Raw genomic sequence first — 57,671 nt, 5'->3', positions numbered from 1 at the left:
GGTAACACCTTTAACAGGCGTATAGGTTAAAAATAACTGTTTAATAGCAGCCATGGTGCCTACATCATTGTAAGAGTAATTTTCGGCTCTTTTTCCAAAGCCTAAATCGGCAGTTGCACCTACTTTTCCAAAGGAGTGGTCAACCCTAACAGAGGCCATCCCTAATTCAAACGAATTTTTTGAATCGGTAAAACTGGTAAAATTGTTCGATTTAGCGTCGGAGGAGGGGTCAGTGAAATCAGTTCTGTAATAAGCATCAATTGCGTAAGTAAATGTGGTGTTACTTTCTATTTTTTTTGTAGAGTCCGTTTGGGCCTCAATAGAAGTGACTGCTGCAAAACTTATTGCAGTTAGTTGGCAGATTTTCTTTAACATTGTGGTTGGTTTTTTGTTAATAAAAGGGTACAGCAAATAGGCTTGGTCAGAAGTTTGTTACCTGCTGTACCTTTTTTGTGTTATGATGCATGCATAATAATTTCCTTTTGAATGATGGAGCCTTCTTCGTTTTCGCCAATCTCTTCTAATAAAATTGTTCCCTGAACGTACTTTTCGTCGTGTTGTGATTTGTCTAATCCTACTTCTTCTTCAGCTGAACTTACCCTTAATGGTAAAATGAAATTGATAAATTTGAATATGGCAAACGACATCGTGAAACTATATGCTACCACTATAAGCATGGCTTTGAATTGAATGAAAAACAAACCAGCATTACCATACAACCATCCATTATTCCCTGCTACATTCACAGTTTTAGTTGCCAATAAGCCGGTTAATAGCATGCCAACAATACCACCTAAACCATGGCAGGGGAAAACATCTAATGTATCATCGAGTGTAGACTTTGATTTATAATGAACCGCGATGTTAGAAATGACGGCTGCAATTACTCCTACAAAAATACTTTGAGGTATACCAATGAAGCCGGATGCAGGAGTAATGGCAACAAGTCCAACCACTGCGCCAATGCAAAAGCCGAGTACAGAGGGTTTTTTACCTTTTACAGCATCAAAAAACATCCATGAACATCCTGCGGCAGCGGCTGCAATACTGGTAGTAGCAAAGGCCGATACAGCCAAAGCATTAGCCGCCATTGCAGAGCCAGCATTAAAACCAAACCAACCAAACCAAAGCAAACCTGTACCAATTAAAACATAAGGTATATTGGCCGGAGGAATTTCTCTTTGCTCTATATGAGCTTTTCTACGTTTTAATACCAGTGCACCGGCTAAGGCAGCGCAACCTGCTGAAATATGTACTACAGTTCCACCTGCAAAATCCAGAACACCCATTTTTGCCAGAAAGCCATCTGGGTGCCATGTCCAGTGAGCAATAGGAGCATAAACTAATAAACTAAATAATGCAATGAACAATATATATGCAGTAAATCGAATGCGTTCCGCTACAGCGCCTACCACCAAACCGGGTGTTATAATGGCAAACATTAATTGAAATAAGGCAAATAAAGTAAGCGGAATGGTGGGGGCACCTATCCAGGGAGCCCCTGAAGCTACACCTTTAAAAAAAAAGTGCGTAGCTGGGTTACCAATGAATCCTCCAATGGAATCACCAAATGCCAAGCTATACCCTACAACCACCCAAAGAATGCTAACAATACCTGCGGCTACTACACTTTTTATCATAGTAGAAAGTACATTTTTTCTATGCACCATACCGCCGTAAAAGAAGGCTAATCCGGGAGTCATTAAAAATACCAATGCCGTTGCCACCAATATCCAGGCAATATCTGCGGTATTGTATTGACCTTTGGTATCCGTAAAATCTGGTAATGAAGGGATAAATAAAGCTGCGATTGCAACAATGCCAAGTAAAGTAAAAGGGGCAATTGCTCTAAAGGATACTTTTTTTACCATGATACAGATTTAAATTTAAATTTTATAAAAATATGAAATTTATTTTGCTAAAATAGCAAAAAAATTATAAAAACAAATAAAAATATCAAATGTAAATTATTGTAATTTGTATATATAATTTTGACAAAATAGTATTGGTTACTATAAATAACTGATTTTCAATTTTTTATGATGGTATAAATAAAAAAGTCACCCAAATGGGTGACTAATTAAAAAGTATTAAAATTTAATTAATTTAAATTACAGCCAATAAAGATTCATCTTTTGTTTCTAAAATTGAACTGCCCATCAAAAATTCATCTACCTTTCTGGCACATTCTCTGCCTTCACTAATGGCCCATACTACCAGCGATTGGCCTCTTCGCATATCGCCGGCTGTAAATATTTTGGCAATATTGGTTTGATAGTTTTTTTCAGTGGCTTTTACATTGCCCCTTTCATCTAATTCAACGCCAAGTTCTTCTATTAACCCACTGTGTTCAGGATGAACAAAACCCATGGCCAATAATGCCAATTCGCAAGGCATATCTCTTTCACTACCTTCTTTTTCAATAAACCTTGCCGGCTTTCCATCATTTGTAATAGTCCATTCCAAATCCACCACTTTAATGGCTTTCAGGTTGCCGTTTTCATCACCTAAAAAAGCTTTAGTTGCAATTGCCCATTTTCTGTCAGCTCCTTCTTCATGTGAAGTAGTGGTTTTTAATACCATTGGATATGTAGGCCAAGGCATATAAGGGGTTCTGCTTTCCGGTGGTTTGGGTAATAATTCAAATTGTGTAACTGATTTAGCTTTGTGCCGGTTAGAGGTACCTACACAATCACTTCCAGTATCACCACCGCCTATGATGACAACATTTTTGCTTGTGGCCATTAATTCATGCGATAGCATATTACTTTCTATACAGAAGTTTTCATCAACAGTTGGTTTTTTACCGGCCACTCTTTTATTGTTTTGTTTTAAAAATTGCATGGCAAAATATACGCCATTTAATTCCCTGCCGGGTATGTTCAAATCTCTTGGAAAAGTTGATCCCCCCGCCAATACAATAGCATTGAATTCTCGCAGTAAATCATTAATGCTAACATTTACGCCAACATTGGCATTGCATTTAAATACAACACCTTCTTGTTCCATTAATTGAATTCTTCTATCCACCACAGATTTCTCTAATTTAAAATCGGGTATTCCATAACGCAGCAATCCACCTGGCGCATCATCTCTTTCAAATATGGTTACTGCATGGCCTGCATAGTTTAATTGTGCAGCAGCAGCTAAACCTGCTGGTCCCGAGCCAATTACAGCCACTTTTTTACCGGTGTATACATTGGGTTTTTGGGGTTGAACAAAGCCTTTATCAAAGGCAATTTCAATGATATGTTTTTCAATTTCTTCAATGGTAACTGCAGGCTGATTAATACCTAAAACGCAGGCACTTTCACAAGGAGCGGGGCAAATGCGACCTGTAAATTCCGGAAAATTATTGGTAGAGATGAGGATGTCATAGGCCTCCTTCCAATTACCATCATACACTGCATCATTGAATTCGGGAATAACATTACCCAAGGGGCAGCCATTGTGGCAAAAAGGTACGCCACAATTCATGCAACGGGCTGACTGATGATTGAGTTGTTCCTCAGTAAAGGGAAGTACAAATTCTTTATAATCTTTTAACCGCTCTTCAACCGGTCTTTTTTTGGGAGTTTCTCTTTGAAATTCTATAAATCCTGTTGGTTTACCCATAATCATTTCTTTTAAAAATAATTGTTATTGCTCTTGTACAATGTTCAAATGCTTACTTAGATTGCTTAACAGTTTTTGCGCTTTTTTCTTTCAGCACTTTTTTATAATCTTTCGGAAATACCTTGATGAAATTTTTCAACTGGTTATCAAAATCATCCATTACAAAACGGGCCACCGTGCTGCCGGTATAATTGTAATGCGCCTGTATTAATTGCTGTAAATCCTTACTGTCTGCTTCATCAAGCGGATCTAAATCAACCATTTCGGTATTACAATTCTGTTTAAAATTGTTGTTTACATCATATATGTATGCAATGCCACCACTCATACCCGCTGCAAAGTTTCTTCCGGTATTTCCTAAAATAACCACTTTACCGCCGGTCATATATTCGCAGCCATGATCGCCCACGCCTTCTGTAACAGCTACAACACCTGAATTACGTACGGCAAAACGTTCGCCGGCTTTCCCCCTAATGTAGGCTTCGCCTGAAGTAGCACCATAGAAGGCAACATTGCCAATAATGATATTGTTTTCAGGAATATAAGAAGCGTTTTTGGATGGATATACAATGAGTTTGGCACCACTTAAACCTTTACCAAAATAATCATTGGCATCGCCTTCTAACTCAAGCGTAATGCCATTGGTATTGAAGGCTCCAAAACTTTGGCCTGCTGTGCCGGTAAAATTGAAATGAATGGTATCTGTTGGCAGTCCTTTTGAACGATAAATTTTTGTAATCTCATTGGAAAGTATTGCCCCAACTGTTCTATCGGTATTTTTAATGGGGAAATCGGCTTTTACTTTTTTGCCACTTTCAATGGCAGGTTTTGCTGCTTCCAATAATTTCCAGTCTAATACACCTTCTAATCCATGATCCTGCTCTTCCTGATGGTATAATCCTACATAAGGAGATGCTTCTTCTTTATACAAAATAGGCGAAAGGTCTAGTTTACTGTATTTCCAATGTTTTAGATTTTCACGTACGGTTAAGTTATCTACTTTTCCTACCATTTCATTGATGGTTCTAAAACCAAGTTCTGCCATAATTTCTCTGAGCTCCTGCACTACAAATTGAAAAAAATGTATTACATGTTCAGGATCGCCGGTAAAGCGTTTTCTTAATTCAGGATCTTGTGTGGCAACACCTACCGGGCAGGTGTTTAAATGGCATTTACGCATCATTATACAACCTTCTACAACCAATGCTGCAGTAGCGGCGCCCCATTCTTCAGCACCCATTAAAGTAGCAATAGCAATATCTCTTCCGGTTTTCATTTGTCCATCTGCCTGTAATACAACCCTACTGCGTAATTTATTTTTTACCAAGGTTTGGTGCGCTTCTGCTAAACCAAGTTCCCAAGGTAATCCGGCATGTTTAATTGAACTTAACGGAGAAGCGCCGGTTCCGCCATCATATCCTGAAATTAAAATAACATCAGCTTTTGCTTTTGCTACACCGGCGGCAATGGTTCCAACACCTGCTTTGGCAACTAATTTTACACTAATTCTGGCTTTTCTATTGGCATTTTTTAAATCGTAAATTAATTGCGCCAAATCTTCAATGGAATAAATATCATGATGGGGTGGGGGAGAAATTAACCCTACACCCGGTGTAGCGTGCCGAACCTTGCCTATCCATTCATCAACCTTATGTCCGGGTAGTTGACCACCTTCACCGGGTTTAGCACCTTGTGCCATTTTAATTTGCAATTCATCGGCTTCTGAAAGGTACAAACTGGTAACTCCAAAACGGGCAGAAGCCACTTGTTTAATGGCACTGCGCATACTATCGCCATTGGGCAATTTTTCATACCTCAATTCATCTTCACCACCTTCGCCCGTATTACTTTTTCCGCCCAGTCTGTTCATGGCAATGGCCAATGTGCTATGTGCTTCATGTGAAATAGAACCAAAACTCATGGCACCAGTAGCAAAGCGTTTATAGATATTTTCTGCGGGTTCTACTTCATCAATTGAAATTGGTTCACGGGTTCTTTTAAAATCTAACAAACTGCGGATGGTGCAAGCTTTTAAGCCTTGTTCGTTAATTAGTTTTGCATATTTTTTATAGGTATTGTAGTCATTCATTCTGGTAGCATATTGCAACAAATGAATGGTTTGTGGGTTGAATAAATGTTCTTCTCCCTTTCTTTTCCATTGGTATTGTCCACCAACGGCTAACCGTTGTACCGGAATATCTTTTTTACTGAAAGCGAGGTTGTGTTTGGCCAAAGCTTCACGGGCAATTTCATCGAGCCCCATACCTTGAATACGCGAAGTGGCTCCGGTAAAATATTTATCAACAACCGATTTGTTCAAGCCTACTATTTCAAATATTTGCGCCCCCTGATAAGATTGCAGGGTAGAAATACCCATTTTGGAGAAAACTTTTAACAACCCATCGCACACAGCTTTTATATAATTTTTTTTGAGTTGATCAACATCTAATTCGGTTTGCAAATAACCATCAATTTTCATATCCCGAATGGTAGAAAGCGCCAGATAAGGATTAATGGCTGTGGCACCAAATCCAATTAAGCAGGCAAAATGATGCACTTCCCATACATCACCGGCTTCAACAATAATACCTACCTGTCCGCGATAACCTTTTCTGATGAGATGATGGTGCACTGCAGCAGTGGCTAACAGAGATGGTATAGGAGCATGTTCACTATCAATGGCACGGTCTGAAAGAATCAATACCTCAAAGCCATCTTCCACTGCATCTACCGCATAGCGACAAAGCCGGTCAATACCCTTTTGCAATGAACCCGGTTTAGCATCGGCACGAAAATAGGTTTGTAGGGTTTTAGCCTGGAAAATACCTGTATCAATACTTCTTATTTTTTCTAATTCGTGATTGTTGAGTATGGGATGTTTTAAAGCTACACTATGGCAATCTAATGGATCTTCTACCAAAATATTTCCATTATTTCCTGCAAAAGTTGCCAGGCTCATCACCATTTTTTCGCGTATGGGATCGATGGGTGGATTGGTAACCTGTGCAAATAGTTGTTTAAAATAATGGCTTAGGTGTTGTGGTTGGTTGCTTAATACAGCCAAAGGCGTATCTGTTCCCATTGAGCCAATGGGTTCTTTTCCATCTAAAGCCATAGGCGCAATAATGGTTTCCAAATCTTCGGTTGAATAACCAAATGCTTTTTGGTATTTAAAAACCTGATCGTGATGCAAATGGCTAAACGTTACCCTTGGTTCCGGTAATTCTTCTAATCTTATTTTATATTTGTTTAACCACTCTGCATAAGGTTTTTTAGAACATATTTCGTTCTTTAATTCTTCATCACTAATAATTCTTCCCTGTTCCATATCTACCACAAACATTTTACCCGGTTGCAGGCGGCCTTTTTCAATAATCAAATTGGGTGCTACCGGCAATACTCCTGTTTCAGATGCCATGATAACACGGTCATCTTTGGTAACGCAATACCTGGACGGACGTAGTCCGTTTCTATCTAAAGTGGCCCCAATAATTTTACCATCTGTAAAAGAAATAGAGGCCGGACCATCCCATGGTTCCTGAAAAGCAGCATGAAATTCGTAGAATGCTTTTTTTACCGGATCCATTTGTTCGTTGCCATCCCATGCTTCCGGAATCAACATCATCATTACATGGGGTAGTGAACGACCGGAAAGGGTGAGTAATTCAATCATATTATCTAAACATGCTGAGTCTGACTGATTTTCTGTTACTATGGGCAACAGCATATCCATTTCTTCTTTGGTAAAATAAGGCGTAGTAAAGCCTTTTTCACTGGTTTTTAGCCAGTTTAAATTACCCTGGAGGGTATTAATTTCTCCATTGTGTGCAATGTATCGAAAGGGTTGTGCCAATTTCCAGGAAGGAAAAGTATTGGTAGCAAAACGAGAATGCACCAAACCAAATGCGCTGACTACTTTTTTGTTTACTAAATCGGGGAAATAATTCCGAACCTGCATACTGGTTAACTGGCCTTTATATACAATGGTTTTGTAAGATAAGGAAGCGATATAAAAACCAATGGTATCTTTTTTTACTGTATCTTGAATAGTATGCGAAGCATAATTTCTTAAAACAAATAATTTTCTTTCAAAAGCATCGGGATGATTGATATGATCAGGGCAGGCAATAAATACCTGTTCCATTTCGGGTTCAACTGAAAGTGCAGTAGATCCAATATTAGCGGGATTAACCGGTACTTTACGATAAGCCAATACTTCTAACCCCAATGTTTCGGCTGCACGATTAAAAATATCTCTGCATTCTTCTTTTAAGCGAATATCTTTTGGAAACAAGATCATGCCTACACCATATTTTCCAAAAGATGGAAGATGTACGCCAAGTTTTACACATTCTTCAAAGAAAAATTCATGGGGTAATTGTATCATAATACCGGCACCGTCACCCGTATTGTTTTCACAACCACAGGCACCCCGGTGCTCCATATTTTCTAAAATGGTTAAGGCATCCAATACATTTTGGTGCGATTTGTTTCCCTTAATATTGGCAACGAAGCCAATGCCACATGCATCATGCTCAAAAGCTGGGTTGTATAAACCGATAGTTTCAGCCATTTTTTTGTTAGAATTTACCATTGTTATTTAAATTGTTTTTATATAATGGCAACAATCGTTCAAATATATTCAATTTTTAGAAAAATTTGTATAAAAAATCTAAGTTTTTAAGCAAAAATTTAGATGAGATAGCTGTAAAGCGTATCCTGTTTATTAATTTCAGTAAAATCGATGTTATTGGTTTGCATTCTGGTTAAAAGGGGGCCATAATCATTACGGTCAGTTAATTCAATTCCTACCAATGCAGGGCCTGTTTCTTTATTGGTTTTTTGCATGTACTCGAAGCGGGTAATATCATCACTTGGCCCTAATACTTTGTTTAAAAATTCTCTAAGGGCACCAGGCCTTTGTGCAAATTGAATAAGAAAATAATGTTTAATGCCTTCATATTGTAATGAGCGTTCTTTAATTTCAGGCATTCTGTCAATATCATTATTACCGCCACTTACAATACAAACTACTTTTTTACCTGCAATTTGTTCTGCATACTGATCTAATGCGGCAATGCTTAATGCACCGGCAGGTTCTGCTACAATGGCATTTTGGTTGTAGAGGTTTAATATGGTAGTACACACTTTTCCTTCGGGTACCAAACAAATATTTGTAAGTGTTTCTTTACAAATAGGGTAGGTAAGGTTGCCTACTTTTTTAACGGCTGCGCCATCAACAAAACGGTCAATTTGTTCCAGCATTACAGGTCGGCCGGCCTCAAAAGCTTTTAGCATAGAAGGCGCTCCTTCGGGCTCTACGCCAATTAATTGCGTATTGGGGGCATATTGTTTAAAATAACTACCCACTCCGGCTGCTAATCCGCCACCGCCTACCGGGATGAATAAATAATCAATATTTGATAAGGATTCCAAGATTTCAATACCAACAGTGGCCTGTCCTTCAATTACTTTCCGGTCATCAAATGGAGGTATAAATGTCATTTCATTTTTGAGGGTGAATTGTTGTGCTGTATGGGAACAATCGTCAAAAGTATCGCCTGTTAATTTTATTTCAATAGCATCTTCACCAAACATTTTTGTTTGATGAATTTTTTGTTTTGGTGTTATAATGGGCATAAACACAATGCCCTTGATGCCTAAGTATTTACAACTATACGCAAAGCCCTGTGCGTGGTTGCCTGCACTGGCGCAAACCACTCCTTTCTTTAATTGTTCAGATGATAGGCTGCTTAACAAATTAAATGCACCGCGTAATTTATACGAGCGAACTATTTGTAAATCTTCCCGCTTCAAATATACCTGGCAGTTGTATTGGTTAGATAAAATTTGATTGTATTGCAAGGGCGTATGCGCTACCACCTGCTTTAGTTTTTGGTAAGCCTCACTATAATTGAATTGATATGTATTTTCTGCTACATGCATGTACTGATCATTAAAAGAAGATGATGGTGTGTATGTTACACCACCATCATCTTCATTCACTTTATTTTTGATTTTCGGGTCTTAAACTGCGCACTGTTTTTCCTGCTTGCCACATTTCACTTTCTCTTAATTCTTTCAATTCAACTTCTAATTTTTCGCGGTAATCGGGTTGGCTATTCAGGTCAATAGAACGCTGAGATTCTTTTCCGCTTGCAACACTTTCATATAATTCTTTAAATACAGGAGCTGTGGCATCTCTGAATTTCTTCCACCAGTCTAATGCACCTCTTTGAGCTGTAGTAGAGCAATTGGCATACATCCAATCCATACCATTTTCAGCAACCAACGGCATAAGGCTTTGTGTAAGCTCTTCTACTGTTTCATTAAAAGCTTCGCTGGGTGAATGACCTTTATCGCGTAGTACCTGGTATTGGGCAGCAAATATTCCCTGTATAGCACCCATTAATGTACCCCGTTCGCCGGTTAAATCGCTGAATACTTCTTTTCTGAAATCTGTTTCGAACAGATAGCCACTTCCTACGGCAATGCCTAATGCAATTACTCTGTCTTTCGCTTTACCGGTAGCATCCTGATAAATAGCATAGCTGCTGTTTAAGCCACGGCCTTGTAAAAACATTCTTCTTAATGAAGTACCGGAACCTTTTGGTGCAACTAAAAATACATCTACATCTTTTGGAGGTATGATGCCGGTTTGTTCATTGAATGTAATGCCAAAGCCATGCGAAAAATAAAGTGCTTTACCGGGTGTAAGGTGTTTTTTTACGGTTGGCCACAATGCTATTTGCGCAGCATCGCTTAACAGGTAACAAATAATGGTACCTCTTTGCAGTGCTTCTTCAATTTCAAATAAAGTTTCGCCGGGTACAAAGCCATCGGCAATGGCTTTATCCCATGTTTTAGAGCTTTTACGTTGCCCTACAATAACATTAATACCATTATCTCTTTGGTTTAAAGCCTGTCCGGGTCCTTGAACGCCATAACCAATTACAGCAACAGTTTCATTTTTTAATACTTCCTGTGCTTTTGATAATGGAAATTCTTCACGGGTTACTACGTTTTCTTCAACGCCGCCGAAATTCAATTTTGCCATTTTGCTAATTTTTGATTTTTAAAGTTGGTTGTTTACAATTATAAATTACATAGTAAATACTTCTGCCTGTTTACTGAGGTATTCATTTTCTATTACTTCCTCACCAGGTTCTGTTTGTTCAAATTCTTTTAATTTTTCATGAAAGCCATGGCTTGATTTAATGATGGCTACTCTTGCACTTCTTACAAATTCTATTAAACCGTAGGGTTCTAAAAATTTTACTAACCGATCGGTTTCTTCGCGATGACCGGAAGTTTCAAAAACGGTATAATCTTTTCTAATTACAACGGCTCTGGCGCCATATTCTCTTAATAACCTTTCTACTTTTACTTTTTCTGCAATGGCTTCCGTAGATACTTTGTACATGGCCAATTCCTGCCATACTATTTCATCTTCTGTATTGTAATAAGCTTTTAAAACTTCTACCTGTTTCTCTATTTGGCGGCATAGTTTTCTTACAATTTCTTCTGTTTCATTAATGACAATGGTAAACCGATGTATACCTTCTGATTCGGAAGGAGAAGTATTCAGGCTTTCAATATTTATTTTTCTACGCGAAAAAATGATGGCAATTCTGTTTAAAAGCCCGATTTGATTTTCGGTATATACGGTAATGGTAAATTCCTGTTTCATGTTGTTAATGTTATAATTTGAATCAATTGCATTTATTGTAACCTGATTTCTGCAACGCTGCAACCTTGCGGTACCATTGGGAAAACATTATTTTCTTTTCCAACCATCACTTCTAATAAATAACTACCGTTATGGTTCAACATGGTTTGTAATGCATTTTTTAAATCTGTTCTTTTATCAATACTATTTGCCTCTATTCGATAAGCTTTGGCTAATTGTACAAAATCGGGACTGGTAATATCAACAAATGAGTAGCGTTTGTCATTGAATAATTGTTGCCATTGGCGAACCATTCCTAAAAACCGGTTATTCAGTATGAGTATTTTTACATCTACGTTAAATTGCATAATGGTACCCAGTTCCTGTAAGGTCATTTGAAAGCCCCCATCGCCAATAATTGCCACAACTGTTCGGTTGGGTGCGCCAAATTTTGCACCAATGGCAGCGGGCAATCCAAATCCCATAGTGCCGGCTCCTCCGGAAGTGATATTGCTTTTTGACTGATTGAATTTTGCATAACGGCATGCAACCATTTGGTGTTGGCCTACATCGGTAACAATAATGGCATCCCCGTTGGTTAACTCATTCAATGTTTTAATTACTTCACCCATTGTCATAATTTCGGTACTTGGGTTCAGTTCTTCATGTATTACTATGTCGTATTCTTTTTGGGCAAAAGCACTAAACTTTTCAATCCACTCTTTATTTTGATTGGGTTGCAATAATTTAGTGAGCATGGGGAGCGTTTCTTTGCAATCGCCCCAAACCGGTACTGTTGTTTGCACGTTTTTGTCTATTTCTGCGGGGTCAATATCTAAGTGTATTATTTTGGCTTGTTTGGCATATTTGTCTAAACGGCCGGTTACCCTGTCATCGAATCGCATACCCACGGCAATGAGTACATCGCATTCATTGGTTAATACATTGGGGCCATAATTACCGTGCATGCCAAGCATTCCAACGTTTAACGGATGGTCTGTTGGCAGCGCGCTCAACCCTAAAAGCGTCCATGCAGCGGGCAGATTGGCTTTTTCTATAAATGCTTTGAATTCATTTTCAGCTCTACCTAAAATAACGCCCTGCCCAAATAGTACAAAAGGTTTTTTGGCTTCGTTAATGAGTTGTGCAGCTTGTTCAATGTATTCTTTTCTAACAAAGGGTTTAGGCCTATAGCTTCTAATATGTTCGCATTTTTTGTAGCCTTCATAATCAAATTTTTGCAACTGTGCATTTTTGGTTATGTCTATCAATACCGGGCCGGGTCTTCCTGTTCTGGCAATGTAAAATGCTTTTGCTAAAATATGCGGTATTTCAGTAGCATCGGTAATTTGGTAATTCCATTTTGTAATGGGTGTAGTAATGTTAATTACATCTACTTCCTGAAATGCATCGGTACCTAATAAGTGTGCAAAAACTTGGCCGGTTACACAAACCAACGGTGTACTATCTATCATTGCATCAGCCAATCCTGTTACCAGATTTGTAGCACCCGGTCCGCTGGTTGCAAACACTACACCTGTTTTACCAGAACTGCGTGCATAGCCTTGTGCAGCGTGAATGGCTCCTTGTTCGTGCCTTACGAGTATGTGTGTTAGTTCATTATTATAATCATACAATGCATCATAAATTGGCATAATTGCGCCACCGGGGTAACCAAATATGGTATCAACGCCTTCTGCCATAAAGGCTTCTAATACTGCTTGTGATCCGGAAATATTAGTGGTATTACCAGGAGTGGATGCTGCAATATTTTTAGGTGCTGTAAGTGTTGTTTCCATAAAATAATTTTAATTATGATTGATATGGTTTTTCGTCGGTAACGCAGCCTTCAGATGCAGAGGTTACCAACTGAGCGTATTTATATAAAACGCCATTGGTTGCTTTTAAAGCAGGACGTTTCCATTTTAATTTTCTGGCTTCAATAATGCTGTTATCTACCAACAGATTGATGGTGTTTTTTATTGCATCAATTTCAATAATATCATCATTTTCAACCAGTGATAATAGGCCTCCTGCAAATGCTTCGGGGGTAATATGGCCTACTACAAAGCCATGTGTACCACCACTGAAACGCCCGTCAGTAATTAATGCCACACTTTTACCTAAGCCTGCACCAATGATGGCACTGGTTGGTTTTAGCATTTCGGGCATGCCGGGTGCACCTTTCGGGCCTATATAGCGTATAACGACAACATCACCCGGTTTAATTAAATTATTTTCAATGCCTTTTATAAAGTCATGTTCACCATCAAATACTCTTGCTGTACCTTTAAAATGTGTTCCTTCTTTACCACTTATTTTTGCAACGGCACCTTCAGTGGCCAAATTGCCAAATAAAATTTGTAAATGTCCGGTTGCTTTAATGGGTTGTTCAACAGGTTTAATAACCTGTTGTTGGTTAAAATCAAGATCAGGAGCTGTTGCAACATTTTCAGCAACAGTTTTTCCTGTAGCGGTAAGGCATTGACCGTTCAGTAACCCTTTTTTCAATAAATATTTCATTACTGCAGGAAGACCGCCATACTGATGTAAATCTTCCATTAAATATTTACCGCTGGGCTTAAAGTCGGCAAGTACCGGAACTTTATTGCTAATTTTTTGAAAGTCATTAATGTTCAATGCTATGCCTACACTTTTGGCCATGGCAATTAAATGTAATACTGCATTGGTACTGCCTCCCATAATCATAACAACGGTGATGGCATTTTCGAAAGCCTCACGTGTCATAATATCTCTTGGTTTAATATCTTTTTCCAGTAATAATTTGATGGCTTTACCTGCTTCCTCACATTCTTTTTGTTTTTCTTTACTTAATGCAGGATTGGAAGAGGAAAAAGGAAGGCTCATACCCAATGCTTCAATGGCAGTTGCCATGGTATTAGCGGTATACATACCACCACAAGCACCTGCACCCGGGCAGGCATGTTGAATAATACCTTTAAAATCACCTTCATTTAATTTACCGGCAATTTTTTGTCCCAATGCTTCAAAAGCAGAAACAATATTTAAATCTTCTCCTTTGTAATGTCCGGGGGCAATGGTGCCACCATAAATCATAATACCGGGTCTGTTTAAACGGCCCATTGCCATGATAGAGCCTGGCATATTTTTATCGCATCCCGGAATGGTAATCAAACCATCATAATATTGGGCACCTGCATTGGTTTCAATACTGTCTGCAATTAAATCTCTGCTAACCAGCGAGTAACGCATACCCTCAGTTCCCATACTAATACCATCACTTACACCGATGGTATAAAATCGTAGCCCTAATAAACCATCTGTATGATCAACACTTTTTTTAACTGCTGTAGCCAGATCATTTAAATGCATGTTGCAGGGGTTTCCGTCCCATCCCATACTTGCTATGCCAATTTGTGCTTTATTAAAATCTTCTTCTTTAAAACCAATAGCATAATACATGGCCTGCGCTGCAGGTTGTGTTTCGTCTTTTGTAAGTGTTTTACTGTACTTATTTAATTCGTTCGGCATAAAATTAAAGTTGTAGAATGATGGTGGTGAATTAATTATTCGGTTCCTAACACTTCGTTTAAAAGTGTTCTTTTGTTTTCAGTAATTAAGTTTTTATAAGAAGTTTGAATGAGTTTGCTGATTGTTTCGGCCCAGGGTTTTACAAAGGGCTTATCATCTAATGATGCAATACCAATTACTTCGGCAGCAGTTCCGCAGAAGAAAGCTGCATCTGCATGGTACATATCTTCAATTTTAAATTGTATTTCTTTCACCGGAATGTTTAATTCGTTGCACAATTCCAATATGGTTGCACGGGTTATACCGGGTAAAATATTTCCCAATTTTGGTGTAAAGAGGGTGCCGTTCTTTTCAAAAAAAACATTTGCGCCAGGTGCTTCTGCAACATAACCATGCATATCTAATAACAAGGCTTCATCGTATCCTTTTTGCTTTGCCTCCTGACTGGCTAAGATAGAATTTACATAATGGCCGGTTGCTTTGGCATGAATGTGAAATGCTTTAGGATTAGGTCTTTCAAAAGAAGATGTTACCACACGTAACATTCTATCACCTAAAAATGGTTCCATTTTCCAAGCTTCAATAACAATATATGAAGTAGTATTTTGTACAAAGCTCATATTGGCAGGTGCATAAACTAACGGACGTATATATGCGTCTTGCAATTCATTTAGTGCTAACACTTTATATGTGGCTTCAATTAATTCTTCAACAGTATAATGATAAGGCAGATTTAGTGCTTTTGCAGATTGTTGTAACCGATGAAAATGGGCTTCAGGCTTAAATATTTTTGTTGTGCCTGCAATTGTTTTATAAGAGCGTATTCCCTCAAAAACACCATAACCATAATGCAATGTCTGGCCATATAAATCTGTAGTTGCATCGGCTGCTTTTACATAGCTGCCATTTAAATAAATAAAAGTATTTTCGTTGTAATACATGTGTTTGTTTTTGTTGTATGAAATAAAAAACCCGCCATTTTTAGAGGCGGGTCAAATTTGTTTATAGGTTAGAACAAATCAACTTACCCCCCTCTAAAGACAGGCAGAATAATGACAATAACTATCGCTGCTGTTAATACAAACAGACGAAAAGAAATTGTATTATAAAATTTGTTCTTCAACCTTTTTGTGTTTAGAACAAATATACCTGTTGTATGCTTAAGAACAAAGAACTTTTTTTGAGTTGAACAAGTTGGCATTAAATAATGGTAGACTTGCGCAACTCAATATTTTTATGATTGATGTCTTCAAAATTGTTATTGCTTGCAATAAAATCGCATATTAATTCTCCTATCGTTGATGTGAAATAAAAATTAATTGGATCTATATCTTTTGTAACAAATTTGTTATTGAGTGTCCAGCTTACACCGGCACGAACAATGGCGGCTTCATTCCCTAAACCAAAATAATCTAACATCATGGCAGCAGAAAGAATAGCTCCAAGCGGATTAGCAATGTCTTTACCTGCGGCTTGTGGGTAGGAACCATGAATGGGCTCAAATAAAGCAGTACTTAACCCGAAAGAAGCGGAGGGCAATAATCCTAAAGAACCACTTAACACACTTGCTTCATCACTTAAAATATCGCCAAACATATTTTCGGTAAGTATTACATCAAATTGTGCAGGATTTAAGATGATTTGCATGGCAGCATTATCTACAAATAAATAGTTCACCTCTACTTCCGGATAATTTTTAGCAACATCTTGCACTACTTTTCTCCAAAGCCTTGATGTTTCCAGCACATTTGCTTTGTCAACCAATGTTAATTTTTTTCTTCTTTGTTCTGCAGCTTTAAATGCACTGTGGGCAATGCGTTCTATTTCATTTGTTGTATAAATACATTCGTCAATAGCCTGAGTTTTTTCCTCGTTTAATTCTTTTTTTCCAAAATAAATACCACCTGTTAATTCGCGGTAAATTACAAAGTCAACGTTTTGTAATTGTTTTTCTTTTAAGGGTGACAGATAATGTAAAGACGGGTACGTTGTAACAGGGCGCACATTTGCAAACAACTGTAATGCTTTTCTTAATTTCAATAAACCCTGTTCAGGACGAACGGTTGCTGAGGGATTATTATCATACTTAGGATCACCAATTGCACCAAATAAAATTCCATCACTGTTTAAACAGGCTTCAATCGTTACATCGGGTAAAGGATCCCCTGTTTTATCGATGGCTATTGCACCCATTAAACATTCGGTAAAATGCCATTCATGGTTAAATTTTTCTGCAATAGCTTGTAATACACGAACAGCCTGTGCAGTTACTTCTGGGCCAATTCCGTCTCCATTTATAATAACTATATTTTTTTTCATACATTCCGTTTTAATTGTTTTCACAGATAATGGATTCAATCGTTTCTGGTTGCTTTGTTGAAGTTGATACTTTGCCAGCTATATGTTGATGAATGAATTGTTTGCCTTGCTGTAGCTGTAACACAAAATCAATTCCTTCAGGAATTTCATTTTCAACATGTGTAACATAGATTAAAGTGGTGTGATTGGTTGCTACAATTTGTTGTATGGTTGACAGGAAATATTGAATGTGTGCTTCATCCAATCCCTGACAGGGTTCATCTAAAATCAATAAAGGCGGACTTTTTACCAATGCTCTTGCCAATAATACCCAGCGTTGTAAACCCAATGATAATGCACCCAGTTTTTGTTGGCTGTATTCGTTCAGATGAAACTGTTGCATAATTGCGCTTATTGCAATTTGCTGATCATCCGTTAGCTTTTTATATACACCCATTGTATCAAAAAAGCCAGATGCTATGGTTTTTTCAACGGATATATCTGTGTCAAAATATTTATGTAATTCCGGAGAGATGTAGCCAATTCTTTTTTTTATATCCCAAATGCTTTCACCCTTGCCTCTTTGTTTTCCAAATATTTTAATTTGATTGGCATAGGCCTGTGGATTATCTCCTGTTATTAGGCTTAATAAAGTTGATTTGCCGGCACCATTATGTCCTTGAATCAGCCATTTTTCGCCACTATGAACCTGCCAGTTAATATTATCCAATATTTTTTTCGAACCATATTGAATGGTAGTATTTTTTATTTCAATCATTGAATGCGCCAAAGCTGTCTGTTTTTCAATTGGCTTTGTTACATTCATAAATCTGGGTAACGGTGTAGTATATGTATTTTTAATTTGGTATTCAGATTTTTTTAAAAACGCATAAATTCCGTTCAATTCAAGTGTTAATACATGCGTAATAACATCGGGCCAAAGTGTTCCGGAAGTAATAAAAATCAGTGTGGTTCCATTCCTGCCCAGGTGTTGCAATATTTGTAACAGGGTTTCTTTGGCTGCAACATCTAATCCGGTCATAATATTATCTGCAATCAATAACTGCGGTTGCTGCAGCAGTGCTTTAATAATTTGCAGTTTTTTTTGTTCACCATTCGATAATTGAATAAGTGGTGTTTGTAAGCGGTGCAGTAAATTAAATTGTTGGCAATAATTTAAATACAGTGCTTCTGTATCTGAAATACCAAATTGTTGCAAATGTTGCAGTAAATCGGCTTCAACAGTAATGCTGTCTGTTGCATCGCAACTATTGAAGCGTTGCTGGTAATAAAATTGTGATTGGTTGGTTAAATTTTTCCACCGATACGTATCTTCAATCATTACAATTTGTGCCTGGTCAGGTGTATGATTGCTATTGTTAATGTCAATGTTTCCTTTGTAAAAAATTTTTCCTGCAATGGCTTTTCCCAATGTCGTTTTTCCTGCACTTGCAGCACCGGTAATCAACAAATGCTCACCACTATTTAAAGTAAAAGACACATCCTGCAAAATGGTTTTACCATATTGTTTTATTTGTAAATGTTTAACCTGTATTGCGGGTGCTACATTCATACTATGCTTCTATGTTTTGATGTTGTTTGGCCATTGCATGCAAATCATCATCGCCAACTTCTTTTTTCTGATCAGCTATTTGTAAAAATTTTTCATATAAAACATCAATATCATTACGGGTGCATTCATAACCTAAATTTTTTAACCGATAAGCCAAAGCACTTCGTCCGCTTCGGGCTGTTAACACAATTTTAGAAATATCTGCACCCACATCTTTTGGGTTGATGATTTCATAAGTAATAGCGCTCTTTAAAAATCCATCCTGATGAATACCGGACGAATGTGAAAATGCATTGGCACCTACTATTGCTTTATTGGGCTGTACCGGCATACGCATGGTATCGCTCACCAATCGGCTAATGGGATTTAATTGCTGGCTTTGTATGTTGGTATAAAAACCTAAATCTTTGTGTTGTTGTATAATCATCACTACTTCTTCTAATGAGGTATTTCCTGCTCTTTCGCCTAAACCATTAATAGTACATTCTATTTGTTGGGCACCATTTATCACACCTTCAATTGAATTGGCAGTAGCCAATCCCAAATCGTTATGGCAGTGGCAGGAGAGAATGGCCTTATCAATATTGGGAACATTATTTTTCAGGAAAGCAATTTTGGCACCGTACTGGCTGGGTAGGCAATAGCCGGTGGTATCAGGGATATTAATAACGGTGGCGCCTGCTTTAATTACTGCTTCCACTACACGGGCTAAATATTCATTATCTGTTCTGCCGGCATCTTCAGCATAAAATTCAACATCATCTACAAATTTTTTTGCCCATTTTACGCATTGTACCGCTCTTTCTAAAATATCTTCTCTGTTTGAGTTAAATTTCCCTATTATATGGTAATCAGATGTACCAATACCGGTGTGGATGCGGGGCATTTTTGCATGTTTTAATGCCTCTGCTGCTACTTCAATGTCTTTTTTAACTGCCCTGCTTAAACCACAAACGGTAGCTCGGGTAATGATTTTGGCAATTTCCTGAACTGAAAAAAAATCGCCGGGCGAAGAAATGGGAAATCCGGCTTCAATTACATCAACACCCAATTGTTCAATGGCCAGAGCCAGTTCAATTTTTTCGGTAGTATTCAGTTTACAACCGGGTACCTGCTCGCCATCTCTTAGGGTAGTATCAAATATATTTACTTTTTGGCTCATGTAAAATTTGTTATTCGGTTATTGCTTTTAATACGAAAAACCAGCCGTATTTTTACGTAACATCGAATGTATCCAATATAAAAAGGTGTTGGGCAACAAAATGAAGTGTATTTTACGCTGCTTAAATTGTGCTAATTTTGCCCAAACCCTTTACCGGTAAACATTTTCAATTCATATAATTACGATGCCTAACCGAAGTACCGACATGCTGTTCCAGCTTATTAAGTCGCTTGAAAAAGGCGAAAAACGTAATTTTAAATTATATGTAAAACGGAATGCATCGGGTGAAGATTTGAAAATAGTGCAGTTATTTGATGCTTTGGATAAGATGAAAGATTATGATGAAGGGCAGTTACTGCAAAGAAATCCCGGTATCAAAAAACAACAACTTTCCAATATTAAGGCACATTTATACCGCGAACTATTATCAAGCCTGCGGTTGATTCAACAGGCGGATAATATTGATATGTACGCTCATGAACAGTTAGATTTTGCCCGGATATTATACAACAAAGGGCTTTACCTGCAAAGTTTAAAACTGCTTGAAAAATTAAAAGAAACGGCAGCCACTCAACAGCAACATGCCTATCAGTTGCTGGCCATTCAATTCGAGAAGAAAATTGAATCAATGCACATTACCCGAAGTATGGAAAACCGGGCAGAGGCATTGAGTGCAGAATCTGATGCGGTTCATCAACAACTTTATTTAACCGGCAAATTATCTAACCTGGCATTGGAGTTATATAGTTGGTATATTCAAAATGGCCATGCCAGAGATAAAAGAGATGTGCATGCGGTTAAAGTTTTTTTTGAATCCAATTTACCTGCCTGTAATGCAGCGCAACTTGGGTTTTATGAAAAATTATACCTCTATCAATCATATTGCTGGTATGGGTTTATTCTGCAAGATTTGCTGATGTACTATCGCTATACCCAAAAATGGGTATCATTATTCGAAGAAAATGAATACATGAAACGCATTGAAACCGGCCAGTATATTCGCGGTATGCATAATTTACTGGGCGCCCAGTTTAATTTAAATAATTTTGAAAAATTTAATGAGTATCTGGCCCGGTTTGAAGCTTTTGCGACATCACCTTTAGGAAATATTAATGATAATGTTCGCATACAGACTTTTGTGTATTTAAATACGGCTCGCATCAACAAACATTTTTTAGAAGGTACTTTTACAGAAGGGTTACTACTGGTACCGGAAATCATTCAGCATTTAGAAGAATATCGCCTGCATTTAGACCGCCACCGCACATTGGTGTTTTATTATAAAATTGCCTGTTTATATTTTGGCAGCGGCGATAATGAGCAGGCTATTGATTATTTAAATAAGATTATTAATTGGAAAGTTGATTTACGAACCGACTTGCAATGCTATGCCCGCCTGCTGCACCTGATTGCACACTACGAATTAGGCAATGATAGTTTGTTGGAATATCTGATAAAATCGGTATACCGGTTCATGGCAAAAATGAAAAATTTAAGTACGGTTGAAGAAGAGATATTTAAATTTATCCGAAAATCTTTTTCACTTTCGCCACAAAAATTATTACCGGCATTTAAAAGTTTAAAAGAAAAATTAGAACAATTAGAAGGCCATCCGTTAGAAAGTCGCTCATTTATGTATTTGGATATTATAGGGTGGCTCGAAAGCAAAATTGAAGGGGTTCCGGTGCAGGAGGTTAGGCGCAAAAAATTTTTGCAGGGCAGAAAAACTCCTGCCTCATTAAAACACAAAAATAATTCTGTTTACAAAACCAATAACGATGCCCAATAAGGAAGAATTTAGTGCGCTTTTTACTTATGCTACCGAAGGAATTATTGTAGTAAATGAGCAAGGTAAATTAACCATGGCCAATCCTGCTGCTGAGCGTTTGTTTGGTTATGAACCCGGCACTTTATTGCACACGCAGTTGGAGCAACTGATTCCCAAAAGGTATGAACACACGCATCACCATTACCGAACCAAGTATTCTCAAAATCCGCATGCCCGTAATATGGGTATTGGTATGGATTTATATGCATTACGAAAAGATGGTTCTGAGTTTCCGGTAGAAGTGAATTTAAGCCCCTTTAAAACAGCAGAAGGCAATTTTGTAATTGCATTTATTATTGACAATACTTTACGCAAACAAACGGAGGCCACTTTGCGTAAACAAAAAGAGGAGTTAGAAAAATTAACTGCTGAATTAGAAAAAAGGGTACGCCACCGAACGTTAATTTTAGAAGAAGCGTTACATGAATTAGAGCATTCCAGAGCGGAACTGAGCCAGTTACTAGAAAAAGAAAAAGAAGTGAATGAATTAAAATCACGCTTTGTTTCTATGGCATCGCATGAATTCAGAACTCCATTGGCGACCATTTTATCCTCACTCAATTTAGTTGAAAAATATGGCACTTTAAACGACAGGGAAAATCAGCAAAGACATATCATGCGCATTAAAACGGCCATCAATCACATGACAGATATTTTAAATGATATGCTCTCCATCAGTAAAATTGAAGAAGGAAAAATTATCATTCAAAAAGACTGGATTAACTTGACCCAGTGTTCTCAACACATTATTCAGGAAATTCGGCCCATTCTGAAAACCGGACAACAAATACATTTTCAGCATCAAGGGCAGGAGCTGGGATATATTGATCAAAACATTTTTACTACCATCATCATGAATTTGCTTTCCAATGCCATTAAATTTTCACCTGCAAAAACGAATATTTATTTGTCATTATCCATTACCGATTCAGCCATGACAATTGTTGTAAAAGATGAAGGCATGGGCATACCCGAAGAAGATCAACCCAATTTATTTGGCCGTTTTTTCAGGGCTCAAAATGCCACCAATATTCAGGGTACGGGTTTAGGTTTGAATATCATTGCAAGATATGTAGAATTAATGCAAGGTAATATTACCTTTAAGAGCCAAATAGAACATGGAACCACATTTACCATTATTATACCAAATACTATAGAAAATGAGTAAAAAAATTTTATTGATTGAAGATAACCCCGATATGCGGGAAAATACAGCTGAAATTTTGCAATTGGCTAATTATACAGTTAAAACTGCAAAAAATGGAAAAGAAGGTGTTGCTTTGGCAGAGGAAGAACATTTTGATTTAATAATATGTGATATTATGATGCCGGTTTTAGATGGGTATGGCGTTTTACACCTGCTTTCTAAAAATAAAAAAACCAGTGCCATACCCTTCATTTTTTTAACAGCCAAGGCCGAGCGAACTGATTTTAGAAAAGGCATGGAAATGGGAGCCGATGATTATTTAACCAAACCCTTCGATGATATTGAATTGTTAAATGCCATTGAAAGTCGGTTAAGAAAATCTGATTTAATTAAACAGGAATATGCCAATAATGTAGAGGGGTTAAACAGTTTTATTCAAACAGCAAGGGGGTTTGATAGTTTAAAAAGGTTATCAGAAGAGAATGAATTACGCTCTTATAAAAGGAAAGAAGAAATTTATAAAGAAGGAAGTTTTCCAAAAGGGCTTTATTTATTAGTAAGTGGTAAAATAAAAACCTGTAAAACCAACGATGATGGAAAAGAATTAATTACCGGCCTGTATAAAGATGGTGATTATTTTGGGTATATAGCTTTGTTGGAGGATGCAAAGCACGCAGATAGTGCAGTTGTGCTGGAAGATGCACAGGTTTGTATGGTACCTAAGGCAGATTTTTATGAACTGGTGTATAAAAATGCAGAGGTTTCCAGAAAATTCATTCAAATGCTTTCTAATCAGGTACAACAACGGGAAGCGCAGTTGTTGAAATTGGCTTACAATTCAGCCCGTAAAAAAGTAGCCGATGCATTATTAACATTACAGGAAAAATATCAACAAAAACCTGGCGAGAACTTTAGTATGCAAATTTCAAGAGAAGATTTGGCAAACATAGCCGGCATTGCTACGGAAAGCACCATCAGAACCCTCAGCGATTTAAAAGATGAAAAATTGATCGAAATTCAATCCAGTAAAATTACCATTTTAAATTATCCCAAATTATTGGCTTTGCGAAATTAAGCGGTTTATGAGGGTTTGTTTCGCTCATTCATTTGTCTGGTAATTAATTCACCCTGGGTGTTTTGTTCTTCCAAAGTCCAATCATCTGTAATAGAGGTTTCAATCCAAACTTTACCAGATTTTCGCAGAATAATGGGTTCAAGTCCATATTGCTGTACAAATTGGTGTTCCAGTTCGGCAACAGTCATTTCAGGATAAATGGTGATTGGGGCAGCATCCGGAGCAATTTTATACGCAAGCAGGGTTGTATGTTCATCAAAAGGTTGTTTCACTGATATATTTCTGGATGTTGCTCCTTCAGTTTGTGCTTTTGTAAGCATTAAACGTAAAAAGGGGAACATTGCATTAAACTCCGACTGCAGGGTTTGAATATTTTTGTTATCGTTAATGGTTAGGTTCATGCTAAATGGACTCAAAAACAAAAATATCCTGATGAATTGGCTTAAATACTGATTTTCATCATGTTTACGGCTTTATACTTCATAATCCCGATAAAAAGTGTAGAAAAAATTGTGGATACTAAATTTTCTAATAAAAAATGTGGCACCTATGCAAGCAGTAATTTAAAAAAGGAGATTTTTGCCACATTTAATTGTCAAAATCTTTCAAAACCAAATTTTTAAGGGTTTCTTTTTTCTATTTAAAAAGCAGTCCTTACCTTTGCCCCCTTAATGATTTTGAAGTATTCCAATTTTTTTTACATAAAAAATTAACGCCGTAGTGGGTAAATGCAGTCTGCATGGCTGTTTTGTCCGCTTTTTTTATTGTAGAATGGGGTATTTCGACGTCTGGAATTAAATAAATTGCAAATAGTACTATGGCCATCAAAAGAGACAATCGTCCGAAATCAACCTTTTCAACCATTACCATTAGTCTTGCTTCTCCGGATTCAATTCTGGAAAAAAGTTTTGGTGAAGTATTAAAGCCCGAAACCATTAACTATCGTACCTATAAACCTGAAAGAGATGGTTTATTTTGCGAAAGAATTTTTGGGCCGGTAAAAGATTATGAGTGCGCCTGCGGAAAATACAAGCGTATTCGATATAAAGGTATTGTATGCGACAGATGTGGAGTAGAAGTAACCGAGAAAAAAGTACGCCGCGAACGTATGGGCCACATTAAATTAGTGGTACCTGTAGTGCATATCTGGTATTTTAAAAGTTTACCCAATAAAATTGGTTATTTGTTGGGAATGAGTTCTAAAAAGTTAGAAAGTATTGTTTATTATGAAAGATATGTGGTAATTCAGGGAGGTATTAAAGAAAGTCTTTCTGCAGGCGATTTGTTATCTGAGGAAGAATATTTAGATATTATTGATGCATTGCCCAAAGAAAATCAAATGCTGCCTGATGAAGATCCCAATAAATTCATTGCTAAAATGGGCGCTGAGGCAGTAAGTGATTTATTGGCGCGCTTAGATTTAGATGAATTAAGTTTTTCGCTCCGCAATGCTGCCGCCAATGAAACATCGCAACAAAGAAAAGCCGATGCTTTAAAAAGATTGAGTGTTGTAGAAGCATTCAGAGATGCCAATTCAAGAATTAACAACCGCCCCGAGTGGATGGTGATGCAATATATACCTGTCATACCTCCCGAATTAAGGCCATTGGTGCCTTTGGATGGTGGTCGTTTTGCATCTTCCGATTTAAATGATTTATATCGTCGTGTTATTATCCGTAACAACCGGTTAAAAAGATTATTGGAAATTAAAGCACCTGAAGTAATTCTTCGTAATGAAAAAAGAATGCTGCAGGAAGCCATTGACTCACTTTTTGATAATAGCCGAAAATCTAATGCCGTTAAAGCAGAAGGAGGCCGTGCTTTAAAATCATTGAGTGATGTTTTAAAAGGTAAACAAGGTCGTTTTCGCCAAAACTTATTGGGTAAGCGTGTTGACTATTCCGGACGTTCTGTAATTGTGGTAGGTCCCGAATTAAAAATGCATGAATGTGGTTTGCCGAAAGATATGGCAGCCGAATTATTCAAACCATTTATTATTCGTAAGCTAATAGAAAGAGGCATTGTTAAAACGGTAAAATCCGCTAAAAAATTAGTAGATAAGAAAGAAGCTATTATTTGGGATATTCTTGAAAATATACTAAAAGGCCACCCGGTTTTGTTGAACAGGGCCCCTACATTACACCGTTTATCCATTCAGGCCTTCCAGCCTCGTTTGGTTGAAGGAAAAGCCATTCAGTTGCATCCATTGGTAACATCTGCTTTCAACGCCGACTTTGATGGTGACCAAATGGCTGTGCACGTTCCATTAAGTAGCGCTGCTATTCTGGAAGCACAATTATTAATGCTCTCATCTCACAATATTTTAAACCCTCAAAATGGTACTGCCATTACCCTTCCATCTCAGGACATGGTGCTTGGTTTGTACTACATCACAAAAGGTAAAAAGAGCACAGAAACTGAAATTGTAAAAGGTGAAGGAAAAACTTTTTACAACATGGATGAAGTAATTATTGCATACAACGAAAAACGTGTTGACTTACATGCCAATATTAAACTACGAACCCATGTTCGCAATGCAGATGGTAAATTAGAAAAGAAAATTATCGATACTACCGTTGGTCGTGTTTTATTCAATCAGTTTGTACCGGAAGAGGTAGGTTACATTAATGCGTTATTAACCAAAAAAAGCCTGCGGGAAATTATTGGTAATATCATTGAAATAACAAATATTCCAAAAACAGCTAAGTTTCTGGATGATATTAAAACACTTGGTTTCCGCATGGCCTTTAAAGGAGGTTTAAGCTTTAGTGTAAACGACCTGATTGTACCTGAAATAAGAGACCAGTTGTTGGAAAGTGCCAAAGCCGAAGTAGATGAGGTGCGTGAAAGTTATAATATGGGTTTAATTACCAATAACGAACGCTATAACCAGGTAATTGATATTTGGGGCCGTGTAGATATGCGGATTACTGAAACCCTTATTCGTGAAATGGCTACTGATAAGCAAGGATTTAATTCTGTTTTCATGATGCTTGATTCCGGTGCCCGTGGTTCAAAAACACAGGTAAAACAGTTGGTGGGTATTCGTGGATTGATGGCAAAACCCCGTAAAAGTGGCAGCTCAGGTAGTGAAGTTATTGAAAACCCCATTCTGTCTAACTTTAAAGGAGGTTTGAACGTATTAGACTACTTCATTTCTACCCATGGTGCCCGTAAAGGTTTAGCCGATACTGCTCTTAAAACTGCTGATGCCGGTTACTTGACCCGCAGATTAGTTGACGTGGCGCAGGATGTGGTAATAGCTGAAGATGATTGCGGAACTTTAAGAGGTATATCAATCAGTGCATTAAAAGATAATGAAGATATTATTGAACCATTATCAGATAGAATTGAAGGTAGAACCTCGTTACACGATGTGTTGCATCCTGTTACTGAAGAATTGATTATAAAAGCAGGCGAAGAAATTAGCCATGATGTGGCCAAACAAATTGAAGATTCCGGAATAGACAGCGTAGAAATTCGCTCCGTATTAACCTGCGAGGCTAAGAAAGGCGTATGTGTACGATGCTACGGTAAAAACCTGGCAACAGGTTACATTGCACAACGTGGCGATTCTGTAGGTATCATTGCTGCCCAGTCAATTGGTGAACCCGGTACACAGTTAACCCTTCGTACGTTCCACGTAGGTGGTGTTGCGGGTAGCTCATCCATTGAATCTTCTTTATTGGCAAAATTTGATGGTACCGTTCGTTTTGATGGTTTAAGAACAGTAAGCACTTTAAACAATGAAGGAAATAAAGTGAATATTGTAATTGGACGTACCGGCGAAATGCGTTTAATGGATGAAAAAAATGATCGTTTACTCATTACCAACAATATACCTTATGGTTCTACTTTAATGGTAAAAGATGGTCAGCAGGTGAAAAAAGGTGAAGTTATTTGTACTTGGGATCCATTTAACAACGTAATTGTTGCCGAACAAAATGGAGTAATTAAATTCGAAAATATTATTGATGGTTACACTTATCGGGATGAAGCCGACGAACAAACCGGCCACCGCGAAAAAGTGGTTATTGAATCGAAAGATAAAACCAAAATTCCTACCATTATTGTAGAAGGTAAAGATACGCGTCAATACAATTTACCTGTTGGTAGCCATATTTCAATAGAAGAAGGCGAAGAGGTAAAAGCAGGTCAGGTGCTGGTAAAAATACCACGTGTATTAGGGAAATTAAGAGATATTACCGGTGGTTTGCCAAGGGTAACCGAATTATTCGAAGCAAGAAATCCGGGAAACCCTGCAATTGTTTGTGAAATAGACGGAGTGGTAGCATTTGGTAACGTAAAACGCGGTAACCGTGAAATCATTGTAGAAGCAAAAGATGGTATTGTAAAGAAATATCTGGTACCATTAACCCGCCAGATTTTAGTACAGGATGGCGACTTTGTAAAAGCAGGCGCACCTCTTTCTGACGGACAAATTGCACCCTATGATATTTTAACCATCAAAGGACCATTTGCAGTTCAGGAATACATTGTAAATGAAATTCAGGAAGTATATCGTTTACAAGGTGTGGATATTAATGATAAACACATTGAAGTAATCGTTCGCCAAATGATGAAGAAAGTAGAAATTGTAGATGCAGGTGATACGAAGTTCTTAGAAGAAGACTTAGAAGACAGGTTTGAATTTATTGAAGAAAATGACCGCATCTTCGATAAGAAAGTAGTTACAGATCCGGGTGAAAGTACCAAATTAAGAGCTGGACAAATTGTTACACTGCGTGAATTGAGAGAAGAAAACTCTATCCTTCGCCGTGCAGATAAAAAGTTGGTGGAGGTACGCGATGCAAAACCAGCCACTGCTACACCGGTATTATTAGGTATTACCAAAGCCTCTCTGGGCGTGAAGAGTTGGATTTCAGCTGCTTCATTCCAGGAAACCACCAAAGTTTTAAGTCAGGCTGCCATTCAGGGTAAAACCGATTTAATGATTGGTTTGAAAGAAAACGTAATTACCGGTCATTTAATACCTGCCGGTACCGGACAGCGCGAATTTGAAAATTTAATAGTGGGTAGTAAAGAAGACTTTGATGTATTAGCTACCGCAAGAGAAGCTATGAATTTTGATGAGGATGAATAAACTTTATCTAATTCATTATCGGTTTCTGTAATTTATATATAATAAGCCTGTAATTTTTGAGATGATTCAATATTGCAGGCTTTTTTGTTCGTTAAATCCTAATTAATTTTTAAAAGTAACTGCTAATTTTCTTGAATATTTTAATTGCCTGTATATTCGTTGCAATTTCTGTAGAAATGCATTTATGGAATGCCCCTACAATTATTTTCCGGCATTATTATGCACATTTGATGAAAAAATTAACTTAATTAAAATTTTAATATGAAAAATGTTCTACTTATCATTAATGCTATTTTAGTACTTGCAGTTGCTTATTTATTGTATGCACATTTTACTGAAAAAAATCATCTTGTAACAACTGTTTCAAATTCAAATACAGCCGTACCCGCCAATGGTTTTAAAATAGCTTATTTTGAAATGGATTCATTGCAAAATCAATATGTTCTATTGAAAGAAGTAAGAAGTGCATTAATGGCCAAAGATCAGGAAATGGGCAAAGAATTATCGGGTTTAGAGAATTCATTACGCAATAAATACCAGGATTTACAAAAAAATGGGAACGCATTAAGCCAGGCCGAGATAGCAAGCAGGCAACAGGAAATTATGGATTTAGATAAAAATCTTAAAAACAAGCGGCAGGTAATGGAACAGGAAATGCAGGATGAAAGTTTCAAGAAATTACAGGATGTAAAAAAACGAATTGAAGATTACCTGAAAGAGTATAATCAAAGTAAAGGTTATGCATATATTTTTTCGAATGTACCTGATATGATGTATTATAAAGATACAGCTTATAATATAACTGCTGATATTGTAAAAGGATTGAATGAACAATATCGTCAGAAAAAATAATTTTTACCATCAAATCATTATCTTCAAGTCCCAAATGCAATAAGGGACTTTTTTTATGAGTACAACCTCCTTTAAACCCTCTTTAGGCTTATTAGATGCTACCATGATTGTAGCCGGTAGTATGATTGGTTCCGGTATTTTTATTGTGAGTGCAGATATTACCCGAAATGTAGGTTCTGCCGGATGGTTAATTGTTGTTTGGTTACTGACCGGGTTAATGACTTTAATTGCTGCAGTAAGTTATGGTGAGTTAAGTGGTATGTTCCCAAAGGCGGGCGGGCAATATGTTTATCTAAAAGAAGCCTACAACCCTTTAATAGGATTCCTGTACGGATGGAGTTTTTTTGCCATTATTCAAACAGGTACCATTGCAGCCGTTGGGGTGGCATTTGCCAAATTCACGGCTTATCTTATTCCGCAGGTAGGTGATGATATAGTGTTATTTAGCATCGGTTCATTACATATTTCTCCCGCACAAATTTTATCAATTGCCATCATTGTACTTTTAACTTATATCAATACCCGTGGCATTAAAAGCGGCAAATTCATTCAAACAACTTTTACCTTAACCAAATTATTGAGTTTGTTTGGTTTAATTGTTTTTGGATGGATGGCCTTACAACCTGAAGTTTGGCACAAGAACTGGACTGAAAATGCATGGCATTTGCAACGCCTCAACAAAGATGGTTCATACCAATCTTACGGAATGGCCGCTGCAATGGGTGCCATAGCCGCAGCCATGGTAGGCTCTATTTTTAGTAGTGATGCCTGGAACAATGTAACCTTTATTGCGGGGGAAATTAAAAACCCTAAACGGAACATAGGTTTAAGCCTGTTTCTTGGAACTTTGTTGGTAACCATCGTTTATGTGTCTACCAATATTGTTTACACCGGATTATTGCCCATGCAAAGCATTGCCTCAGCAGCAAACGATCGGGTTGCTGTAGCTGCCTCACATGTTATTTTCGGTAATATAGGAACTATCATTATTGCAGTGATGATTATGATTTCAACTTTTGGTTGTAATAACGGATTAATTTTGGCAGGTGCAAGAGTTTATTATACAATGGCCAATGATGGTTTGTTTTTTAAACAAACAGCACGGCTAAACAAAAAAGCCGTTCCCGAATTTGCATTATGGATACAATGTGCTATGGCTTCTATACTATGCTTAAGCGGAAAGTATGGCGATTTATTAGATATGGTTTCTTTTGTTGTTGTAATTTTTTATGTGTTAACCATTATCGGCATTTTCATTCTCAGAAAAAAAATGCCTGCGGCAGAAAGGCCTTACCGTGCATTTGGTTACCCGGTTTTACCTGTATTATATATCATAATGGGATTAACTTTTTGTACACTATTAATTATTTATAAATCAGAATATACCTGGCCGGGATTAATTTTTGCACTCTTAGGTATTCCTTTGTATTATCTTGCACTCGCAACAAAGTCAAAGCATCAATAAATGAATTTCGAAGCACTATTTCATCGTTTTACAGAAATTAAAGTAGCCGTAATTGGCGATATAATGTTAGATAGTTATTGGTGGGGTCATGTAGATCGTATTTCTCCTGAAGCACCGGTACCTGTTGTAGCATTAGATAAAAGAGAATTGCGTATTGGTGGTGCTGGTAATGTAGCTTTAAATACCATTTCTCTGGGTGCACCCACCACAATTTTATCTGTAATTGGCAATGATGATGATGGCAAACTGTTAACCGGTTTGCTCAGTCAAAATGGGATTGATACCGGTTTTATTATAACAGCACCTAATCGGGTTACCACCAATAAAACCAGAATTATGAGCCGTAACCAGCAAATGCTGCGGTTAGATTGCGAGGTAGCTACTGATATTGATGAAACAACTGAAAATGCTTTATTGCATAATGTAGAGCAATACTTTATGCAGCATCAACCCAATGTGCTCATTTTTGAAGATTACAACAAAGGAGTACTTACTCCAAAAATTATTCAAAAAACAATTGCACTTTGTAAGCAGTATAATGTGCTTACAGCAGTAGATCCTAAAAAGAAAAACTTCTTATCCTTCAAAGGGGTAGATATTTTTAAACCTAATTTAAAAGAGGTAAAAGAAGGGCTTAACCTATTGTTGGAAGAAGTGAACCAATCTGTTTTGGAGAAAATACATGCCGAATTAGCCAATATTTTAGCACACAAAATTTCACTGGTTACACTTTCCGAAAAAGGGGTTTTTTATCAATATGGGAATGAATCTAAAATTATTCCTACACATGTGCGCAACATTGCAGATGTTAGCGGTGCCGGCGATACCGTAATTGCTGTAGCCTCGCTGGTATATGCAGCAACCCGTCAAATTGCACTGGCAGCTGACATGGCAAATATTGCCGGTGGGTTGGTTTGTGAAGAAGTGGGTACCGCTGCTATTCAAAAAGAAAAATTATTGAAAGAATGCAACATCCTGCTTTCATAGCTTTGTTCAACAAACTGGCAAATACATTGCATGTTCTTCATCATTCTGTAAATATATTTCAAAATTTTACTTCGTTGATTTGTATAATTTCGGGTTGAAATTCTACAAGCATGTCAATTTACGCATTGGTAATACATGGGGGTGCCGGCACTATTCTAAAAGAAGATATGACCCCCGAATTAGAACAGGCTTATGAAGATGGACTGGCTGCAGCATTGGAGGCTGGTTATGCAGTACTTGAAAATGGCGGCAGTGCTATTAATGCGGTTAAAGCCGCCATCGTTTTATTAGAAGACAATGTTTTGTTTAATGCAGGAAGAGGTGCGGTTTTTACAAAGAAAGGCGTTCAGGAAATGGATGCAGCCATCATGGATGGCACTACTTTAAATGCCGGTGCTGTTGCGGGTGTACGTAATGTAAGAAATCCGATAGTACTTGCCACTGAAGTAATGCAGCATAGCAATCATGTTTTTTTAAGTGGAAAGGGCGCTAACGATTTTGCGATTAAACAAGGTGTTAAATTAGAACCCGATGAATATTTTTTCTCCCCCTTTCGGTATGAACAATGGAAGGCCATTCGAGATAGTGATAACTACTCTTTAGATCATACCAACCATCATTTAGAAGAATTGTTAAGAGATAAGAAATTTGGTACCGTTGGTGCAGTAGCTTGTGATGCCAATGGCAATATTGCTGCTGCTACCAGTACAGGTGGAATGACTAATAAAAAATATGGTCGCATTGGCGATAGTCCTGTTGTTGGTGCAGGAACTTACGCCAATAATGCAACCTGTGGTATTAGTTGCACTGGGCATGGAGAATTGTTTATTCGTGCAGTTGCTGCACATGATGTAAGTTGTTTAATGGAATACAAAGGCTTTTCGCTTCAGGAAGCCATGCATGAAGTGGTGCATAAAAAATTAGTAGCCATGAAAGGAGAGGGAGGGATGATTGGTGTGGATGCTCACGGCAATATAGCCATGGAATTTAACAGTGCAGGTATGTACAGGGCAGCTAAAAACAGTAAAGGATTTTATGAGTTAGCTATTTATGCTTAAAATAGCAATACTTTTTCTAATCACTGCTACATTTGTATTTTAATGATTAATATTTCATGGAAAAAATTGCAGTGATTGTAGCCGGTGGTTCAGGTGTTCGAATGGGATCGCATTTACCCAAACAGTTTTTATTGCTCAATAACCAGCCAATTCTGTTGTATACCCTGCAAACTTTTTTTGCCGCTTTTGAAGATATGCATGTGATTTTGGTTTTACCGGCTGCTTATTTTGAAGCAGGAGAAACAATGATCCGTTCCTTGCCTCAATACCAACGGATACAAATTGTTGCAGGTGGCGATACCAGGTTTCATTCTGTACAATCAGGCTTAGCAGCAATTTCATCGAAAACAGATGCGGTTATTTTTGTACATGATGGAGTGCGCTGCTTATTGAGTACAAAACTTATTCAGCAATGTTATCATCAGGCCATAGAAAAAGGAAGCGCCATTCCTGCCATTAAAGCTACTGATAGTATAAGGCAACTCAAAGGCCAAACTTCTATCCCCATTAATAGAGATGAAATATATTTAATGCAAACACCTCAAACTTTTAAAAGCAGTATTTTATTGCCGGCATTTCAAATGCCTTACCAAGCTTCGTTTACTGATGAGGCAATTGTTGTAGAGCACTCCGGCGTTTCCGTACATTTAATTGAAGGGGAATACCAAAACATAAAAATTACAAGGCCCATTGATTTATTAATTGCGCAGAAATTTTTAGAAGATCCATCATTGTTTTAAATACCTGAAAAGCAGGGGTAGTTGGTTAATGTGTAGTTGTAAATAGGGGTGATGGTCGGGATGAAAATTTTTATAGAAAGCCTGAATACCCTTTTGAGAAGAGCCTTCAAAATCAAATAACAATGCTTTTCCGGCAAACTCATGAATACATTGATCTAATAAATAATGATTGGCACTCAGTTTACGGCCAGCTTCGGTTGTAAAATTCATGATATTATAAATTCTGTTGCAGTCTTTCAGAAAAATGGCTCCCGCAACTAATACTCCATTAGCAGCATTCACACCTCGTACAAAAAAATATGACTGCATTTCGTTTTGCATTAAAAGTGTTGCAAAAGCAGTGATATCTTGCTGCTTCAAATGCATGGCAGGGTGATAAAGCTGGTAGAAATGATTTAATATCAATTGCGCATGGGTTTTGTCGTGGTACACCAACTGATTGCTGTAAGCTTTCATCAGATTCCTTTTCAAATCTCCTGAGTAATTGGCTGCAATTTGGCTGTAATCAGCCTTTAAGTTCAGCACAAAATTATCCCGAACCTGAATAGTGCAATTTTGAATGTTGGGCAGCGGGTGATAAAAAGGAATAAATAAATTGCCATATTTAAATTCTTTCAGAACCCATTTTAAAAGTTCATGAATAGGATAGGTGTTGTAATTTTTTTCAAATAAACCCAATTGTTGAATAAAGTTTGGTTGATAACAGTAAGCAATACCGCATTTTCTTTTGAAGGGCACCGGCATTACGGCTTCATAATTATTGAGTACAAAACCCACCCATTGCGGGCAAAGTGCATTTAAGTACCGGGTATAAGCATAAATAAGCGGGGTGTGCGATTGGGCTATGCATACATCCCATTTTTTAGTATTAATTGCATGAGCGGGTATTATTTGAAATTCATTGTTCATGCATAAAATTTCGTTGCTTATTTTCCTTTGCCCAAAATAATAATGAGAAATGTTTTTAGAATAATTCCTGCATCCAACAAAAAGGATCTTTTTTGTACATATATTAAATCATATTGGGCACGTTCTACCATTTCATGGATGTTAGATGCATATCCAAATTCAATCATACCCAAAGAAGTAAGACCGGGTTCTACCAAAAATAAAGCGGCATAATCCGGTATAATTTCTATCAGTTGGCTGGTATAAAATTGCCTTTCGGGTCTTGGTCCTACCAACGACATATCTCCCTTAAGGATATTCCATAACTGCGGAATTTCATCTAAGCGCCATTTGCGCATAATTTTTCCCCATGGGGTAATGCGTTTGTCATCATCTGAAGAAAGCTGTGGGCCGTTTTTTTCAGCATCTGCATACATACTTCTAAACTTATAAATGGTAAATGGAATGCCTTTGTAACCAATTCTTTCCTGCAAATAAAAAATGTTTCCGGGTGAAGAAAGTTTGGTTCTGATAATAATAAAAATAATGAGAGGGGCCAATACAACTAATGCGGACAAAGAAAGTATGATATCAGTAAATCTTTTAACAGCATTGTACAACAAACTTTTGGTTTGTCGTCTTTGTACATTTTCTTTAGTTCGTGCAAGCTTTTTTATTTCCAAAGTCTTATAAAACATTGGCGCACATTTAAGATATGGCAATATTATTACTATTAATTTTTGTAAGTATTTGGTGTGCAACTTCCAGCGCCAGTAAACCATCAATTTCACTCACTAAAGTAGGTGTATTGTTTTTAATTGCATCAACAAAACTTTGCAATTCAAGTTGAATGGCGTTGGCAGGCTCAATTTCCGGATTCGATACAGCGATTGTTTTGGTACCATTGGGGGTTTCTATATCAAATGAAAAGCTATTGTTGTCTTCCGGTTGTTTCAAGGTTATAATTTCGGTTTTCTTTTCCAGAAAGTCGATACCATAATAGGCATCTTTTTGAAACAAGCGTATTTTTCGCATTTTTTTCATGCTAATACGGCTGCTGGTTAAATTGGCAACACATCCATTGTTAAATTCAATGCGCACATTGGCAATATCGGGTGTATCAGTCATAACGGCCACACCACTGGCATAAATATTTTTCACACCACTTTTCACTAAGCTTAAAATAATATCTATATCATGTATCATTAAATCCAGAATAACACTCACCTCTGTTCCTCTGGGGTTAAATTGTGCCAGCCGATGCACTTCAATGAACATTGGGTTCAGCTTTAAATCTTTAATTGCCAGAAATGCGGGGTTAAATCGTTCAACATGGCCTACCTGTAATTTAATGTTGGCTTCTTTCACTGTATTTACCAAACTTTTTGCTTCCTGAATAGTATGGGTAAAAGGTTTTTCTACAAATACATGTTTTCCCTTTCTAATGGCCGACATACAAATTTCAAAATGTTTATCGGTGGGTACTACTACATCAATAATATCGCAGGCATCCATTAATTTATCTTCATCTAAAAAACGTTTTAAGCCATAATGATTGGCAACTTCTTTGGCTGCATCGTTATTGGGATCAAAAAAGCCAACCAATTTAACATCTTTTATTTCTTTCCAGTTATTTAAATGGTATTTACCTAAATGGCCAACGCCAAATACACCTACTTTCAACATGCTTTTCAGGTTTTAGCGGATAAAGATAATTGATATGAGTATTTTTTAGTGTTATTGTGCAAATAAAAATAAATGAATGATAAGATAGGTTGTGATTTAAGGTATTATATTTTATTATAATGTAAAACAATAAAATGAGAGTGGATATATTAATAGCAAAATGAGGGGCTTAGATTTGCATAAACGAGCGTTTTCTCCATCCCTTCTTCCTTTACCGAGTAAAAAGAGGCTGCGAAACACTTTTAAGACAACCTCTTTTTCCGGCATAGTGCCCAGAACAGGAATCGAACCTGCACTACCTTGCGATAACCAGATTTTGAGTCTGGCGCGTCTACCAGTTCCGCCATCTGGGCTTGGGGCTGCAATATTAAGGCATCCTGTTTAATACACCAAAATGCTGCAGGGTATTTTCTGGTTTTAAATAAAAATTTTGAAGCGTTCGTAACAACTTTTAGTTAATGCCTCTCTATCGTCGGGGTGTGCAATATCCACTAGTAATTTTGCCCGCTGCCTTAAATTTTTGCCATATAAGTAAGCCACACCGTACTCTGTTACTACATAATGAATATGGCCCCTAGTAGTAACAACACCTGCACTTTCTCTTAAATGAGGGGTAATTCTGGAAATACCTTTTTTAGTACGGCTGGTTAGAGCAATAATGGGTTTACCTCCTTCACTTAAAGCGGCTCCACGCATAAAATCCATTTGCCCGCCAATACCACTGTATTGAAATGGCCCAATACTATCGGCGCAAACCTGTCCGGTAATATCTACTTCAATGGCGCTGTTAATGGCTATTACTTTATTGTTTCTTCTAATTACGTGTGGGTCGTTTACATAATCAATATCTAAAAAAGCAAAAGCAGGGTTATCATTTACATAATCATACAATCTTTTGGTACCAATGGCAAAACTGGTTACGTTTTTATTGGGATGAATTTTTTTGAATTTATTATTGATAATATCCTTTTCCATTAAATCAATTACCCCATCACTGCACATTTCTGTGTGCAGGCCTAAATTTTTATGATTGTGTAAAGCTTTTAAAACAGCATCAGGTATGGTACCAATACCTAATTGTAATGTACTGCCATCGTCTATCATTTCGGCAATATATTTTCCTATCTGCAATTCTTCTTTACCCGATTTGCTGCCATAATCTACTTCAGGTAATTGCTCTTCATGATATACCATTTTGGTAATATGGCTTACATGCAGCAATCCATCACCGTGGGTACGTGGCATATAGGGATTTACCTGTGCAATAATGTATTTGGCCGTATTTACAGCAGTGCGTGCTATATCAACCGATAAGCCTAAAGTACAGTAACCGTGTTCGTCGGGTAGCGATACCTGCACAATGGCAACATCAATTGGTAATACATTTTTTTTAAATAAGTCCGGAATGTCACTTAAAAATGCAGGAACAAAATCAGCACGTCCGCTATTCACGGCTTCGCGAACAGAGGCAGATACAAACAAACAGTTGATATGAAATGCTTTTTGATATTCGGGCTTGTCAATTTCAATACTACCCTGAACAGTAATAAATACCGTTTCTACATTTTCTAATCGTGGTGCTTCTTTTGCCAGCTCTCTCAATAAAAATAAGGGTGTACATGCACTGCCCTGAATAAAAACACGCTGGTTGCTCTGTATAACCGATAAAGCTTCTGTTGCACTTACATATTGAATAGGATACATGTTTTTCAGCAAAGTAACATTTGTTTTGCTGCCTGAAAAATGATTTTTGTTAGGTTAGCTGTACATTGAACATACTTAATTGAACAGGATGGTATGGTTTACTTATTGATAGAATTGCTATAATAATTGTGTTTTGCCCTATTAGATTTTTCCTCTAAAACCAATCATGTATTCTTTTTTATTTATAAGTATAGAAAATTTGTGGTTTGGAAATTGGAATAATATAGTATGCATTATTTGTAGTGAATAAAATACCTTTATGTTTCAAATAGTAGCCGTATGATCAAGATTGGCCTGATTAAAGAAGGGAAAATTCCTGCTGATAGTCGCGTGGCTTTAATACCTGCTCAATGTAAATGGATGATGCAACACTTTCCTGATATTGCTATTGTTGTTCAGTCTTCTTCCAATCGTTGTTTTTCCGATGATGAATACCGAAGAGCCGGAATAAAGGTTACAGAAGATGTTACAGATTGTGATATTTTGCTGGGCATTAAAGAAGTGCCTAAAGCGGATCTTATTCCCAATAAAGTGTATCTTTTTTTTTCACATACCCGAAAGAAGCAACCCTATAACCGTGCTTTGTTTCATGAAATGATAAACAAAAAAATTACATTAATTGATTATGAATGTTTAGAACATGAAGATGGGCAACGAATTATAGGATTTGGATTTTTTGCCGGTATTGTTGGTGCCCACAACGGCATGATGTGTTACGGAAAAAGAACCGGCCTTTTTCATTTAGGCCGGGTATATGAAGTAAAAGATTACCGCTCTCTCATTCATCATTATTTTGGATTGAAATTACCCAACATCAAAATTGCTGTTACCGGCAGTGGAAGAGTGGCGCATGGTATTATTGAAGTAATGAATTTATTGGGTGTTACCGAGGTTGAGCCCGATGAGTATTTAGAAAAAAAATTTACATATCCGGTTTATGTGCAATTAAAAGGGGCCGACTTATTTACCCATAAATATTTAAAAACATATCAGCGTGAACATTTTCATACCAATGCAAAAGATTACAGAAGCAGGTTTTTACCTTATGCACACTGTACTGATATTTTGATGAATGGTATATTTTGGACAGAAGAAATGCCAAGGTTGTTTGAATTAACAGATATTGATGAACATTTTGCCATACAAACCATTTCTGACATAACCGACGATGCACATGGCTCTGTACCCATTAATTTAGGTGATCAAACCATTGAAGATCCTGTTTATGGAGTTGACAGAGTGAGCTTTACCAAAACCAAACCTTACTTACCCGATAGCATTGACGTAATTGCTGTTGGAAATTTACCCAATGAGTTACCCCGCGATGCCAGCCGTTATTTTGGTGAACAACTCATGAAACATGTATTACCCGATTTACTCAGCTCAGGTAGTAATATGATTGAAAGGGCTACTATTTTAAAGAATGGGCAACTAACACAAGCCTTTTCCTATTTATCTGATTATGCAGCCGGGTAAATTTTATTTAAAGAAACTGATAATAATCTTTTAATAATGCCGTAAAAGGTTCACTGTATGCATTATTGAGTTCTTTGATTGTTAACATTTCTTCTAACAAAGTAGGGGTTGGTGCTTTCGAAAAAATACAGATGGTTCTAAAAATATGGTGTTTAGGACTGGGTTTTACATCTAATTTATATTCTAAATAAAAATTATTTTGATGTGCCATTGCAATAAATGATGTGGTGCGCTGATAGGGCAAAAGCAATGCAAACCTTCCTTGTTGATTTAAAAATTGATTGCAAATGGGAAGTAAATCCTGCAGCCGAAGTTGTTCACTATGCATGGCTATGTTTTTGTTAACCTGTGGGCTTTTCAGGCTTTTTTCATAAAAAGGTGGATTACAAACCAGCCATTCATAAGTGGTTGCCGGTTGTAACTGTATTACATTACCTTTTATAACTGTTAAGCGTTGGTACCATGGCGATGTTGAAAAATTTTCTTTTGCCTGCATGGCTGCACCTTCATCTATTTCATAGGCATGAATAATTGCCTCATTTTTTTGCGCAATCATTAAACTCAACAGTCCTGTTCCAGTTCCAATATCGGCAATAGTTTTAGCCGGATTATTCGATATATATTGTGCCATAAAAGCCCCAAACAGGCAGGCATCGGTACATGTCTTCATGGCACATTTATCTTGTGCAATTCGAAATTGTTTAAATGAAAAATAGGAATTAGACATAATTTGAATAGGAGATAGCTATCAATAAAAGATAGGATATATTGGTATCATTTCTTGGAAAGCTTTTTGCACAAATTGCCTGGTAGGGTTGCAGGTACAGATGGGTTGGGTGAAATAAAACATCATGAATAGCATTTTAATTCAATATACGATAAATTTTAAGATTTGGCCGCATTGCATAAAAAAATCTCATTGTAGGTGAAGCAATGAGATTTTTTTTTGATGAAAATTGGTGTAAGATTTATTTTTCTGCAACTAAACCTGCTTTTAAATATTCATTGTTTAGGCGAGCAATATTAGTGAGCGAAATTTCTTTCGGGCAGGCAGCTTCGCAGGCACCTGTATTGGTGCAGGAACCAAAACCCTCTTTATCCATTTGTGTAATCATATTGATTACACGATGATGGCGTTCAGGATCTCCTTGCGGTAAAAGCGCCAAATGCGATACTTTGGCTGAAACAAACAGCATAGCACTGCTGTTTTTGCACGCAGCCACACAAGCACCGCAGCCAATACACATGGCGGCGGCAAAGGCATTATCAGCATTATCTTTATCTACTAATATTGCATTCCCGTCTACTGCATTCCCGGTATTCACTGAAATGTATCCACCGGCCTGTATAATTCTGTCGAATGCAGAACGGTCAACCATTAAGTCTTTAATTACAGGAAAAGCATTGGCTCTCCAAGGCTCTACTACAATTGTGTCTTCATTTTGAAAGGCACGCATGTGCAATTGGCAGGTAGTATTGGCCTGCCACGGACCATGTGGTTTACCATTAATATACATTGAACACATACCACAAATACCTTCGCGACAATCATGGTCAAATGCAATCGGGTCTTCACCTGCCCGAATCAGTTGTTCGTTCAGTACATCAAACATTTCCAAAAAACTCATTTCCGAAGAAATGTTTTCTACCCGATACATTTTAAAACTACCCTTTGCATTTTTGTCTTTTTGTTTCCAAACTTTTAAGTTCAGATTCATGGTATAGTGTTCCATATAAAAAAATTAAAATCTTAAAAAAATAGGATTCAGTTATTTATTTGTAATTTCTTTGGGTGGGTTTAATTACATCGTACTGTAAAGGTTCTTTGTGTAATTCCCAGTTGTGTTCACCTTTGTATTCCCAGGCAGCTACATACATATAATTCGCATCATCTCTTAATGCTTCACCATCGGGTGTTTGGTATTCTTCCCTGAAATGTCCGCCACAACTTTCATTTCTGTTTAATGCATCTATGCACATTAATTCACCTAATTCAATAAAATCGGCAACGCGGCCCGCCTTATCTAATTCTGTATTCAGTTCATTAATGCCGCCGGGTATTTTAACGTCACTCCAAAATTCTTTTTTGAGCTGTTGTATTTCGGTAATGGCTTGTTGTAAACCATTGGCATTTCTGGCCATACCACATTTGTCCCACATAATTTTACCGAGGCGTTTATGAAAACTTTCTACAGTTTGTGTACCCTGAATACTCATCAGGCTTTCTAATCTTTCCTGTACCTTTTTTTCTGCGGTTTGAAAAGCTTCATGATTGGTTGAAATAGGTTTGTTGTAAATTTCGTCTGCCAGATAGTTTCCAATGGTGTAGGGTATTACAAAATAACCATCGGCAAGGCCCTGCATTAAGGCACTGGCACCTAAGCGGTTGGCACCGTGATCAGAGAAGTTAGCTTCACCCAATGCATATAATCCTTTTACAGTAGTCATTAATTCATAATCAACCCACAAGCCACCCATGGTATAGTGTACTGCAGGGTAGATGCGCATGGGAACTTCATAAGGATTTTCGCCGGTAATTTTTTCATACATATCGAAAAGATTACCATATTTTTCTTTTACTACCTGTTTGCCGAGTGATATAATTTGCTCTTTTGAAGGATTATCGATACCGTGAATACCTGCTTCTGTTGTACCATATCTTTCAAAAGCGGCACTAAAGTCAAGATAAACTGCTTGTTTAGAAGAGCCTACACCGTATCCTTCATCACATCTTTCTTTTGCAGCTCTGGAAGCCACATCACGAGGTACCAGATTACCAAATGCAGGATATCTTCTTTCTAAATAATAATCTCTTTCTTCTTCAGGTATCTGGCTGGCTTTACGCGTATCTCCTTTTTGTTTGGGAACCCATATACGGCCATCATTTCTTAATGATTCGCTCATTAAGGTTAATTTACTTTGATGATCGCCGGTTACGGGAATACAGGTAGGATGTATTTGTGTAAAACAGGGATTGCCAAATAATGCGCCATTTTTATGCGCTTTCCAGGCGGCAGTTACATTGCTACCCATTGCGTTGGTCGACAAATAAAACACGTTACCATAACCTCCACTACACAATAGTACCGCATGGCCGAAATGTCTTTCTAATTTTCCGGAAATCAAATCTCTTGCAATAATACCTCTTGCTTTCCCATCAATTACCACAATTTCCTGCATTTCATGGCGGGCATACATTTTTACATTGCCCAATGCCACCTGGCGTTCTAAAGCCTGATAGGCACCAATGAGTAATTGCTGACCGGTTTGCCCTGCAGCGTAAAAAGTTCTTTGTACTTGCACACCGCCAAATGAACGGTTGCTTAACACACCACCATATTCCCTGGCAAAGGGTACGCCTTGTGCCACACACTGATCAATAATATTGGCACTTACTTCGGCAAGGCGGTATACGTTGGCTTCTCGGCTGCGGTAATCGCCACCTTTTACAGTATCATAAAATAAACGAAAAACACTGTCACCATCATTTTGGTAATTCTTGGCCGCATTAATTCCACCCTGTGCAGCAATAGAATGTGCTCTACGCGGACTATCTTGAAAGCAGAAAGCTTTTACTTTATAACCCAATTCGCCCAAACTGGCAGCAGCACTGGCTCCGGCTAAACCGGTACCTACTACAATAATTTCTAACTTCCGTTTGTTGGCGGGGTTTACCAATTTGCAATGTCCTTTATAATCGGTCCATTTATGTTCTAAAGCGCCGGCAGGAATTTTTGATTCTAACATGGTACTACTTTTTTGTAGATTAAAATTGGTATTTTTTATAAAGGAAAACTTCTTTTGTTGAATGAAGCGGTTCCTTTTTGCTATTATATTTTTTCAATCAGCTAATTAAATGAAAATAAAAACTAATTGGCATCAATGCGAAAATGGCAGGAATCACAATGGCAAAACCATACCCAAATGAAGTGAGCATTTGCTGGTATCTTTTATTGTGTACACCTAAAGTTTTAAATGCACTTTGAAAGCCATGTGCTAAGTGGTAACCTAAGCTAATGCAGCAAATTACATAGAATATAACTACCCATAACTGCGAAAAAGTATCACGCATGAGTGCATATAAATTATGCACCTGCAACCCATTGGGCAGTGTTACTTCTTCTACACCGGTAAATCTGGAGGGTATCCAAAACTGTTTCCAGTGTACGATAAAAAACAATAAAAGTATGGTTCCTAAAATAGCCATACTGCGGCTGTACCACTTACTACCTCGGTTACCATATGCAATGGCATAACCTACTTTACGTTTACTACGGTTACCCGCTTCTAAAACATAACCCTGAATAATGTGGAGAAATATAAAAATGAACAAACCAATTTCTAAAATTCGGGGTACAATATTGCTACCCATAAAATTAGCTGCTCGGTTAAACATAATACCGCCATCATCTGCCCAAATACAGGCATTTAAACCGGCATGCACTACTAAAAACAAAATCAGGAAAACCCCTGTTAAACCCATTACTAATTTTTTTCCTACCGAAGAGGTAAACACTTGCTTCCAGGTCATATAGCAGAATTGAAGTTGAAAAAAAAATCTTTGCAAAAATACAATTCACAGCAATGCTATAACAAAATGATTTTTTTATTTTTTGCAAAATGCATTTATTCAAATAACAGTATTTGTTGGTATTTGTTGATGTATAGAAGCGAAGAATACCATTTTTACTGCATTTTAATGATGTAAACACAACCTTTGTTTAACAATTTGAAATTTTATTTGCTTTGAAAAAAATATGCCCGGCTTTATTGTAGTAATTTAAATTCAGTTCATTGTTGAATTATTGCGCTCATCCTTATTAATATACGCTGAACCAATAATTTGAAAAAATGTGAAATAACACATTACATTTGGTTTATGATAAAATTGCTCACCATTATCTGGAACAGTTTTAAAATGGCTCTTCAGGAATTAAGGGTAAATAAGTTGCGTACTTTTTTGTCGTTATTCGGTATCACCATCGGTATTTTTTGCATTATTGGCGTATTGGCTACGGTAGATAGTTTAAAACGAAAGGTAAAAGGGGAGGTGCAAACCTTGGGTAATAATACTATTTATATTGATAAATGGGAATATGGCGGGGGCGGAGAGTACCCCTGGTGGAAGTTCGTAAAACGGCCAACTCCAACTTATGATGAAATGAAGTTTATTCAGGCTAAAAGCGAGTTGGCTGATGCAATGGCATTTTTTGCCTCGCAAAATGCAACTTTATCGTATGGTGACAATAGTTTAACCAATACAAACATTTACAGTGTTACAGAAGATTTTAATAAAATACAATCTATTAACGTTGCGGTTGGACGTTACATTAGCGATTACGATTTTACCTATGGCACCAATGCCACAGTAATTGGCAATAAAGTAGCTGAAGAATTGTTTGGCAATGCTGAAAAAGCAATTGGTAAAGAAATAGATTTTAACCACCACAAAGCCATCATTGTAGGTGTGCTGGAAAAGCAGGGCAATAGTTTATTGGGCGGATTTAATTATGATGATTGTATTTTATTACCTTATCGATATTTTGCTTCTATTTACAATATTAAACAAAGCAGCCCTTTTATTATGGTGCAGGCAAAAAACAATATTGCTACAGCCAGTTTATCTGATGAGTTGAAGGGCATTATGCGGCAACAACGGAAGTTAAGTCCGCAGCAGGAAGATAATTTTGCTTTGAATGATGTGAATTTGTTGGGTAATTCTTTAAACGGATTGTTTGGTTCGTTGAATTTGGGCGGATGGGCTATAGCCGGTTTAAGTTTATTGGTGGGCGCTTTTGGTGTAGCCAATATTATGTTTGTAACCGTTCGGGAACGTACCAGCCAAATTGGATTAAAAAAAGCCATTGGTGCCAAAAAACGCACTATTTTAACCGAATTTTTGTTAGAAAGTGCATTTTTATGTGTGATTGGCGGATTACTCGGTTTGTTTTTGGTTTGGATACTTACCATGGCACTGAGTAAGGTGTTACCTTTTCCTATTTTTATAGCACCCAACATCATTGTATTGGCATTGAGTATTTGTATTGTATTGGGAATTTTATCGGGTATTATTCCGGCCTCTATTGCCGCAAAAATGGATCCTGTTGTGGCCATACGAAGCAAATAGCCTGTACTTTTGCCAAAATTTTTATCTGTGTCTGTTTCTATTTTAGCTATTGAATCTTCCTGCGATGAAACCTCAGCCGCAGTTTGTACTGATGGAATTATTCTGTCTAATTTTATTGCCAATCAATCCATACATGCACAATATGGTGGCGTGGTTCCTGAATTGGCCAGCCGTGCACACATGCAAAATATTGTACCTGTTGTAGAAGCTTCATTGAAAAAAGCGCAAATACAGTTAGCTGACATCGATGCCATTGCATTTACACAGGCGCCGGGTTTATTGGGTAGTTTGCTGGTAGGTGCCCAATTTGCCAAATCGCTGGCATTGGGTTTAAATAAACCGTTAATTGCAGTACACCATATGCAGGCGCATGTTCTGGCCAATTTAATTGGTGAAAGAAAACCGGGTTTTCCATTTTTATGTTTAACGGTAAGTGGGGGACATACACAAATTGTGTTGGCGCATAGCCCTTTGCATTTAGAAGTGTTAGGTGAAACCATTGATGATGCAGCGGGCGAAGCCTTTGATAAAACCGCCAAATTATTAGGCCTGCCCTATCCCGGCGGTCCTTTGGTAGATAAACATGCGCAAACCGGTAATGCAACCGCTTTTAAGTTTGCCGAACCACAGGTGCCCGGCCTCAATTTTTCTTTTAGCGGGTTAAAAACATCCGTTCTTTATTTTCTGCAGAAGCAGTCACCTGAATTTGTTGCCAATCATTTGAACGATTTATGTGCTTCTATTCAGGCTACTATTATTAAAATATTATTACAAAAATTGAAATTAGCAGCTCACCAAACCGGCATCAGGCAATTATGCATAGCTGGCGGTGTTAGTGCCAATAAAGGCCTGCGTACTGCATTTGAAATGATGGGAAAACAAAACGGGTGGGATACTTTTATACCGGCATTTGAATATTGTACCGATAATGCAGGCATGATTGCTATAACTGCCTATTACAAATTTCTGGCAGAACAGTTTTCCGATTTAAGTGTTTCTCCATCGGCCCGGGCAAACTGGTAAATGAAAATATTTTTAAAGAAAATAAAAAAATATTTTTTGTTAACTAAAAAAATTAGTATTTTGCGGCTAAAATCATTAGTTTATGAGTTTTGCCGGAAAAAATTTAAGATACCTCCGCAAATTAAGAGGCTATACTCAGGAAGAATTTGCACAGAAATTAGGTGTAAAACGTTCCTTAATTGGTGCATATGAAGAAGAAAGAGCCGAACCAAAATTAGAAGTGCTGGAAGATGTAGCACAATTGTTTAAACTAAGTTTGGATGAATTACTCTTAAAAGAATTATCCGCTGCAAAAGGAAGCAGTTATCTGGAGCAAAGAAGAAAATTAAAAATGGCATCCTCGGGTTCTGCTATCATCTCTTTTGTTCCGGTAAAAGCTGCAGCCGGTTATTTAGCCGGTTATGCAGATACCGATTTTTTAGACGAACTCAACACGTTTACCCTACCCATGCTGGCGCCCGGCCAATATCGTGCATTTGAAATAATTGGTGATAGTATGTTGCCTACACCCAGCGGCAGTGTAATTGTTGGGGAAAAAGTAGAGGATATTGAAGAAGTAAAATCCAGCAATACTTATGTGGTACTGTCTAAACAAGATGGTATTGTTTACAAAAGAATTTTAAAAAATAACCGTGCCAAAAATAAATTAACGCTGGTGAGCGATAATCCAATATATGAACCCTATGCAGTAGCTACGGATGATATTCTGGAAGTATGGAAAGCATTGTTTATTTTACAAAAAGCCAATACAGTGCAGCGCTGGGATGTAAATCAGTTGGCAGGTATGGTGAATAATTTACAGGCACAGGTTTCTACTTTAAAAAAGAAACTGAATTAGGCTTGGATATTGGATAATGATGGATGATTTTTATGAATGAAAGAAGCTGTTCTTTTTAGAACGGCTTTTTTATTTGTATTTGTTACATCACTCATTATTTGCCATTCATCCTAAAATTGTACTCTGCGCTTTTCATTTCTATTTAGTTTTGGAGTGAAGGAGTATGAACCCATGCAAGGAAAAATTACATTATTCTTATTTTTATTGTTCATCAATTTTACCATTCAGGCACAGGTAAAACAGGTAAAGGCATTTAGAACGCAACATTCCATAAAAATTGACGGTATTTTAAATGAACCGGAATGGACTGCAGCAGAGGCAGCCACCAATTTTATTATTACACAACCAGAATTTGGGTTGCCTGCATCTAAAAATACAGTTGTAAAAATTATATACGATAATTCGGCTATTTATATTGCTGCATATTTGTATGATGATCCAAAACTGATAAGAAGACAATTCACCTTACGGGATGGAGAACAAAGGCAGGATGTGGATGTATTTGCAGTTTCTTTTGATACCTATCATGATGGCCAAAATGCATTCATGTTTAGTGTAACGGCTGCTAATGTGCAAAGTGACGCGAAGCTTTCAGGAAACAATACTTTCAATAATGGGGTGGATTACAATTGGGATGCTGTTTGGGATAGCCATGTAAGTATTGTTGCTGATGGCTGGATTGTAGAAATGAAAATTCCATACATGAGTCTTCGTTTTGCAAAGAAAGAGGTACAGGAATGGGGTATTAATTTTTACCGGTCTATTCGCCGGCTGAATGAATCCAGTTATTGGAATAAAGTAAGTCCAACCGTTTCCGGATTAGTGAATCAATTTGGATTATTAACCGGATTAGAAAGTTTAGAACCCCCGTTGCGGTTGTCGTTTCTGCCTTACATTTCTGCAGGTTACAGCACTGTGCCCACTGCTACCGGTACTATTCAAAATGCCATTCATAATGGCGGAATGGATGTAAAATATGGTGTGAATGAAAGCTTTACTTTAGATATGACTTTGGTACCCGATTTTGGACAAACATTGAGTGATAATGTGATATTGAATCTCTCTCCTTATGAAGTTCAGTTTGCAGAAAACCGCCCCTTTTTTACTGAAGGAACCGAATTGTTTAATAAAGCAGGGATTTTTTATTCCCGCAGGGTTGGGAAAACGCCCAGATTGTATGATAGTATTAATCAGTTGGCAACAGATAGCGGATATACCATTCTTCAAAATCCATCTTTAACACAATTATACAATGCTACAAAATTCTCCGGCAGAACCAGGCATAATTTAGGCATTGGAATTTTCAATGGCATAACAGCACCCATGTATGCCGGCTTGAAAGATAAGAGTGGGCAGTTACACCGTATTGAAACGGAACCATTATCAAATTATAATATTATTGTTTTAGATCAGGCTTTGGCCAATAGAAGCAGTATTACTTTTACCAATGCCAATGTATTGAGGCGTGGCGGCGATAAAATGGCCAATGTAAGCGTGGTAGATTTTAGTTTATTTGATAAAGAGAACAAATATAATCTGCAGTCGAAGGCTGCTTTTAGCACGGTGGGCGGCCTCTTTGCGCACAATGGGTTTAAATTAAAAAATAGTTTTGGTAAAGTAAGTGGTTTGTGGCAATGGAATATTATGAATAATATTGAAAGCGATCAATACGATCCAAACGATTTAGGATTTTTGAAAGCACCCAACGAAGTAAGTTATTTTGGCTCTGTTTCCTATAATCAATACAAACCCGGTAAGCGTTACAACTTTAAAGTTTATCGGTTTAGCATTAATTATCAAAACCTCTATAAACCCTATGCCTTCAGCAGTTTGAATTACAATGCCAGTTTCTTAAAAGTATTTAAGAATTTTTATGATATTTCATTAGAAGTGTCGGGTAGCCCAATTTGGAGTAACGACTATTTTGAACTGAGAATGCCGGGTACCAAACTCAAAAGAGTACCTTATGCTTTTGCAGGCATTTTCGGTAGTTCAGATAGTAGAAGAAAATTCTTTTTTAACTATGGAGTTGGTTATGCCTCTGCATACGATTATAAAGATGCCATTCCTTACTCAGTAGTAAGCGGTGGAATTAGATACCGTTTCAACAATCAGTTTACGCTTAGTTTAAACAGTAAAAAAGAATTTGATGCAGGTGAATTTGGCTGGTCGCATTTTGATGTCGTTACCAATGCACCTGTAATTGGGCAACGCAGGGTAGAGCGTATGGATAATGTATTGAATGTAATTTATAATTTTCAGGCAAGAATGAATTTGATTGTTAGGGTTAGGCATTATTGGAGTAAAGTGCATTATGTAAAAATGTTTAATGTAAATAATGAAGGATATTTTCAGGATTTAGAACGGCCACTTGAACCCGGCTACGATGATAATTTTAATGCATTGAATGTAGATGCTTTTTATACCTGGGATTTTCGGTTAGGAAGTCGTTTAATTGTTGCCTGGAAAAATGCAATTGGACCTGATGTAACCATTGATGGAACACAATACAATAAATACATTAATAATTTAGTACAATCATTTTCATCGCCACTCAGTAACCAAATTTCCGCAAAGTTTATTTATTTTATTGATTACAACCAGTTGAAAAAAAACAGATTAATACAAATGTAAGGCAGTTCTAAATGTATTGCAGTGCGCCTCAATAATGGTGCGAATGTGGGGTGAATATCCGCCACCCATTGCTACAACAACGGGAATGCCTTGTTGTTTCAGTGTGTAAAATACCATTTCATCTCTTTTTTTGCAACCTGGTATGCTGATGTTCAATTTTCCAAATTTATCAGTAGCCAGTACATCAACGCCTGAAAGATAAAATGCAAAATCGGGTTTTACTGTTGGCAACAAAAACTCCAATGCTTCATACAATTGTTTCAAATAAATTGTATCATCCACTCCATCTGCCAAAGGCAAATCAATATCTGAAATTTCTTTGTTGAATGGATAATTGTGCGCTCCATGCATGCTAAATGTAAATACTTCGGGATGGTTATTAAAAATTGATGCCGTTCCATTCCCCTGATGCACGTCCACGTCTATTATTAAAATTTGGTTGGCTAATTTTTGTTGTAATAAATAATGGGCAGCAACGGCAAAATCGTTCAACAAACAAAAGCCTTCTCCATGATCTTTAAAAGCATGATGCGTACCGCCGGCCACATTGAGTGAAACCCCATTTTTTAGTGCAGCATGGCAACAGGAAACGGTGCCTTGTGTTATTATCCATTCTCTTTTAGTTAAAGCAGGCGATTGCGGAAACCCTATTTTTCTTTGCTCTGCAGCAGTTAGTGTTTGCGTTTTCAATTTTTGAAGATAGGCCGCATCATGGGTTAATAAAACAATTTCATCATCTATCTCATCCGGATAAAATAAATTTTCTTTGCTAATAGTACCTTCATGCATTAACTGTGCCGGTATTAATTCATATTTTTCCATTGGGAAGCGATGACCCACAGGTAATGCATGTGCATATAATGGATGAAAAGCAATTTGTATCATGCTATAGGAATAATTTGTTGATTGGCGATGGCAAATACCTTTTCTTTTTTGCCGGGCTTAACAACAGCAACACCAGTAAAATTACTGAATGCAGGAAGGATGGCATGTTGTTTACCAAAATAAAAACAGGGTAATTTAATATGTTGCTTTCCAGTAATTTTTACACGTACACCCGGATGAATATGTCCTGAAATGATATAAGCATTTTTGTATTTTTCCGGAATTATATCTGCCATATCATGCATTAATAAAAATGGTGCTTTGTATAACCATTCGTTATGTAATATAATACCTGCATCGGCATACCATTGTTCCGGCAGCACATCATGATTACTTTTAATTAAATGAAATGGAATGTTTCCAAAATCAGATTTCCACTTAAAAAAATGCGCCGCATCTTCATTATTTTTTTTGTGCAATAAATCGCCAACTACCATAATTGCTTTGGGTTGAAAAACAGCGATAGCATGAAACAGCCGATACATATCTTCTTTAAACAAAGCTTCCGGAACCGGAATGCCATTTTCTTTAAAATGCCCGGTTTTGCCAATGTGTACATCAGAAAGAATGAGAGTTGCTTCTTCCTTCCAAAACATACATTTTTCTGATGATAACCATAGGTGCTGATCAAGTAATTGAAATAAATATGGCGCCTGCATAGGAACAAATGTATCAACAAATGCCATAATTTTATGTAACTAAATTTTGCTGTATAAAAGGGGTGTATTATATTTATTGCAACAAAAAAAATAATATGATGACCGACACTCAACTGCAACCAGACATGCCAATGGCGCCTAAATATGGCAGCTTGAAGGTATTAACTATTTTAACTTTTATTGGGAGTGGTATTGCTATTTTATCCGGCATATACCAATACATCAACGCCGAAAAAAGTTTAGCGGCGATGGAGAAATTAATGAATAGCCCCGATTTTGCCAAACTACCCGATTTTGCCAAAAGTTTTTACTCTCCTGAAGCAATGGAGTTAATGCGAAAAGCAGCTACCAACAAGTTGCCCATTTTGGTAGTTACCCTAATTGGTGCTATATTATGTATTTTAGGTGCAATAGATATGCGTAAGCTGAAAATGCAGGGCTACTATATGTGGCTAATTGGTGAACTTTTCCCGGTAATTGCTACCGTTATTTTATTAGGAATGGCTTCTATTAGCGGTTGGACTGCTTATTTTGGATATGCTTTTTTATTGTTATTCATTATTTTATACACTACCCAACGCAAATACCTGATTTATTAATAGTTGATTGGATGCAGCAACAGTTGTTATTGTAAAAGCTGTTGCTGTATTTTTTTTATTCGGTATTCTAATTTTTCTGAGGATAAATGGTTGAGGCTTAACCCATCGGCAATAATAGGAATACTAAAGGGTGTATATTGTTTGGGTTGTGTTATAATAATATTGGATTGTTGAATTCTTTGCAATGCCGTTCTTAACCTTACTTCTTCCATTTGCTTTTCAAAAACCTCTTTGTAAGCTTGTTGTAATAATACATTTTGAGGATCATCTTCATTCAATACTTTAAATAACAGTGAAGCAGAAGCCTGCAAATACTTGGTTTTTTTATTTTGTCCCGGATATCCCTGAAAAATCAATCCGCCTATTACAGCAATATCTCTAAATGCTCTTGCTGCCATTTCACTGGCATTCACACTTTTTTGCAAGTCGTTTAAGAGTTCATCGGTAGTAAATAAAGCTTGAATAGTTTGAGCATTCAGCTCAATTGGTTCATCGCACATTAATTCAAATCCATAGTCATTCATGGCGATAGAAAATGAAATGGGTGTTTTTTGTGAAAGTCGGTATGCCATTATTGCGCTCATGGCTTCATGAGCCAACCTTCCTTCGAAAGGATATACCAAAATATGGAAACTTTTTTTCTCCTGAATTAATTCAACCAATATTTCCTGTATTTGTGGAATAACGGATAGCTGTTGCTGTAGTTGAAATAATGGTTGCAAAGCTTTCATTTCCTCCCTATTGCTAAGGCATCTGCGCATGTTTGTCGCAGTTGTTCCCCTAAATTGGCAGAGAGCGACATTCAGCCACCCATCCAACTGGGTATAATGGTGTTGGTAGCATTTAATTTTTTAACCCATACCGCCATATCTTTTATCATTACGAGTATTACATTTTTCCCGGCCAATACAAAACTATCGCCCACCTTTAGGCGATTGATGAACCATTCTTCAATTACACCTAAATAGCCTCCATGCATCTATTTTACTTTTAGCATGGCATCACTCACAATGGTGCCAATATGCATTCTGTGCTGCAGGGCTGTTTTTTTGTGTTTAATGACATATTTTCCTTCTTCATCCTGTTCTAATTTTTTAAAAGCGTCGTATTCATGAAATGCATTACCGCCATTGGTTAAATATAGTGGTATATTGTTCCATTCGTCAATGGATAACTGTTGGTAACAATACGTTTGTTTTATTTCATTCAATAATTCATCTGCATAAAAACCTGCTCCAATAGCCGGGGTGCATAGGTCTTGTACCAAAACATCATAACACAATAGCAATGGATGTTAGGTTTTCCAAAATATTTTTTTGTATGCATTGTCTTAATGCTGCTAATTCAGCTAACTCTAACGAATGGGTAGGTAAAAAATAAATTTTTGCAGCTGCACCAGGTTGGTGCCCGCTTCTTTCTGCACATTGCATAAAACGGGCAATTCCTTTTGGTGAGCCAATTTGAATAACAGTATCTACCGGTTTAAAATCAACTCTCAAATCTAAACTTGCCGTGCATACAACAGCTTTTAATTTTTGTTGGTGTAAAGCTTCTTCAACCCAAACCCTTAATTCTTTTTCAATACTGCCATGATGTATGGCGATAGCTCCTGACAGATGTGGGGCAGTTTCTAAAATGGTTTGATACCATATTTCCATCATCCCTCTTTGTATTAATAAAAATAAGCGTAGAATTACTTTGCTCAATAATGGGAATAATTATGTGTACTAATTTCAATCCCAGATGACCCGCCCAGGGATAGCGTTCTACTTCATCTGGAATAATTGCATGAATATGAATTTTTTTGCTTTGTTGCGCTTGTATAATGCTGCCCGTTTTTTTGAGTGGTAGTAGTAAAACATTTTTGGCTTCTTCCAAATTACCAATAGTGGCACTGATCCCCCAAATACAAATATTTTTGTTTATTTTAATTTTTGATTGTGCCTTGTGTAAGGCAACTAACCTTGATAGGGCCAATTCAACCTGAACCCCTCTTTTATTGCTCAACAATTCATGCCATTCATCTACAGAAATAATTTGTAATGTTTTAAAATATTGTGTGTGTTGTGTATGCGAAAGTAATAAGTGCAGACTTTTGGGTGTTATCAATAAAATTTCCGGTAATTGTTTTTTTGTTGTAATCGTTCTTGTGTGGTGGTATCTCCGGTTCTAATACCAACTTGCCAAGGTATTTGTAAAGAATCTAATGTATTCTCCATGGCACGGGCTAAATCTTTTACCAATGCTTTTAAAGGGGTTATCCAAAGTAATTGCTGTCCGTTGTTGCGTTTTGTATGAAATTCATTCGGATGCTGATCAATGAATTGAATCAATGCTCCTAAAAAAATTGCAAATGTTTTACCCATTCCTGTCGGTGCATTTACTAAACCGCTTTCACCATTATTAATGGCATCCCATGTCATTTCCTGAAATGGGAAAGGCTTTTGATGATTGCTTTTAAAATATTCAGCAATTAGTGTATAACCTATTGATTTTTTCCTGTTCATTATTCTATTGAAAAGATAGGGTGTTTTTTATACAATAATATTAAGGTAATTGTGTAAAAAGTCATTATTTCTTTTTCATTACTAATTTACTTTCGCTGATAAAATGATTTATAAATAAAATGTATGTAAAAATAAATTGTTTATATTTAATTTTTTTAATGTCATGGTTAGACTTTTTTTGGCTTACAAAGTTTTTAAATATTCAATAATAGCTTTTCTGTCTGCATCAGATAAATCATCGCCGAAATTATGACCATAATTACCATAACCCGGCTGAGTAGTGTTGTACACTTTTCTGCCACCGGCGTTTTTATGTGCTGTATAATTCCATCCAACCGTGGAATAATTGTAAGAGGGTTTTCTAAAATCTCTGCTCCAGTATGTAGGCCGCTTCTTACTATTGAGTACACCTTCTAATGTAGGCACAGAACCATTATGGAAATAGGGGGCCGTTATCCATATCCCATCTAATGGCGGTGCAATGTATCCATTGTAAGGAACCAGCTTTGCAGGATGATTACTAGTTGCAAACCAACTTTCATTAAACCACTGAATAAACTGTGGATTTTGTTGATTTGTTTTAAAAAGCAGTGAATCTGTTCCAATTATTTTTTCAGGAATAAGCAAGTTAGGGTAGTAGCCATTGGGCCCATAAGTACCATGACATTTGCTGCATTTGGTAGTAAATAAAAGTTCGCCCTCCATGGCCAATTCCCGATTAATGGGTTTTGTATATTTAGGTGGTTCAATAGATTGTATATATGCCAACACATCTGCAAAATGTTTGTACACTTCAGCAGTTTCAGTAGTATCTTTTACGGTTAAAATATTACTCAGCATTAAAAATTTACCAAAATCGCCACGGCCAAAACCTGTATAAAACATGGCATTTTTCTTTTTCAATAACCACCAGGCTGGTGCATCGGTGGGTACCACTTCATCGGGAACAGTTAATAAATTACTATCGCTCCATTGTAGGGTAACCGGATTGCGATGTGCTACTAACAACATCGCTAATCTATCGGCTGCATTTACACCTCTTACTTCCGTTTGTAAGTTGGGATAAATAGCTTTAAAAGATTGTACAATGGCTTTACTTCCTTCAAATTGTTTAGGTGCAATTGCTTTTAAAAATTTGAATGTAGTATTGGTTAGAATGGTATTTTGTTTTTTAGTATTGCTAAAATCAATAAAACTATTTCCTAAACCCACGTACAGGTGTTTGTCGAAAACCTGAGCATGGCATTGCAGGCAGTTAGGCACAACAATATCAATTCCCTGTTCATTTTTAATAACATTAAAGCTAAAGGGAACATTTGCATTTTTCCCGGTACGTTTCAGGTAATTATCCTTGTCTTTTCCGGCAATAATTCTGTAAAATTTATACGGAAACCCGCTGCTAACATAATTGCCTGTAATTAGATATTCGTAACCTTCTTGTGCATTGCCCAGCTGCTGTTGCTGGGGTGGTATAGGCTCGGGCTGTGGGGTTGTATCATCATCACGTTTCGTTATTGTGGCAGATAAGGTAATAAACGCCAGAATACACAAAATTCCTATGGTTTGTTTCCGATACATGCCGAATAGATTTGCTGAACTAAATTAAGTAACAAGTCTATTAGCATTTTGTTAAGTCCGTTATACGGAAGTATTGCTTTCTTTTTTGTTCAACAAATAATCAATCCATTTGTCAACCAGGTTTTCAGCTTTTGTTCCGGCTTTAAGTAACCACTTTTCAACATTTTGTTGAATGGCCGGAATGCCCAGTAAAGTAATTAAGATATTTCCTTTTTTGAGTATGGGATATTTTTTGAAAATTGTGTTTTTAATCAATACCGGATATTGTTCCTGCAGTATTTCCCATTTAAATGCAATGGTTGATTCCATTTCTTTTTTTTGTTGCTTTAATTGATGAATGGCTTCATTTAATTCAGATAAATTGCGGATGCTTGTTGGCTGTGGCATAATTTTTTTTTGAATGAATCAATAGAAATAACTGTATTGGGCTACATTATTTAATCGTCTAAATCGATGGTTTGTTGTTGTATAATAATTTTAATAAAAGGATTGATGCACAACTGTTTCCTGAAAAGCGTAATCAGTACAATTAAAATTGAAAAAATAATGGTGGTAATGGCAAAGCCCGCCGGAATATTTTGTAACAAGGCACCCATCCAAAAGCTAAATGCAAATCCAGCAAACAACAACAAACCAAAAAATAAAAATACAAAAATCAGCATCCAAAGCAAAAGGCCACCAATGGTTGCATTTTTTTTTATTAATTCTAATTTAAAGATTTTTATTTGTATGTTCACATAATCCTGCAACACTTTTTTGGCATCTTCAAAAAATTCGAATAAAGTAGTTGTATTGGTATCCATCATTTTTTTGTTTAAAGTTAACTCATTTTAGCTTAAAAGCTTATTAATATAACTGCTTTCTATATACTGCAAATAGCAGATTGCAGGTATTTGTATTAGCGTAATTAGTCAACCCTCAAAAAGTAATTTTCAATGTTCGATTAAAAATATTGTTGCAATAAAAATTTAAAAGTTGCAA

General features: G+C 37.0%; 46 protein-coding genes, 1 tRNA gene and 1 pseudogene (1 of these 48 running past the window's edge). 15 read left to right on the top strand and 33 right to left on the bottom strand.

Going from position 1 to position 57,671, the window contains the following annotated elements; all coding sequences use genetic code 11:
- From JK139_RS10010 to JK139_RS09950, 13 genes are all read right to left on the bottom strand, one after another.
- Positions 1-375, bottom strand: partial view of an outer membrane beta-barrel protein gene (locus JK139_RS10010; protein ID WP_218331209.1) — the 5' end (the start) only. The gene continues 483 nt to the left of window position 1, outside the view; the window shows 375 of its 858 coding nt (coding positions 1-375); the start codon lies at positions 373-375; its stop codon lies off the left edge, out of view.
- Positions 376-455: 80 nt separating this feature from the next.
- Positions 456-1,871 carry an ammonium transporter gene (locus tag JK139_RS10005; RefSeq protein ID WP_218331208.1) on the bottom strand — a complete coding sequence of 472 codons (1,416 nt, stop codon included), beginning with the start codon at positions 1,869-1,871 and terminating at the stop codon, positions 456-458.
- A 235-nt stretch (positions 1,872-2,106) separates the two neighbouring features.
- Positions 2,107-3,615, bottom strand: coding sequence for a glutamate synthase subunit beta (locus tag JK139_RS10000; protein ID WP_074421048.1), 1,509 nt, complete (start codon positions 3,613-3,615; stop codon positions 2,107-2,109).
- Between the two features lie 52 nt (positions 3,616-3,667).
- A complete protein-coding gene (gene gltB, locus JK139_RS09995; protein ID WP_449555710.1) occupies positions 3,668-8,209 on the bottom strand; it encodes a glutamate synthase large subunit in 4,542 nt (1,513 codons plus the stop codon).
- 98 nt (positions 8,210-8,307) lie between these two features.
- Positions 8,308-9,621 (bottom strand): threonine ammonia-lyase, encoded by a 1,314-nt coding sequence (gene ilvA, locus JK139_RS09990; RefSeq protein ID WP_317196304.1) that lies wholly within the window; start codon positions 9,619-9,621, stop codon positions 8,308-8,310.
- Between the two features lies 1 nt (position 9,622).
- Positions 9,623-10,672 carry a ketol-acid reductoisomerase gene (gene ilvC / locus JK139_RS09985; protein ID WP_068246779.1) on the bottom strand — a complete coding sequence of 350 codons (1,050 nt, stop codon included), beginning with the start codon at positions 10,670-10,672 and terminating at the stop codon, positions 9,623-9,625.
- 45 nt (positions 10,673-10,717) lie between these two features.
- The gene (ilvN, locus tag JK139_RS09980) at positions 10,718-11,305 is read right to left on the bottom strand and encodes an acetolactate synthase small subunit (RefSeq protein WP_081301281.1); all 588 of its coding nucleotides are present in this window, start codon (positions 11,303-11,305) and stop codon (positions 10,718-10,720) included.
- 32 nt (positions 11,306-11,337) lie between these two features.
- Positions 11,338-13,083 carry a biosynthetic-type acetolactate synthase large subunit gene (gene ilvB, locus JK139_RS09975; protein WP_218331207.1) on the bottom strand — a complete coding sequence of 582 codons (1,746 nt, stop codon included), beginning with the start codon at positions 13,081-13,083 and terminating at the stop codon, positions 11,338-11,340.
- 13 nt (positions 13,084-13,096) lie between these two features.
- Positions 13,097-14,797, bottom strand: coding sequence for a dihydroxy-acid dehydratase (gene ilvD, locus JK139_RS09970; protein WP_218331206.1), 1,701 nt, complete (start codon positions 14,795-14,797; stop codon positions 13,097-13,099).
- A 35-nt stretch (positions 14,798-14,832) separates the two neighbouring features.
- A complete protein-coding gene (locus tag JK139_RS09965; RefSeq protein WP_218331205.1) occupies positions 14,833-15,738 on the bottom strand; it encodes a branched-chain amino acid transaminase in 906 nt (301 codons plus the stop codon).
- A gap of 259 nt (positions 15,739-15,997) precedes the next feature.
- Positions 15,998-17,116, bottom strand: coding sequence for a 3-isopropylmalate dehydrogenase (leuB, locus tag JK139_RS09960; protein WP_074419986.1), 1,119 nt, complete (start codon positions 17,114-17,116; stop codon positions 15,998-16,000).
- 10 nt (positions 17,117-17,126) lie between these two features.
- Positions 17,127-18,668, bottom strand: coding sequence for an ATP-binding cassette domain-containing protein (locus JK139_RS09955; RefSeq protein WP_218331204.1), 1,542 nt, complete (start codon positions 18,666-18,668; stop codon positions 17,127-17,129).
- Between the two features lies 1 nt (position 18,669).
- On the bottom strand, positions 18,670-19,830 hold the full coding sequence (locus JK139_RS09950) for a 2-isopropylmalate synthase (RefSeq protein ID WP_074419981.1): 1,161 nt from the start codon (positions 19,828-19,830) through the stop codon (positions 18,670-18,672).
- 184 nt (positions 19,831-20,014) lie between these two features.
- Here JK139_RS09950 and JK139_RS09945 point away from each other — a divergent pair, with 184 nt between their 5' ends.
- Genes JK139_RS09945 through JK139_RS09935 form a run of 3 tightly spaced genes read left to right on the top strand, consistent with a single transcriptional unit; the run spans position 20,015 to position 23,880 of the window.
- Positions 20,015-21,619, top strand: a complete 1,605-nt coding sequence (locus tag JK139_RS09945; protein ID WP_074419980.1) for a hypothetical protein — start codon at positions 20,015-20,017, stop codon at positions 21,617-21,619.
- Entirely contained in the window at positions 21,609-22,826 is a 1,218-nt protein-coding gene (locus JK139_RS09940) for a PAS domain-containing sensor histidine kinase (protein WP_218331203.1), read from the top strand. The genes JK139_RS09945 and JK139_RS09940 overlap by 11 nt, the downstream gene beginning before the upstream one ends.
- Positions 22,819-23,880: a response regulator gene (locus tag JK139_RS09935; protein WP_218331202.1), complete on the top strand. Its 1,062-nt coding sequence runs from the start codon at positions 22,819-22,821 to the stop codon at positions 23,878-23,880. Before JK139_RS09940 ends, JK139_RS09935 begins: the two co-directional genes overlap by 8 nt.
- 5 nt (positions 23,881-23,885) lie before the next feature.
- Here JK139_RS09935 and JK139_RS09930 read toward each other — a convergent pair whose 3' ends face one another.
- Positions 23,886-24,296: a hypothetical protein gene (locus JK139_RS09930; RefSeq protein WP_218331201.1), complete on the bottom strand. Its 411-nt coding sequence runs from the start codon at positions 24,294-24,296 to the stop codon at positions 23,886-23,888.
- A 401-nt stretch (positions 24,297-24,697) separates the two neighbouring features.
- Here JK139_RS09930 and rpoC point away from each other — a divergent pair, with 401 nt between their 5' ends.
- The 6 genes from rpoC to JK139_RS09900 all read left to right on the top strand — a co-directional run bounded on the left by rpoC (position 24,698) and on the right by JK139_RS09900 (position 34,086).
- Positions 24,698-28,984 carry a DNA-directed RNA polymerase subunit beta' gene (gene rpoC / locus JK139_RS09925; RefSeq protein ID WP_218331200.1) on the top strand — a complete coding sequence of 1,429 codons (4,287 nt, stop codon included), beginning with the start codon at positions 24,698-24,700 and terminating at the stop codon, positions 28,982-28,984.
- Between the two features lie 261 nt (positions 28,985-29,245).
- A complete protein-coding gene (locus JK139_RS09920; protein ID WP_074418275.1) occupies positions 29,246-29,836 on the top strand; it encodes an OmpH family outer membrane protein in 591 nt (196 codons plus the stop codon).
- Positions 29,837-29,891: 55 nt separating this feature from the next.
- Positions 29,892-31,301: an APC family permease gene (locus JK139_RS09915; protein WP_074418274.1), complete on the top strand. Its 1,410-nt coding sequence runs from the start codon at positions 29,892-29,894 to the stop codon at positions 31,299-31,301.
- A complete protein-coding gene (locus tag JK139_RS09910) occupies positions 31,302-32,288 on the top strand; it encodes a bifunctional heptose 7-phosphate kinase/heptose 1-phosphate adenyltransferase (RefSeq protein ID WP_074418273.1) in 987 nt (328 codons plus the stop codon).
- 110 nt (positions 32,289-32,398) lie between these two features.
- On the top strand, positions 32,399-33,346 hold the full coding sequence (locus JK139_RS09905; RefSeq protein ID WP_074418272.1) for an isoaspartyl peptidase/L-asparaginase family protein: 948 nt from the start codon (positions 32,399-32,401) through the stop codon (positions 33,344-33,346).
- 56 nt (positions 33,347-33,402) lie between these two features.
- Positions 33,403-34,086: a 2-C-methyl-D-erythritol 4-phosphate cytidylyltransferase gene (locus JK139_RS09900; protein ID WP_074419974.1), complete on the top strand. Its 684-nt coding sequence runs from the start codon at positions 33,403-33,405 to the stop codon at positions 34,084-34,086.
- Here the strand turns inward: JK139_RS09900 and JK139_RS09895 are convergent.
- The 5 genes from JK139_RS09895 to JK139_RS09875 all read right to left on the bottom strand — a co-directional run bounded on the left by JK139_RS09895 (position 34,075) and on the right by JK139_RS09875 (position 38,376).
- Positions 34,075-34,995 (bottom strand): hypothetical protein, encoded by a 921-nt coding sequence (locus JK139_RS09895; protein WP_074418270.1) that lies wholly within the window; start codon positions 34,993-34,995, stop codon positions 34,075-34,077. The genes JK139_RS09900 and JK139_RS09895 overlap by 12 nt on opposite strands.
- Positions 34,996-35,012: 17 nt before the next feature.
- On the bottom strand, positions 35,013-35,672 hold the full coding sequence (locus JK139_RS09890) for a sugar transferase (RefSeq protein WP_074419972.1): 660 nt from the start codon (positions 35,670-35,672) through the stop codon (positions 35,013-35,015).
- A gap of 10 nt (positions 35,673-35,682) precedes the next feature.
- Positions 35,683-36,660 carry a Gfo/Idh/MocA family protein gene (locus tag JK139_RS09885; RefSeq protein WP_074419971.1) on the bottom strand — a complete coding sequence of 326 codons (978 nt, stop codon included), beginning with the start codon at positions 36,658-36,660 and terminating at the stop codon, positions 35,683-35,685.
- A 269-nt stretch (positions 36,661-36,929) separates the two neighbouring features.
- Positions 36,930-37,013 (bottom strand) — tRNA-Leu (locus tag JK139_RS09880).
- Between the two features lie 64 nt (positions 37,014-37,077).
- Complete coding sequence (locus tag JK139_RS09875; protein ID WP_228733196.1) at positions 37,078-38,376, bottom strand: acetyl-CoA hydrolase/transferase family protein; 1,299 nt, start codon at positions 38,374-38,376, stop codon at positions 37,078-37,080.
- Between the two features lie 267 nt (positions 38,377-38,643).
- Here JK139_RS09875 and JK139_RS09870 point away from each other — a divergent pair, with 267 nt between their 5' ends.
- Positions 38,644-39,840: an NAD(P)-dependent oxidoreductase gene (locus JK139_RS09870; RefSeq protein WP_074419918.1), complete on the top strand. Its 1,197-nt coding sequence runs from the start codon at positions 38,644-38,646 to the stop codon at positions 39,838-39,840.
- Between the two features lie 7 nt (positions 39,841-39,847).
- On the opposite strand, the gene JK139_RS09865 is transcribed toward JK139_RS09870, so the two are convergent.
- From JK139_RS09865 to JK139_RS09850, 4 genes are all read right to left on the bottom strand, one after another.
- Entirely contained in the window at positions 39,848-40,510 is a 663-nt protein-coding gene (locus JK139_RS09865) for a tRNA1(Val) (adenine(37)-N6)-methyltransferase (RefSeq protein ID WP_218331199.1), read from the bottom strand.
- Positions 40,511-40,808: 298 nt separating this feature from the next.
- A complete protein-coding gene (locus tag JK139_RS09860) occupies positions 40,809-41,573 on the bottom strand; it encodes a succinate dehydrogenase/fumarate reductase iron-sulfur subunit (RefSeq protein WP_074418517.1) in 765 nt (254 codons plus the stop codon).
- A gap of 40 nt (positions 41,574-41,613) precedes the next feature.
- The gene (locus JK139_RS09855; protein ID WP_074418518.1) at positions 41,614-43,587 is read right to left on the bottom strand and encodes a fumarate reductase/succinate dehydrogenase flavoprotein subunit; all 1,974 of its coding nucleotides are present in this window, start codon (positions 43,585-43,587) and stop codon (positions 41,614-41,616) included.
- Positions 43,588-43,684: 97 nt separating this feature from the next.
- On the bottom strand, positions 43,685-44,371 hold the full coding sequence (locus tag JK139_RS09850; RefSeq protein ID WP_074419917.1) for a succinate dehydrogenase cytochrome b subunit: 687 nt from the start codon (positions 44,369-44,371) through the stop codon (positions 43,685-43,687).
- 348 nt (positions 44,372-44,719) lie between these two features.
- Between JK139_RS09850 and JK139_RS09845 the strand changes: the two genes are divergently transcribed.
- The 4 genes from JK139_RS09845 (at position 44,720) to JK139_RS09830 (ending at position 50,462) form a co-directional block, all read left to right on the top strand.
- Entirely contained in the window at positions 44,720-45,967 is a 1,248-nt protein-coding gene (locus JK139_RS09845; protein ID WP_218331198.1) for an ABC transporter permease, read from the top strand.
- A gap of 27 nt (positions 45,968-45,994) precedes the next feature.
- Positions 45,995-46,990: a tRNA (adenosine(37)-N6)-threonylcarbamoyltransferase complex transferase subunit TsaD gene (gene tsaD / locus JK139_RS09840; protein ID WP_218331197.1), complete on the top strand. Its 996-nt coding sequence runs from the start codon at positions 45,995-45,997 to the stop codon at positions 46,988-46,990.
- Positions 46,991-47,072: 82 nt separating this feature from the next.
- Positions 47,073-47,828, top strand: coding sequence for an XRE family transcriptional regulator (locus JK139_RS09835; protein ID WP_074419914.1), 756 nt, complete (start codon positions 47,073-47,075; stop codon positions 47,826-47,828).
- Positions 47,829-47,999: 171 nt separating this feature from the next.
- Positions 48,000-50,462 (top strand): DUF5916 domain-containing protein, encoded by a 2,463-nt coding sequence (locus tag JK139_RS09830; RefSeq protein WP_218331196.1) that lies wholly within the window; start codon positions 48,000-48,002, stop codon positions 50,460-50,462.
- Here JK139_RS09830 and JK139_RS09825 read toward each other — a convergent pair.
- Positions 50,448-51,347 carry a histone deacetylase family protein gene (locus JK139_RS09825; RefSeq protein ID WP_228733194.1) on the bottom strand — a complete coding sequence of 300 codons (900 nt, stop codon included), beginning with the start codon at positions 51,345-51,347 and terminating at the stop codon, positions 50,448-50,450. The genes JK139_RS09830 and JK139_RS09825 overlap by 15 nt on opposite strands.
- Positions 51,344-52,033 carry a ligase-associated DNA damage response endonuclease PdeM gene (gene pdeM / locus JK139_RS09820; protein WP_218331195.1) on the bottom strand — a complete coding sequence of 230 codons (690 nt, stop codon included), beginning with the start codon at positions 52,031-52,033 and terminating at the stop codon, positions 51,344-51,346. Before pdeM ends, JK139_RS09825 begins: the two co-directional genes overlap by 4 nt.
- A gap of 68 nt (positions 52,034-52,101) precedes the next feature.
- On the opposite strand from pdeM, the gene JK139_RS09815 reads away from it, so the two are divergent.
- Complete coding sequence (locus tag JK139_RS09815) at positions 52,102-52,605, top strand: hypothetical protein (RefSeq protein ID WP_143439383.1); 504 nt, start codon at positions 52,102-52,104, stop codon at positions 52,603-52,605.
- 26 nt (positions 52,606-52,631) lie between these two features.
- Here JK139_RS09815 and JK139_RS15535 read toward each other — a convergent pair whose 3' ends face one another.
- The 8 genes and pseudogenes from JK139_RS15535 to JK139_RS09795 all read right to left on the bottom strand — a co-directional run bounded on the left by JK139_RS15535 (position 52,632) and on the right by JK139_RS09795 (position 57,493).
- Entirely contained in the window at positions 52,632-53,336 is a 705-nt protein-coding gene (locus tag JK139_RS15535) for a DEAD/DEAH box helicase family protein (RefSeq protein ID WP_228733193.1), read from the bottom strand.
- A gap of 71 nt (positions 53,337-53,407) precedes the next feature.
- Positions 53,408-53,872 (bottom strand): annotated as a pseudogene (locus JK139_RS15530) (hypothetical protein).
- 4 nt (positions 53,873-53,876) lie between these two features.
- Entirely contained in the window at positions 53,877-54,266 is a 390-nt protein-coding gene (locus tag JK139_RS15525; protein ID WP_228733192.1) for a helicase-related protein, read from the bottom strand.
- Complete coding sequence (locus JK139_RS15520; RefSeq protein ID WP_228733191.1) at positions 54,184-54,714, bottom strand: DEAD/DEAH box helicase; 531 nt, start codon at positions 54,712-54,714, stop codon at positions 54,184-54,186. Before JK139_RS15520 ends, JK139_RS15525 begins: the two co-directional genes overlap by 83 nt.
- The gene (locus JK139_RS15515) at positions 54,711-55,112 is read right to left on the bottom strand and encodes a DEAD/DEAH box helicase (RefSeq protein ID WP_228733190.1); all 402 of its coding nucleotides are present in this window, start codon (positions 55,110-55,112) and stop codon (positions 54,711-54,713) included. Before JK139_RS15515 ends, JK139_RS15520 begins: the two co-directional genes overlap by 4 nt.
- A 183-nt stretch (positions 55,113-55,295) precedes the next feature.
- Positions 55,296-56,690, bottom strand: a complete 1,395-nt coding sequence (locus JK139_RS09805) for a c-type cytochrome (protein ID WP_218331194.1) — start codon at positions 56,688-56,690, stop codon at positions 55,296-55,298.
- A gap of 60 nt (positions 56,691-56,750) precedes the next feature.
- Entirely contained in the window at positions 56,751-57,077 is a 327-nt protein-coding gene (locus tag JK139_RS09800; RefSeq protein WP_074419910.1) for a hypothetical protein, read from the bottom strand.
- A gap of 50 nt (positions 57,078-57,127) precedes the next feature.
- Positions 57,128-57,493 carry a hypothetical protein gene (locus JK139_RS09795; protein WP_218331193.1) on the bottom strand — a complete coding sequence of 122 codons (366 nt, stop codon included), beginning with the start codon at positions 57,491-57,493 and terminating at the stop codon, positions 57,128-57,130.
- Positions 57,494-57,671 lie beyond the last annotated feature (178 nt).

The organism is Hydrotalea lipotrueae, assembly GCF_019249625.1.
GTDB lineage: Bacteria > Bacteroidota > Bacteroidia > Chitinophagales > Chitinophagaceae > Hydrotalea > Hydrotalea flava.
The sequence above is the reverse complement of the archived record's forward strand: the minus strand, read 5'-3'. Positions and strand labels throughout refer to the sequence as shown.

Excerpts from the sequence above, each read along its gene's own strand:
- JK139_RS15525 (WP_228733192.1), bottom strand. The coding sequence starts at position 54,266 with ATGATGGAAATATGGTATCAAACCATTTTAGAAACTGCCCCACATCTG.
- JK139_RS09805 (WP_218331194.1), bottom strand. The coding sequence starts at position 56,690 with ATGTATCGGAAACAAACCATAGGAATTTTGTGTATTCTGGCGTTTATT.
- JK139_RS10005 (WP_218331208.1), bottom strand. The coding sequence starts at position 1,871 with ATGGTAAAAAAAGTATCCTTTAGAGCAATTGCCCCTTTTACTTTACTT.
- JK139_RS09865 (WP_218331199.1), bottom strand. The coding sequence starts at position 40,510 with ATGAAGACATGTACCGATGCCTGCCTGTTTGGGGCTTTTATGGCACAA.
- JK139_RS09950 (WP_074419981.1), bottom strand. The coding sequence starts at position 19,830 with ATGAGCCAAAAAGTAAATATATTTGATACTACCCTAAGAGATGGCGAG.
- JK139_RS09850 (WP_074419917.1), bottom strand. The coding sequence starts at position 44,371 with ATGACCTGGAAGCAAGTGTTTACCTCTTCGGTAGGAAAAAAATTAGTA.
- JK139_RS09940 (WP_218331203.1), top strand. The coding sequence starts at position 21,609 with ATGCCCAATAAGGAAGAATTTAGTGCGCTTTTTACTTATGCTACCGAA.
- JK139_RS09855 (WP_074418518.1), bottom strand. The coding sequence starts at position 43,587 with ATGTTAGAATCAAAAATTCCTGCCGGCGCTTTAGAACATAAATGGACC.
- JK139_RS09815 (WP_143439383.1), top strand. The coding sequence starts at position 52,102 with ATGATGACCGACACTCAACTGCAACCAGACATGCCAATGGCGCCTAAA.
- JK139_RS09915 (WP_074418274.1), top strand. The coding sequence starts at position 29,892 with ATGAGTACAACCTCCTTTAAACCCTCTTTAGGCTTATTAGATGCTACC.
- JK139_RS09920 (WP_074418275.1), top strand. The coding sequence starts at position 29,246 with ATGAAAAATGTTCTACTTATCATTAATGCTATTTTAGTACTTGCAGTT.
- ilvC (WP_068246779.1), bottom strand. The coding sequence starts at position 10,672 with ATGGCAAAATTGAATTTCGGCGGCGTTGAAGAAAACGTAGTAACCCGT.
- JK139_RS15535 (WP_228733193.1), bottom strand. The coding sequence starts at position 53,336 with ATGAAAGCTTTGCAACCATTATTTCAACTACAGCAACAGCTATCCGTT.
- JK139_RS15515 (WP_228733190.1), bottom strand. The coding sequence starts at position 55,112 with ATGAACAGGAAAAAATCAATAGGTTATACACTAATTGCTGAATATTTT.
- JK139_RS09860 (WP_074418517.1), bottom strand. The coding sequence starts at position 41,573 with ATGGAACACTATACCATGAATCTGAACTTAAAAGTTTGGAAACAAAAA.
- JK139_RS09905 (WP_074418272.1), top strand. The coding sequence starts at position 32,399 with ATGTCAATTTACGCATTGGTAATACATGGGGGTGCCGGCACTATTCTA.
- pdeM (WP_218331195.1), bottom strand. The coding sequence starts at position 52,033 with ATGGCATTTGTTGATACATTTGTTCCTATGCAGGCGCCATATTTATTT.
- JK139_RS09965 (WP_218331205.1), bottom strand. The coding sequence starts at position 15,738 with ATGTATTACAACGAAAATACTTTTATTTATTTAAATGGCAGCTATGTA.
- JK139_RS09945 (WP_074419980.1), top strand. The coding sequence starts at position 20,015 with ATGCCTAACCGAAGTACCGACATGCTGTTCCAGCTTATTAAGTCGCTT.
- ilvD (WP_218331206.1), bottom strand. The coding sequence starts at position 14,797 with ATGCCGAACGAATTAAATAAGTACAGTAAAACACTTACAAAAGACGAA.
- JK139_RS09845 (WP_218331198.1), top strand. The coding sequence starts at position 44,720 with ATGATAAAATTGCTCACCATTATCTGGAACAGTTTTAAAATGGCTCTT.
- JK139_RS09825 (WP_228733194.1), bottom strand. The coding sequence starts at position 51,347 with ATGATACAAATTGCTTTTCATCCATTATATGCACATGCATTACCTGTG.
- JK139_RS09885 (WP_074419971.1), bottom strand. The coding sequence starts at position 36,660 with ATGTTGAAAGTAGGTGTATTTGGCGTTGGCCATTTAGGTAAATACCAT.
- JK139_RS09830 (WP_218331196.1), top strand. The coding sequence starts at position 48,000 with ATGCAAGGAAAAATTACATTATTCTTATTTTTATTGTTCATCAATTTT.
- JK139_RS09935 (WP_218331202.1), top strand. The coding sequence starts at position 22,819 with ATGAGTAAAAAAATTTTATTGATTGAAGATAACCCCGATATGCGGGAA.
- JK139_RS09910 (WP_074418273.1), top strand. The coding sequence starts at position 31,302 with ATGAATTTCGAAGCACTATTTCATCGTTTTACAGAAATTAAAGTAGCC.
- JK139_RS09795 (WP_218331193.1), bottom strand. The coding sequence starts at position 57,493 with ATGGATACCAATACAACTACTTTATTCGAATTTTTTGAAGATGCCAAA.
- JK139_RS09955 (WP_218331204.1), bottom strand. The coding sequence starts at position 18,668 with ATGAATGTAGCACCCGCAATACAGGTTAAACATTTACAAATAAAACAA.
- ilvN (WP_081301281.1), bottom strand. The coding sequence starts at position 11,305 with ATGAAACAGGAATTTACCATTACCGTATATACCGAAAATCAAATCGGG.
- JK139_RS09900 (WP_074419974.1), top strand. The coding sequence starts at position 33,403 with ATGGAAAAAATTGCAGTGATTGTAGCCGGTGGTTCAGGTGTTCGAATG.
- JK139_RS09895 (WP_074418270.1), bottom strand. The coding sequence starts at position 34,995 with ATGAACAATGAATTTCAAATAATACCCGCTCATGCAATTAATACTAAA.
- JK139_RS09870 (WP_074419918.1), top strand. The coding sequence starts at position 38,644 with ATGATCAAGATTGGCCTGATTAAAGAAGGGAAAATTCCTGCTGATAGT.
- rpoC (WP_218331200.1), top strand. The coding sequence starts at position 24,698 with ATGGCCATCAAAAGAGACAATCGTCCGAAATCAACCTTTTCAACCATT.
- JK139_RS09835 (WP_074419914.1), top strand. The coding sequence starts at position 47,073 with ATGAGTTTTGCCGGAAAAAATTTAAGATACCTCCGCAAATTAAGAGGC.
- ilvB (WP_218331207.1), bottom strand. The coding sequence starts at position 13,083 with ATGGAAACAACACTTACAGCACCTAAAAATATTGCAGCATCCACTCCT.
- leuB (WP_074419986.1), bottom strand. The coding sequence starts at position 17,116 with ATGAAAAAAAATATAGTTATTATAAATGGAGACGGAATTGGCCCAGAA.
- JK139_RS09800 (WP_074419910.1), bottom strand. The coding sequence starts at position 57,077 with ATGCCACAGCCAACAAGCATCCGCAATTTATCTGAATTAAATGAAGCC.
- gltB (WP_449555710.1), bottom strand. The coding sequence starts at position 8,209 with ATGGTAAATTCTAACAAAAAAATGGCTGAAACTATCGGTTTATACAAC.
- JK139_RS10000 (WP_074421048.1), bottom strand. The coding sequence starts at position 3,615 with ATGGGTAAACCAACAGGATTTATAGAATTTCAAAGAGAAACTCCCAAA.
- JK139_RS09890 (WP_074419972.1), bottom strand. The coding sequence starts at position 35,672 with ATGTTTTATAAGACTTTGGAAATAAAAAAGCTTGCACGAACTAAAGAA.